The organism is Sphingomonas flavescens, assembly GCF_030866745.1.
GTDB classification, from domain to species: Bacteria; Pseudomonadota; Alphaproteobacteria; order Sphingomonadales; family Sphingomonadaceae; genus Sphingomicrobium; species Sphingomicrobium flavescens.
On the sequence record NZ_CP133016.1, the window covers coordinates 1,934,756 to 1,991,855 of the forward strand.

The following is a 57,100-nucleotide window of genomic DNA, read 5'->3' on the forward strand; positions in this document are numbered from 1 at the left end:
CAAGTCGGTCTCGATCAGCTGGGTGACCTGCCAGCCGAGCGCCAGCATCTCATTCCCGCGTGAGCCGCTGTCCGGGCTCGTCAGCGGCGGGATCGCAATCACTGTCGCCGTCGGGTCGGGCGATTGCGCCACGGCTGCGGAGCCGATCCCCAACATCAGTAAGGCAAGAAAACGTGTCATCACTTCGTCGTAATCGCCATGAACTTTTCGACCCAATCCTTCGGCTGCCGGCGCGGGCGCCCGCCTCCATCGAGGAAGGCGGCAGTAACCGTCGCGTCGGTCAACAGTTCGGTCCCGCGCATGACTCGCTGATGAATATCGACCGAGGATGCGCGGACCTGTTCGACCGTGCTGACGACCAGCAGGTCGTCGCCAAGCCGCGCCGGCCGGCGATATTTGATGTTCACCTCGACAACCGCATAGGCGCTGCCCGAGCGGCGCAGCTCTTCCGCCTGATCGACGCCGACCGCGCGGACCATGTCCGATCGCGCCCGCTCCATGAATTTTAGATAGTTGGCATAATAGACGATGCCGTAAGCATCGGTGTCCTCGAAATAGACGCTGAGCGCGAAGCGGTGCTCCGTGCCCTGGAAGCCGCCGCGATAGGGTATGTCGAGGTTGTTCTCGGCCATCGCCGCCGCTCTAGCGGCCAAGGACTCATGCCGAAACCCCGCTTGACTCCCGTGTAACGCAAAGGTTACAAGTAACCCATAGGTTACAAAGGGGCGACGATGAACGATTATTCGATCGGACTGGTGGCTGGCGTCGCGATCGGCGCCTTGATCATCCTGGTCTTCAAGCTGCGGAATCGCGGCAGCCTCGAAACCTCAGCCGAAAAGGCCGAATATCTGACCAGGCAACGGGCGCGGATGCTGCCGGTATTGGCCATCCTGCTGATCACGCAGCAAGGCGCGTTCCTAAGCTCCACAGATGACGGGCGTACCGTCGACCACGTGAAGATCGCGGCGTGGGTGGTGATGGCCGCCATCGTCCTGCTCGCGCTGGTAACCGGGGGCGGCTGGGCGTTTCCCAAGCAGGTCCGCGACCTTGCCAATGACGAATCCACGCAGCTTCATCGCCTGCGGGCCATGCGCCTCGGCTTCATCAACGCGATGCTGACCTGCTTCCTCCTCTACGTGCTCGGCATGTTCACCCCCGTTCCCGGCCGCGACGCGATTCACATCGTGACGACCGTCGGACTGGCCTCCGCACTGATCTCCTTCGCCGCGCTGGAGCGCCGCGCGCTGCGCAATGCCTGAGCGGCTTGCCAATAGTCTCAAGGAACGCCGGACCGAGCTTGGCCTCACCCAGGCCGAGCTCGCCGAGCGCGTCGGCGTCACGCGCAAGACCGTGAACACGGTCGAAAATGGCGTCTTCACGCCGTCGACGATCCTGGCATTGAAACTGGCCGAGGCCCTCGACCGTACAGTCGAGCAGCTGTTCCAGATTATCGAGGACTGATTGCTTCGACCGTGCGGATCAGGTCGCCCTGCGCTTCCTGTATGTCAGACAGGTGCATGCCCCAGCCGGGCATGAACATGTTCATCAGCCCGACCTCACCGCCGATGCGGTCGGTCCATTTCTCGCCGGGCTTATGGTTGGTGCGGATCGACAGATAGCCGCGCTGACCGTCGTTGACGCAGCGCGCCGAGACGAGACCCTCCGTGCGTAAATACGGGCTCGGTGGCGCACCCTCGCTCGACCAGGTGATAGGACCGCCGGGCACGGGGAGTGTCGAGCGGCTGAACCAATAGCTATCGAGCGGCGCCCAATCCGTCGAACCCGGGCGCGCCGGATTGACGCACCCGACGGTCATTCCGGGCTTGTCCGCAATGCCGAACAGCGCGCCCACCGGCGGCACATTCTTCTCGCGAAAGCTGACCCAGCTCATCACGCAGCCAGTCTGGCCGACGCGACTGCAAAGCGGCGTCTTCTTGAAGGTGCCGCCGACCAGCTTGCCCTGCGGGACGAGGACGTTGAAACCGGGGATGATCGCCAGCTTCATCCGCGCAGCGACGGCCGGATTGGTCTCGATCTCCTTGGAGATCAGCGTCTGCAGCATCAGGCTGCCCTGGCTGTGGCCGATCAGGACGAACGGCCGGCCATTATTCCTGGTCGCCAGGTAATTGCGCCACGCCGAGACGACGTCGCTGTACGCCAGGATTCCCGCCGCCGTGACATCAGCGCCGGCAGCGGCGGCGGCCACTGCGCCCAGGGTCATCTGACGGTAAATCGGTGCGTAGGTCCGGCAGACCCCGGCGAACCGCGAGAATTGGGTCTGGACGGCGCCAAGTTCCTCGCTGGCGTTAAGGTCGCTGTTCATGCCCTGATCGCGAGACACGGTCGGATACACGTAGAAACAGTCAACCGGCGGATCCTTGGCAACGACGCTGAGACCCGTCGAGCCATATCCGTTCGGGTTCAGCGCGGTTGTCGGCAGCGGCTTGGCACAGGTGTCGGCCCGTCCCGGCAGGCAAAGCCATGATGCCGGCTTGCTGTAATCGGGCGCGGTTGGCGCAGGCTGGGCGGACGCCGGAGCCGCAAACGCGGCGGCGGCGAGCAACAGTATTTGACGCATTATTTGGACGCAGCTCCCTGATCGAACAGTCCGGACTGGCTACCTTGCGGCATGGGCAGGCCAAGGTGGGCGTAGCCGCGGCCGTTCAGGCAACGCCCGCGTGCCGTGCGGGCGATGAGGCCAAGCTGAATGAGATAGGGCTCTATCACATCCTCGATCGTGTCCCGCGGCTCGGACAGGCCAGCCGCCAGCGTCTCCACGCCGACTGGCCCACCGCCGTAGAGATCAGCGATCATGCCGAGATAGCGGCGATCCATTGCGTCCAGCCCCAGCGCGTCGATCTCCAATCGCGACAGCGCGCGGTCCGCGACAGCGGCATCGATTTCGTCGGCGCCCGCAGCATGGGCGAAGTCGCGCACGCGGCGCAGCAGGCGACCGGCGATCCGAGGTGTCCCGCGCGACCGCCGGGCAATCTCCCGCGCGCCGTCAGCGGCGATCGCAGCACCGAGCAGTCGCGCCGCACGGCTGACGACCAGCTCCAGCTCTTCGACAGTATAGAAGTTCAGGCGAACCGGGATGCCGAAGCGGTCCCGAAGCGGGGTTGTCAGCAGGCCCTGCCGTGTAGTCGCGCCGACCAGGGTGAAGCGCGGCAGGTCGATCCGCACCGAGCGCGCCGAAGGACCTTCGCCGATCATCAGGTCGAGTGCACGATCCTCCATCGCCGGATAAAGCACTTCCTCGACTGCGGGATTGAGCCGATGGATCTCGTCGATGAAGAGGACGTCGCCGTCCTCGAGGTTGGTCAGCAGTGCCGCCAGATCCCCCGATTTGGCGATTACCGGTCCGGAGGTCGCGCGAAAGCCCACGCCCATCTCGCGCGCCAGGATCGCCGCCAATGTCGTCTTGCCCAGGCCCGGCGGGCCGTGGAGCAGTACATGGTCCAGCGCCTCGCCGCGCGCCTTGGCGGCGCTGACGAACACCCGCAGGTTCTCGCGCGCCGCCTGCTGGCCAATGAACTCGTCGAGGCTCTTCGGCCGCAGCGCCGCGTCGGCGTCTTCGCTGGTGCGCTCGGGCGTGGTGATGCGGGCGGGGTCGGTGGCCATCGGACGCCGTTGATTCGCAGATGGATTGGCTTACGACAAGCGTTCAGCGCGAAGGGAGGGGGCTCCATGAAATTCGACCGGCGGACCATGATCGCAGGCGGCTTGGCGACGTTGGCGGGCGCTCCGGCATTCGCGCAGCGACGGCCGGCGCCATCCAGCTGGTTCGACCGCGCGATCATCATCGACGCGCTTGGCGGGACCGGCGACCCTTATGCGCCGAACGACTGGATGCGAATGAGCGATCGCGCCTGGGCGGAAACCGTCGCGACCGGGGTGACCGTCGTTCGCGACACCGTCCTGCCGGTCGGCAACACCGCCGACAACTGGGGTGACTTCAAGAGCAATATCGACAGCCGGCGCCAGTTGTTCGCGGCCAATCCCGACCGTCTGATCCTGATCCGATCGAGCGCCGACATTCTGCGCGCCAAGCGCGAGAAGAAGTTCGGCGTCGTGCTCGGCACGCAGGATACGTCGATGGTCGGGCCGGTGCTCGACCGGCTGGCGGAGATGAAGAAGGACGGCGTCATGACCGTCCAGCTTACCTACAACCTCCGCAACCTCAGCGGCGATGGGTCTCTCGAGCCTGCCAACTCCGGCCTGTCCAATCTGGGTCGCAAGACGATCGAGCGCATCGAGGCGGAAAAGCTGCTCCTCGATCTGTCCCATGGCGGTGCTCGAACGATCGAGGAGGCCATCGCCTTCGCCAAGCGGCCGCTGGTCATCAGCCACACCGGATCGCGCGCGTTGATGGACCATCCGCGCAATACATCCGACGCGTCAATGAAGGCGGTGGCGGACAAGGGCGGCGTCGTCGGCGTCTATTTCATGCCCTACCTGCGTGCCGACATGCATCCGGCCGCCGCCGACGTCATCGCCCATGTCGAGCATGTCGCAAAGGTGGTTGGCGAGGACCACGTCGGGATCGGCACCGACAATGGCGTGCTGCCGACCAACATGGACGCGGCGAGCAAAAAGCGGATGGATGACTGGCAACGCGAGCGGATCAGGCTTGGGATTGCCGCGCCGGGGGAGGCGGTCGGCGTCTATCCGATGGTCGCCGACTACGACAGCGTCGACCGCTACCGCCGCTTCGCTGCCGACCTGCAGAAGCGCGGCTGGTCGCAGGCGCGGCTCGAAAAGCTGATGGGCGGCAACTTCCTGCGCGTCTATCGCGACGCCTGGGTCGCCTGACGATCAGTCGTAATGATCGGCTGCCTCGATGGCCCCGAGCCAGGGCTGCTTGCGCGATTCGTAGACGGAATAGTTGATCTTCGCGAAATAGGGATCGTCGAACGCGCCGAGTGGGATGGCGACCAAATTCTCGTCCCCGGCCAGATAATAAACGTCCGACCCGCAGTCCGGGCAGAAGTGGAAGGTCGCTACAGCGCCGCTGTCGCCGGCTTTGGCGAAGCTCCCCGACCGCCCGTCGATGCTGACCTGATCTGCGGGAAAGCGAACCTGCACTGCGAATGCGCTGCCCGATCTTTTCTGACAATTGAGGCAGTGACAGACCGACGTGCGGACCGGCTCGCCGGCGGCGGTGGCGCGGAGTTGCCCGCAGCGGCACGAGGCGGTGCGCTTGGTCATCTTGCAGCTTTCTTCAGCGCCAGTCGCACCAACGCATCGAGGGTCGCCTCGTTGCCGAGCTCGTCCTGAGCCGCGTTCACGGCGGCGCTGGCGTCGGCCGGCTTGAACCCGAGGTTGGCGAGCGCGGACAGCGCATCGCGCGCCGAGTTGCCGCGCGGTGCCGGTGCGATGCCTCCGATGGCGGCGACGCCGAGCTTGCCCTGCAATTCATTGGCAATGCGCGCGGCAAGCTTTGGGCCCACGCCATTGGCGCGACCGATCATCGCCTTGTCTTCCTGCGCCACCGCCCGCGCCAGCTCGTCCGGCGGGAGGACCGAGAGAATCGCCAGCGCTAGGCGCCCCCCCACGCCCTGGACGCTGGTCAACGTGCGGAACGCATCGCGCTCGGCCTGAGAGGCAAAGCCGAAGAGTGTCCATGCGTCCTCGCGCACCTGCAGTTCGGTTAGCACCAGCACCTGTCCGCCAACCGGTCCCAAGGCGTCGAGCGCACGCGTGCTGAGGTGCACCATGTAGCCTACGCCGCCGACGTCGATCACCGCGCTGTCGCTGCTCGTCTCCGCAAGCGTTCCCGAAAGTCTGGCGATCAAGCTGCGTCCCCAAGCTGCGTCGACGCGTATCTTTAAAGCGCCTCGGCCTGCGGACAAGCGCGCTTCATCGGCCGTTCAACGGCGATTTGCGAAAGGATTGTACATGATCGATCGTCGCTTTTTCCTTGGTTCCGCCGGCGTCGCGGCGGCATCTATGATGCTGTTCGGCCGTTCCGGCACCGCCGCGCCCGCGATGCATTTCGCGGTCAATCACACGCCGGCCGAGTGGAAGAAGATGCTGGGGCCGCAGCGCTTCGCCATCCTGCGCGAAGCCTCGACCGAGCGGCCGTTCACCAGCCCACTCAACAAGGAGCATCGCCGGGGCACCTTCATCTGTGCGGGTTGCGCGCGCCCCCTGTTCGATTCCGCCACGAAGTTCGACAGCGGCACCGGCTGGCCCAGCTTCTGGAAGCCGCTGTCCGGCGCCGTCGTCACGCGCGCCGACCGCAGTTTGTTGATGGAACGGACCGAAGTCCTCTGCTCGCGCTGCGGCGGGCACCTTGGGCACGTTTTCAACGACGGCCCAAAGCCGACCGGCCTTCGCTATTGCATGAATGGCCTGGCGATGAATTTCCGCCCGGCCTAGCCGTCAGGCGACGATGCGCAGCTTCTCGCGCTTGCCGGGCGCCGCATAGCAAACCACGCCAAGCTCTGCTTGAAGGCGCGCCAGCTCCGCTTCCTTCGCCGCGCGAGCCGCATCGGCATAGCGCTGCTCGATCGCCGCTTCCTCCGCGGTTTGCTGCCGATAGTAGGAGATAGTGATTCGGTGTCCGAACACCTCGTCGCCTCTTAGGCGTAACTCGGCATGCGCCTCTTCCGGTAGCGCTGCCCGTATCTCCGTCAGTTTCGCGATGAGCTCGTCGATCGACGCATGGTCCGCAACGTCGACGAATTCCTTGACCCGCCTACCCATGATTGACCCTCCCCAGGACCTCGGGCGTTCAAATACAAGGCGCGCGATTCGGTGTGCAATCGGCAATCGCATTTTATCCCCAGGGAAGTTTCGAAAGGGTTGTCATGAATAAGACGATCGAGTTGATGGCCGGGCCGCTGCGGTTGGTCATCGACCCGGCGGTTGGCGGCTCGATCTCGGCATTCGAGTGGAACGACGCAGCAGGCGGCTGGCCTATCCTGCGCCGCTGTCCCAATCCGCTGGAGAAGGTGCTCGATGCCGCCAGCTTTCCGCTGGTCCCCTACGTGAATCGTATCCGTGACGGCCGCTTCACATTCCGGGGCCGCGAGGTCGCGATCGAGCCCAACATGGCAGGCGACCCGAGTCCGCTGCACGGGCAGGGGTGGCTAAATTCCTGGGAGGTTGAAGAGCAGACCCAAGCTTCCGCGACCTTGTCGTTTCGCCACGAAGCCGGCGAATGGCCCTGGGCGTACGAAGCGCGCCAGCGGTTCAAGCTTGATGAGGGGGCGCTCAGCCTTGAACTCGACTGCCGGAGCCTGTCGGATACCCCGATGCCCTGCGGGCTCGGCTTTCACCCGTATTTCCCCTGCGGATCCGCTACCGTGCTCGACACGAACGTCGAAGTTGCATGGACCATCGACGACAAAGTTCTGCCGGTTGAGCGCGTGCCGGCCACGGGTCGATACGACCTTCGCGAGCGGCGGATCTGCGGACAGGACTTGGACAACGGCTTCGGTGATTGGGCCGGCGAAGCGACAATCGTCGACTCGGCTTGGCCCTTCAGCATCCGAATGACTTCCGCGGACGCCAAGTTTTTCCAAGTCTACTCGCCGTCCACCGGTGGGATATTCGTTGCTGAGCCGGTGTCTCACGCAAACGCGGCGCTCAATGCGCCGGAAAGCGAATGGCCCGAGCTTGGCATGCGCGTGCTCGCGCCTGGCGAGACGATGGATCTGTCGATGCGGCTGGCCATCGAGCCGCAAAGCGCGGCCTCCGGTTGAAGCTTTCAAAAGGCCTGACTATAGCCCGCGCTCCTGAGCCGCTGCGGAGACGTGGGTGAGTGGCTGAAACCAGCGGTTTGCTAAACCGCCGTACGGGGTATTCCCGTACCGAGGGTTCGAATCCCTCCGTCTCCGCCACTTTTGCTATGGCTCGGCCCAATGAACCTTCGCCACATCGAGATTTTCCACGCGGTCTATGTGAACGGGTCGGTCAGCGCGGCGGCGCGAGCGCTGAATGTGTCGCAGCCTTCGGTGTCGAAGATGCTGCGTCATGCCGAATCCCTGCTCGGCTTCACCTTATTCCAGCGGACCAGCGCGGGGCTCGTCCCGACCGAAGACGCCCACATGCTGTTCGCAGACGTCAGCGAAATCCAGGATCGCGTTCATGCCCTGCGAGAAGCGGGCCGCAATATGAAGCGTGGCGCGGGCGGGACGTTGCGAATCTCGGCGCTGCCATCCCTCGCGCTGGACGCGCTGCCGACCGCAGTGGCGCGGTTCATGCAGACGCACGAAAATGTGAAATTCGATCTGCAGACCATCCATCACGATGATCTGCTGCGTAAACTCTATGAGCGGGAGACCGACGTCGCTGTCGCCTATCAGGTGCCGCCGGCCACGCCGATCGGCAGCCACTGGCTCGGCGAGGGCGAACTCGTCCTGCTCTATCGCGAGGAGGACTTGCCGGACGCACCAGCGTCGGTCGATCTTCAGGTGCTCAATGGCCGCCGGTTCATCAGCCTCGCGGCAAGTGGGCCGATCGGCGGGGTGTTCAGCCAGGAACTCCAGCGGCTGGAGCTCGAGCTCGACGTCGACGAGGTCGTGTCGGCCCGCACCTTCTACATCGCCTGCGCCCTCGTCAGACAGGGTGTCGGCATGGCGGTCGTCGACAGCTTCACCGCCCAGGCTTCGCTGACGCCCGGCCTTTCGATGCGGCCGCTCAAGCCCCGCCTGACCTTCGACGTCCAGGCGATGTATCTCATCAATCGGCCGCCGAAAGCGCTTGCCGCGGAGTTCCTGAAGACCCTCGCGGGGGTGATCGACGCTCTATAACGGCAGGCTATGCCGAGCGACGCACTCGTTATGAACGGCGGCGCGCGGCGCACGATACGCTTCGCCCCATGATCCCTGGTCCTTTCCTTTTGTATCTCGGGAGCCGCACCGAGCCCGCTGACGTCAAGACGTCGCGTGGCATGGCTGAATTCCGCCGCGAAGATTGCGTCGGCGAATTCCGGCATGACGCTAGCACGCTGACGCTTGGCCTGCCGCGGATGACGATGGCGGAGGCTGCGGCGGCCGGTGCGCGAACGCTTGTTCTCGGTATCGCCAGCGCCGGCGGCAAACTGGGCGAGGAACTTGTCGCGGACGCTGTTGCAGCGCTGGAAGCTGGCCTGAACGTGGCGGCGGGCATGCACGAGCGCTTGCGGAACGAACCGCGCCTGGCCTCGCTGGCGGCCGAGCGTGGATTGCAGCTGTTCGACGTTCGCGATGTCCCGCCGGGTCTCGTCGTCGGCAATGGCTATCACCGCGCCGGCAAGCGTCTGCTAACCGTTGGTACCGATTGCTCGGTGGGCAAGATGTACAGCACGCTGGCGCTGACCCGCGCGCTGCAAGCGCGGGGCGTCGCTGCTGATTTTCGCGCCACGGGCCAGACCGGCATCCTGATTGCCGGCGATGGCGTCCCGGTGGACGCCGTAGTTGCAGACTTCATTTCCGGCGCCATCGAGCGGCTTGCGCCGGCGCGGAGCGATGATGGCTGGGATTTGATCGAAGGCCAGGGCTCGCTGTTTCACCCCTCATTCGCAGGCGTTTCACTGGGTCTGTTGCACGGCGCTCAGCCTGAGGCGCTCGTCCTGTGCCACGAGCCCGAGCGACCGCATATGCGCGGTATTCCCGGACGTCCCTTGCCGGGCCTTGAGGACACGCTGAGCCGCAATCTGGAGGCGGCGCGACTGACGAGCCCGAATGTTCGCGCCGTCGGCATCTGCCTGAATACTTCTCGCCTCGACCGCGCTCGCGCCGAAGCAATGTGTCGTCAGACCGAAGACCGGCTTGGCCTGCCCTGCACCGACCCGATGGCCTTCGAGGTCGAGGCGATCATCGACGAAATGCTATGCGCCGAACGCTCAGCGTCCGCCACGACCGTTTCCCTCTAAGCCGACCGTTCCGCATCTCCCGCGGCGTGAAGACCGCGGCGGACGTGGTGACGGTGTCGGTCGAGCAGGGCGGCGTCGTGGGACGCGGCGAGGGCGTGCCCTATCCGCGCTACGGCGAGAGCCTCGATAGCGTCATCGCGCAGATTGAGGCTGCGCAAACCGAGGTCGAAGAAGGCGCCGATCGTGACACCTTGCTGACGGCGATCCCCCCGGGTGCGGCACGAAACGCCATCGACTGTGCGCTATGGGATCTCGAAGCGCGGCTCTCTGGCCGCACGGTCGCCGCGCTGATTGGCGCCCCTGAACCGACGGCTTTGATCAGTGCGCTTACGATAGGAATAGATACACCGGATGCCATGGCCGCTGCCGCCGCCGCGGTGGCTGATGCCCCGCTGCTCAAGATCAAGGTCGATGCCGATGATCCGGCAGCAGCGATTCGTGCCGTTCGCGCCGCTGCAGGCGATGCGCGGCTGATCGTGGACCCCAATGAGAGCTGGGATCAAGCCTTGGTCGAGCGCATGCAGGACGTGCTCATGGAGGCGCGCGTCGACCTTCTCGAGCAACCGATCCCTGCCGACAAGGATGACTGGATCGAAGGCTTCGCGCCGGCCGTCCCGATCTGCGCCGACGAGGCTGTCCACATCGCGGCCGATCTCCCGCGTGTCGCCCGTCGCTATCAGTTTGTGAACGTCAAGCTGGACAAGTCAGGCGGACTCACCGCCGCGCTCCAGCTTGCCGAGGCCGCGCGCGCCTGCGGGCTCGGGCTGATGACCGGCTGCATGATCAGTTCATCCCGCTCGATCGCGCCGGCGCTGCACGTGGCGCGGATGTCGGACTTCGTTGACCTCGATGGGCCGCTCTGGCTCAAGGAGGACTTGCCGGGCGGCGTGACGGACGACGGGGGTCGCATCGTCCCGCCCGCAAGGGGGTTCTGGGGGACAGTTTGACACGCTGGCTATCGATTCCGCTGTGGAAGCGCGTCCTCGGCGGACTGGTCCTCGGCCTGGCGCTCGCGCTCCTATGGCCATCGGCCGCGCCGATAATTGCCTTCATCGGCGACCTGTTCGTCCGCGCGATCCGCATGCTGGTCGCACCGATCGTGCTGGTGACGATCGCGGCGGGTATCACCTCGCTTGGCGACCCGAAGCGGCTTGGCGGGATCGGTGTTCGCACGATCGGCATGTTCGCCTTTACGACGGCGATCGCCGTGTCGGTCGGCATGGCGGTTGCGGCTCTCGTGCGGCCCGGCATCGGCGCGCCGCTCGGCACCGCCGCGCCGCACGTCCTCGGGAAGCCGGTCACCCCTTACGACCAACTGATCGGCATCATCCCACTCAACATCTTCGACGCGCTGGCGAAGGGCGACATGCTGGCGCTCATCTTCGTTGCAATCCTGTTCGGCGTCGGGACGTTGCTGACCGGCGAAGCGGGCAAGCCCTTCGCGGATCTTCTCCAGGCCGCTTCGGCAGTACTGTTCCGGGTCGTGGGCATCGTCATGGAGGCGACGCCGTTCGGGGTGTTTGCGCTGACAGCCAACGCCGTCGCGGCGAACGGCGCGTCGGTTTTCATCCATGTCGGCTGGCTGGCGCTTGCCGTCCTGATCGGCTCGCTGTTCCAGATCATCGTCGTGCACAGCCTGATCCTGCGGCTGCTAGCGCGGTTGCCGGTACTGCCATTCTTCCGCGGGATCATCGACGCGCTTGTCGTCGCATTCTCGACCGCTTCGAGCTCGGCGACTTTGCCGGTCGCGATGCGTGTCGCCGACCGCAACCTCGGCATTAGCCGCCCTGTTTATTCGACCACGCTCCCGCTCGGCGCCAGCATCGGCAAAGACGGCACCGCCATGTACGTCGGACTGCTCAGCATGTTCGGCCTGCAGGCTTTCGGCGTGCCGCTCACCCCCACGGTTTACGCACTCGTCCTGCTGACCGGGGCCTTGGCGGCGTTCGGGACGGCGCCCGTTCCTTCTGCGTCGTTATTCATGCTGGCGGCCGTCATGTCGGCGGTCGGCGTTCCGCCCGAGCAGACTGCTTTGATCGTTGGCTTCGTGCTGCCGTTCGATCGTCTGCTCGACATGACGCGCACTGTGCCCAGCGCGAGCGCCAACCTCACCGTCGCAACGACCGTTGCGCGGTGGGAAGGTGAGCTGGACGAGGCGCGATATCGCGCGGCCAACCAAGCCTAGGAGACCATGATGAAGCCGAGCCTATTTGCCGCTTTGCTCCTGTGTGCGTCGACACCAACGTTGGCGGCGGAGACGCTTCAGCAGCGCGTGGAAGCGCGATTGGCTCAAGCGGCGCCGGGCACGCGCTTCGGCCTCGTCGTCGCAGCGGACGACGGGCACGAGCTCATCGCCATCGCGCCGGACGCGCGCTTCATTCCCGCGTCGAACACGAAAATGTTCACGACCGCCGCAGCCTTCGCCAACCTGCCGGCTATGGATCAGCCGGACACCACAGGGGGTGCCGCGGTGGGCCTGGACGGCAACGATGTCCGCCTGATCGGCAATGGCGACGCGCGGCTTTCGAGCGCCGCGGATTGCACCATCGACTGCTTGGCGGTGCTGGCGGATGCGGTCGCGGCCCGAACCCGCCGCGTAAACGACGTGATTGGCGACGACACCGCCTTCCCCGACCAGCGCTGGAGCCCAGGGATGAGCTGGAACAACATCCCATCGTCGGATGGCACCGGCATCTCCGCGCTCACGATCGACGACAATCGGATCAGTCTGACCGTCACGCCCGCGTCGGTCGGTTCGGCACCCACGTTTCAACTGAGCCAGCCTTACTACACCGTGCTCAACCAAGCCGTGACGGTCGCCACCGGCAAAACCGACCTGACGGTCGACCGTATGCCGGCCGACCGGACACTGCGCCTGTTCGGCACCATCGCGGCGGACGCCAAGCCGGAAAGCATCGGCCTCGGCATCGACGACCCGGCGCACTACGCCGCCTGGCGCCTGAAGGCCTTGCTGGAAGTGCGAGGCGTAAAGGTGAGGGGCAGCGTTCGTTCCGTGCACAGGCCGCTCGCCTTCGCTGACGATCCCGAAAAACGGGGCAACGCGCCGCCGACCCGTCCGGCCGCAGGCGAAGTGCTGGCAAAGCTCACGCCGCCCCCGCTCACGCAGGACATGACCACCATCAACAAGGTCAGCCAAAACCTTCATGCGGAGCTGACGCTGCGCCGCGTCGGGCTGCTCAGGGGCACAGGGTCAATCGAGGATGGACAGCAGGCGGTGCAGGCCCTGCTGGCCAGTGCCGGAGTCCCGCGCACCGGGTTCGACTTTTCCGACGGCTCCGGCATGTCGACGTACAATCGCGTCGCGCCAAGGTCGGCGGTGAAGTTTCTTCGCTGGGTGGCGGCTCAGCCCTGGGGTGCGACCTGGCGGGCGACGCTGCCCATCGCCGGCTACGACGGAACGCTCAAAAGCCGCTTTCAGGGATCGACACTGCAAGGCCGTCTGTTCGCCAAGACCGGCACCCTCAATGCGACGCGCGCCCTGTCCGGCTACATGATCGCCAAAAGCGGGCGGACGCTGACCTTCTCAATGTTCGCCAACGACGAACCGTCCGGCACCAGCGCGCGGGAAACGATGGACGCGGCGCTAGAGATGGTCGCGAGCGAAAACTGATGCGCCAAATCAACAATTATCGGAAGTTATAGGCGGCCCAAAAGAAACTATGGCGTGCGCAGGCGCGACTGTTACTTAATGCCGCTTTGGGGCCGTGGCTCAGGGGGAAATTCTGCCATGCGTACGTTGCACTTTCTTGACTCGTATCTTCGCTGCGGGACGGCGCTCGCCGCTTTGATGGCCGCAGGGGCGGCTCAAGCCCAGACGACGCAACCGGCCCCGACGCCGACCCCCAGCGACGTCGCGGCGCCTCCGACGGACGAAGCGCAGGCGCCGACGCCGCCCAGCGAGAAGGAGCAGATCGTCGTCACCGGCACGCGCGTCGTTCGCGACGGTTACCAGGCGCCGACGCCGCTGACGGTCGTCACCCGCGAAGACATTCAGAACACGGCGCCGACCAACAACATTGCCGACCTCGTCAACCAGCTGCCCGCGCTCGCCGGCTCGACCCGCCCGTCGAACTCACGGCTTGAGCTCAGCAGCGGCATCGGCGGCGTCAACACCCTGAACCTCCGCAACCTCGGCACCGTACGCACCCTCGTCCTGCTCGACGGCCGCCGCTCGGTCGGCTCGACGGTCCAGGGCCTGGTCGACGTCAACACCATTCCCCAGTTGCTCGTCGACCGCGTCGAAATCGTTACCGGCGGTGCGTCGGCGGCCTACGGTTCGGACGCCGTCGCCGGCGTCGTCAACTTCGTCCTCAACAAGAAGCTGACGGGCATCCGCGTCGAATCCGATATCGGCATCACCGACAAGGGCGACGGCCTCAACTACTCGACCAATGTCGCCGGCGGCTTCTCGTTCGGCGGCGGCCGCGGCCACATCCTTCTGGCCGGCGAATTTGCCCACAAGGACGGCATCTTCGAAGTCGACCGCGAATGGAACCAGACGGGTTTCGTCCGCATCCAGGACCCGGCCTGGACCTCGACCAGCACCACGCCGCAGTTCCTGATCCGCCGTCAGGTCGGCGCCGCAAATTCGACGCCGGGTGGGCTCATAACAGGCTCGGCTGGCGGCACCGCGAACCGCCTGCGCGGCATTTATTTTGGGCAGGGCGGATCGGTAAATCAGTACCAGTATGGAGCTCTGACCTTCCCGTCGCCGACGGGCGCTTCGGCCCCGTCGCTGACTCAAGGCGGCGACTGGCGGGTCAATGACTCCGGGCGCCGCATCGGCCTTGATCCGAAGGACGAGCGCCGAGGCGGGTTCGCGCGAGCCAGCTTCGAGGTTGCCGACAATGTGAACGTCTGGGCCGAAGGCTCGTACAATTGGCAGAACGTCCGCTTCAATGCCGGCCCGAACCTGATGACCGGTCTGACGCTCAACGCGACAGGCTGCGGCACGGCAGCCAGCGCGGCGACCGCGCCGGCGACCTGCAACGCGTTCCTTTACAACGCGCTTGGCCCGACGCGTCTGGCGGGGATTACCAGCGTCACGCTGGCGACGACTGCGGCCGACCTGCCGTATCGTGTGACTGACAACACCCGTAAGGTAATGCGTCTTGCCGCCGGGATGGACGGTGAATTCAATTTGTTCGGCAAGCCGGCGCACTGGGATTTCTACGGACAATATGGCCGCGCCAAGCTGCATGAGCAGCTCCGCAACATTCAGCAGACACAGTTCCGCGCCAATGCGCTGAACGCGGTGTTCACCAATGGCGGAACCTCGATCTCCTGCGCCATCAACGCAGACGCCAGCACGACCAACGACGACCCAAGCTGCGTCCCGCTGAACCTGCTTGGCCTTGGCGTCGCGAACGCCGCGGCGATCGATTACGTTCTTGGCGATCCGTATCGCAACGAGACGATCGAGCAGACAGTGTTCGGCGCCAATCTCTCCCTGACGCCGTTCAGGACCTGGGCGGGGGATGTCAGCGTCGCGGTCGGCGCTGAATACCGCAAGGAACAGGTGCACGGATTTGTGCCTACCCAGTTCCAGCCGACAGTTGCCAACGGCGTCACCACAACCCGCTGGTCGGTGGGCAATTATCTGCCGACGAACGGCAGCTACAGCGTCAAGGAAGCCTATCTCGAAACCGTCGTTCCGCTTGGGTTTGGGCTTGAATTCAACGGCGCGGTACGAGCGACCGACTATTCGACCTCCGGCTACGTCACGACGTGGAAGCTCGGCGCCACTTGGCAACCCATCGAGGACATCCGCTTCCGCGTCACCCGTTCGCGCGACATTCGGGCGCCAAACCTCAACGAACTCTATCAGGGCGGCACGCAGAATACCGACACCGTCCGCAACCCGTTCTTCCCGGGCGTGGGGCCGGGTAGCGCCACGTATCCGAACAGCCTGCCGTATCTCGGCACGGTCACCGGCAACACCAACCTGAAGCCGGAAAAGGCTGATCAGTGGAACATCGGCGCGGTCGTTTCGCCGCGTTTCATTCCGGGCTTTACGGCGTCGGTCGATTATTACCGGATCAACCTGAAGGGCGCGATCGACGTGCTTAGCGCCCAAGAGATCATCAATCGCTGTTTCGACGGCAACCAGCAGACCTGCGCCGCGATCCTGCCCGACCCGAGCACCCCGGGGCGGGTCCTGATCAGCCGCTCGCCGTTCAACTTCGTCAGCATCCTGTCACGCGGCATCGACTTCGACGCGGCCTACCGCCGCAAGATCGGTCCTGGCGCCTTCACGCTGCGCGGCGTTGCAACCCGGAACATCGACAACATCATCAACACGGGTGTGGCGGGCAGTGTCGTCGTCAACACCGCTGGATCGACGAGCCTCCCAAAGTGGTTCTTCCGCGGTACGGCGAGCTATGACACCCCTTCCTACTCGGTCACCTTGGTCGGTCGCGGCGTCAGCTCCAGCGTCTATGATAAGGCGGCGATCGAGTGCACGACGAACTGCCCGCTCTCGACCACCTCGCACCCGACCTATGACGACCTGCACATTTCGGGCTCGTTCTACGTCGACCTGAACCTCACCAAGAAGTTCAACGTCATGGGCCGCGGGGACGGCGAGTTCTTCGTCAACGTGACCAACGTGTTCGACCGCTGGCCGATTCTTCTGCCGGAGACCGGCCTCGCCGCGAACACGACGTACAGCGACCTGCTGGGCCGCGCCTACCGCGCCGGCATCCGGCTCAAGTTCCGCTAAGTTCTTCAGCCAACGGCCGCCTAGCCGATCGTTTCGACGGTCAGGCGGTCGTTGGTGAAGACGCAGACTTCGGCGGCGATGGCCATCGCGCGGCGCGCCAGCACTTCGGGGTCTTGTTCGTAGTCGGTCAGCGCGCGTGCCGCAGCCAGCGCGTAATTCCCGCCCGAACCGATCGCGGCGATGCCGCCTTCGGGCTCCAGCACATCGCCGTTGCCGGTCAGGATCAGCATCACATCCTTGTCGGCGACGATCATCAGTGCCTCCAGGTTGCGCAGGTACTTGTCGGTCCGCCAGTCCTTGGCGAGCTCGACCGAAGCACGCATCAGTTGCCCGTTATATTGCTCCAGCTTGCGCTCGAGCCGCTCGAACAAGGTGAAGGCATCGGCGGTGGCGCCGGCAAAGCCGCCGATGACCTCACCCTTGTCGCCGATGCGCCGCACCTTTTTGGCGTTCGGCTTCATCACCGTATTGCCCATCGACACCTGACCGTCGCCGGCGATGACGGTCTTGCCGTCCTTCTTGACGCCCAAGATCGTGGTTCCGTGCCAGCTTTCCAAACTCATCTCCTTTGCGAAGGAGGTGGGAAGCGCGGCCTATTGCTGCAAGCGTCGCTCGAACCGGCGGTCGGGGATCAACCAGAGCAGGGCGATGCCGACATAGATGGCGATCGAGATAAATGGCGAGACGAATGCCAGCGGTACCGAGGCGAGATAGCCCGAGAAGCTGATCCACTCTTTCCCACGGCCCCCGACTGCGGATTTAACGCTTGAGCCGTCGCCTTCCGCGGCGATCAATGCACGTTCGAGCAGCACGTAACAGATCGAAGCGCCGACCAGCACCAGCCCGAAGGACGCGACAGGCCAGGCGGTCGGCCCCGCTTCGTCGATCCAGCGGATCATCAGCGGAAACAGGGTCAGGCAGAACAGCAGTGCGTGGTTGGCCCATAAAACCGAACCGGTCACCTTACGCGTCGACTGCATCATGTGATGATGGTTGTTCCAGTAGATAGCGACGTAGATGAAGGCGAGTAGGTAAGCGGCGAGAAGCGGAAGGATGTGCAAGACCGCCTGCATCGTCGGCTCTTCCGGAAATTTCAGCTCCAGCACCATGATCGTCAGGACGATGGCGACAACGCCATCGGTGAGCGCGTTCAATCGGTCCGGTTTCATGCTGCCCCCACTGTTATCCTCAACGATTGGTCGCCGCGGGGGCATTGTTGTCAACCTTGGCCTGAGCGCGGACCCACTTGATCAGCTCGTCGAGCTGGATCGCCTGCTCGGTCGCGGTCAGCGCGTCGGAGTGAGGAAGTCGGTCTTCGCCGGTGCCTTGAGCAGCGCTTCCGGCGCGGTCGGGAAGGCCGGGCACTGATGTTGCTCCGCGAGCACCGGGATCGGCTGCGGCCGGGGTGCTGAGGCGCAGGCGCTCAGCAGTAGCGCGAGCAGCGGCAAGACGGGCTTCGTAATCATCGTTAGTCCTCTCGGTAATGGCGCGTTGCTCGGCGGCGACGCGGGTAACGTTGGCGTGGTCGGCCGCGCGGGCGAGGTCCGCCGCCGCCCGGGCATCGGCGATGGTCATGGCCAGGTTGGCTTGTTCTTCGCGGTAGAGTTTTTCGAAGTCGGCGCTGCTGTCGCGCCAGTGGCGCGTTTGGAGGACCTGCACGGCCAGCAGCGCGGCCAGGCAGATGGTCGCGGCAACACCTGCAACGCCCTGCCAGTTGAGGAAGCGGAGGATCATTGGCAGTCCGCCTCGATCGTCGCGCCGTCGCGGCCGGCGGCGACCTTGAAACGGCCAACGGGACCGCCGGCGAGCAGACCGACGATCACCGCGATCATCGCGATGATGAAGCCGCCAAGCGCCCAGCCGAAGATGACGACGATCGTATGCTCTTCGCGAGCGCTCCAGCCGCCCCACATCAGGAGCGCGATCATCAAGCCGGACGCGGCTCCGCAGAACATGCCGGCAGTCGATGCCAGCAGACCGAAGAGACGGCGCTGGCCTTCGGCGAAGGTCGTGGGTGGTGGTGCCGCTGTCATGAATGTCTCCAGAGTGGGAAGTTTGCTAAGTTTGCGCCTCAACGCGTGCGAGCGCGCACCGCGCACGCACGAGAGACGGCATCAATCACCTATTCGGTTGGCCAGCCAGCCATAGAGGAAAGCCTCATTGGCTGGTCGGCGCTCGGCGAGGCGGAGGTAACGTTCGCCCTGAAGCGCCTCGAGCGCGCGGATCAGTACGGTTTCGCCGATCCCTTTGGCGCGGACGGCGAGGAAGCGCTCAAGCGCACCAAGTGTGGCGGCTCCGATGCGACCGTCGGGCGTGAGGTCAGGATAGTCCTTACCGCTGCGATTGAGCGCGGTCAGCGCGCGCTGCAGGAAGGTGATCGCGACCGCGGGTCCCATGTTGACGCCGGTGTCGAACAGTTCGTTCGCAATCCGAGTACTGTGCTTGGCGATTTCATCGAAGCGCGGACGCATCCAATAAAGCCGACGATAGATCGAAACCGCAGTGTCGCGCGGCAGTTGCTTCATCGCGCCGCCGTAGCCATGCGCCCGGGCAACCGCCTCGGTGATGCCGAAGCAGGTAGGCCCGCCCTTGTCCGCGGGATGGTCGACAAAACCGCCTTCGCGTTCGAGGACGCCATCGATCAGCCGATCGATTGCAACTTCATTGACCATATCCGTCTCCTTCGAGTCGGAACTAACTAACCAAATAGGATTGCTGTAGGAAAGAGCTACGAACCGATTGTGCGGATGACGATGGCGCGTGGAGCCGCTAGGCTGCGCGCATGAAGAGCCCAATCCTTGCCTCGGTCGCGCTATTGATGAGCAGCGCGCCAGCCCTCGCCGCCTTGTCTCCCGCCGAGCAGAAGATGGTCCAGACCGTCGATGCCGAGCAGCCGCGGACGGTCGGCATGCTGGAGAAATGGGTCAATCAGAATAGCGGATCGCTGAACCTGCCTGGCGTGGCAGCAGTCGGCACGATGCTTCGGTCCGAGCTGGAGCCGCTGGGCTTCAAGGTCGACTGGGTCGACATGAAGGCTGCTCAGCGCTCTGGCCACATTATCGCGCGGCATGCCGGCAAGAAGGGCACGACGCGGATGCTGCTGATCGGCCACTTGGACACGGTGTTCGAGCCGGACTCGCCGTTCCAGCGCTGGACCCTTGAAGGCAAGACCGGGCGCGGCCCGGGCGCGGGCGACGACAAGGGCGGCATGGCCGTGATGGTCGCGGCGCTGCGCGCGATGCAGGCGGCGGGGACGCTGAAGGGCGCCAACATCACCATTGTTCTGACGGGCGACGAGGAGGATGCCGGCACGCCGCTTTCCGTCGCGCGGCGCGACCTCATCGCCGAGGGCAAGCGCGCCGACGCGGCGCTCGACTTCGAAGGACTGGCGGTGGTCGACGGCAAGGACATGGGATCCATCGCGCGCCGCAGCTCCAGTAATTGGACCGTCAAGGTTACCGGCAACAGCGCGCATTCGAGCGGCGTCGGGCGGCCGGGCACGGGCTATGGCGCGATCTACGATCTGGTGCGGATCATCGACCAGTTCCGCAAAGAGCTGCCGGAAGACAAGCTGACCTTCAACGTCGGGCTGATCGGCGGCGGGCAGTCCGCCGAGCTGGACGCCGGACAAATTCGGCTGACGGCCACGGGCAAGACGAACATCATCGCGTCGACCGCGGTGGCGCGAGGCGACTTGCGGGCCATTAGCCAGGAGCAGATCGACCGCGTGCAGGCTAAGATGCGGGCCATTGTTGGCCAGTCGCTGGAAGGCGCGAAGGCGGAACTAAGTTTCGACCAGAAGCTGTATCCGCCGATGCCGCCGACCGAGGGCAGCCGCGCGCTGCTTGGGCAGCTCAACGGCGTCAATGCCGACCTGGGGCTCGACAAGATGGAAGAGCTTGATCCGCTGCGGCGCGGTGCCGGCGACATCAGCTTCGTGGCGGCGGATGTCGACGGATTGATTGGGCTGGGGCCGGACGGATCGGGTAGCCATACGCCCACCGAGACGGTCGATATCCCGTCGATCGCCAAGCAGGCGAAGCGCGCCGCGATCCTGATGAGCCGGCTGTCGCGTGAGCGGGCGACCAGAAAAGTTCCGCGTTCGTAACGGCTTAGTTCCGCCGGATTGACAGGGGCGCCGATAAGGAGCCTCCTCCCCTCTGCCGCGTCCGCGGGGCGCGAGCCTTGGAGGGGAAAATCGATGGCGACAACAATCGACGGGGATCGCTCGGCGACGCCTGTTCACCTGTGGATCGTCGGCCTGCTGGCCACGCTGTGGAACGCGTTCGGTTGCTACGACTATCTCATGACCCGAATGCGCAACACCGACTATCTTAAGTCGATGATGCCCGACGTCGATCCGAACGCGATGCTTGCCTACGTCGACTCAATGCCGGTCTGGGCGGCAGCGGGGTGGGGCCTTGGCGTCTGGGTGGGTCTTGCCGGATCGCTGTTGCTGCTGACGCGTAGCCGCCATGCGGTTTGGACACTCGGCCTGTCCTTTGTGGGCGCGGTCGTCGGGATCGGCTATCAGCTGATGAACCCGATGGCGGGCATGAGCGGGGGGATGGCGACCGTCATGCCGATCGTGGTGATCGTCGTTGCACTCGCGCTGTTCCTTTATGCGCGGGCCATGGCGAGGAAGGGCGTTCTAGCCTAGCGAGACTGTTGCTTTATTGCTGCACTGGGCCGGTTCCGTGCGGACCGGCCCCGGTTGTTACTTGCAAGCGTGTCGATAATGCGATTCCCATGGCCGGGAAGACGCCCGACGTTGCGTGGGCGCCGTGGGGAGAGACACATGAACCGCCGTAAGATTTCGCGCGCCCTGGCCGCCGCATCCATGCTCGTCCTAGCCGCCGTTCCTGGCGCCGCGAGCGCGCAGCAGATCGATCGCATCATCGTATTCGGCGATTCCTATGCGGACACCGGCAACTTCTTCCGCATCGCAGGCATCAACCCCGCTACCACCGGCGTCTATACGACCGGCCGATTCTCGGGCGGCACCAACTATATCGATACGCTGTCAGGCCTGCTTGGTGTGCCGGTGTACAATTATGCCATCGGCGGCGCGCGAACCAACAACCTAAACCAGACCGCGGGCGTCCCCGGGTTCACTACTGAGGTGCAGGTGTTCCTCGCCAACGCCGGAACGCTCGGCTTTCCAACGACTACGACCAGCCTGGACCAGAGCGACCTCGTCGCGGTTTCGATCGGCGGCAATGACTCCCGCGCCTATCAGATCGGGGGCGGCACGCTGGCAGGCGCGCCCGCTGCGGCCGCGACGGCCGTCACCAGCTTCCAGACCAATTTCGATCAGGTGATGACCAAGGGCACGCCCACGATCAGCTTCCTTGCCGGCGACACCGGCCGCCTGCCGGAAATTGCGGCCAACCCGACGGGTGCGGCGGTCCGCACAGCTTATTCCAACGCCTTCAACAGCGGCGTTCAGAACATCCTCGCGGGCTACGCCGCGCGCGGATCGATCGTGCATTACCTCGACCTGACCAAGATCCTCGACAATGTCATTGCCAATCCGCAGGCTTACGGCATCACCAACGGGATCGCGTGCCCGTTCTTCCCGGGCAACACGACCTGCGCGGCCAATGCCACCGGCTATCTGGTCTACGGCGACGGCCTGCACCTCACATCGCAGGGCTTTGAGATCGTCGGCAAATATGTCGACCGGCAGCTCGCTGCGCCGCTGACCCTGTCGGCACCGACGACGCTCGGCGTACAGGTCTCGCGTCAGTTCGGCCGCACGCTGTCGACCCGTACGGACAATTACCGCGGGACGGACGCCGCGCCTGGTCTTGCCGTCTACGCGGTCGGCGACATGCTGCAGAACGATGCGCCGTCGACGAGCTACAACAGCGCCTTCGAAGTGCGCAGCGGCGGCGGCACGATCGGCGCCGAATATGGATTCGGTGGCGGCCTCGTCGGCGTTGCTGGCAACTACAGCCGGCCGAAGCTCCGCTTCAATAACGATGCCTCGCGCATCCGCGGGCGCAGCTGGCAGGTCGGCGCCTACGGCAGCTTCGAAATGGGCGCGGCCTTCGCGCAGGGCTATCTGGGCTATGGCCGCGACCGCAACCGGATCGAGCGCACTGGCGTGGTCTCGTCGCTCACCGCCAACCCGCACGGCACGCATTGGACCGCCGGCGCCAAGGGCGGTTACCTGATCCCAATGTCCGGCTTCCGCGTCGGCCCGATCGTCGCGGTCGATTATGCCCGGGCCAAGGCGGACGGCTACACCGAAGCTGGTGATCCGGCACTTGCGCTGAACGTCGGCTCGCAAACCGCGAAGGCGCTGGTCGGGCAAGCGGGTCTCGAGATCCGCACCGAGCTGAAGGGGTTCCACCCTTACATCGACATCACGGCCGAGCATGAGTTCACCCGGCGTGGGCCGAGCATCGTCTTCTCGCAGACCAGCTCTCCGGTGATCGTCAACACGTGGGACGTGCGCAACCGCCGCGACACCTATGCCCGTCTATCGGGCGGCGGCAGCGCGACGATCAGCGGCGGGCTCAGCATCGATGCCGCGATCGCCTCGACGCTTGGCCGCGACGCGGGGCAGGAAGTCAGCGCCCAGCTAGGCCTGAAAGCGCGCTTTTAGAACTAGGCAGGGCCGCGGCGGCCGCCGAAGCGCGTCCGCTGCTGCTTGCCAAAGCGGTTCTTCCGCGTGCCCGGCTTGCCCTCGGTCGAATTGCCGAGGGGTCGCGGCGCGACGCGTTGCTCGGACGGGATGCCGAGATCGTCTTCCTCGAGCCGGCGGATCTCGTCGCGCAGCCGCGCGGCTTCCTCGAACTCGAGATCGGCGGCGGCCTTGCGCATCCGCTCCTCGAGGTCGGCGAGGTAAGCCTTGAGGTTGTGCCCGACGAGGTGCGGCCGCTCCTCGTCCCCGGTATCGACGACGACGCCGTCGCGCGTGGCGAGATGAGCCATGACGTCGTGAATCTGGCGCTTGATGGTCTCCGGCGTGATGCCATGCTCTTCGTTGTAGGCGAGCTGCTTCTCGCGGCGGCGGTTGGTCTCAGCGAGCGCGCGCTCCATCGATCCGGTGACGCTGTCGGCGTAGAGGATGACGCGGCCCTCGACGTTACGGGCGGCGCGGCCGATGGTCTGGATCAGTGATGTCTCCGAGCGGAGGAAGCCTTCCTTGTCGGCGTCGAGGATCGCGACGAGACCGCACTCCGGAATGTCGAGGCCTTCGCGCAGCAAGTTGATGCCGACCAGCACATCGTAGACGCCAAGACGAAGCTCGCGGATCAGCTCGATACGCTCCAGCGTCTCGACGTCGGAGTGCATGTAGCGAACCTTCAGACCCGCTTCGTGCAGGTACTCGGTGAGGTCCTCGGCCATGCGCTTGGTCAGCGTCGTGACGAGCGTGCGGTAGCCCTTGGCCGCGGTCTTCTTCGCTTCGTTGACGAGGTCGTCGACCTGGTCTTCGACCGGCTTGATCTCGACCGGCGGGTCGATGAGCCCGGTGGGGCGGATGACCTGCTCGGAGAAGACGCCGCCCGTCTCGTTCATCTCCCAGGGGCCGGGCGTCGCCGAAACGAAGGTCGTCTGCGGGCGCATCGCGTCCCATTCGTTGAAGCGCAGCGGCCGGTTGTCGATGCAGCTCGGCAGGCGGAAGCCATATTCCGCGAGCGTGATCTTCCGCCGGTGGTCGCCGCGCGCCATCGCGCCGATCTGCGGCACGGTCTGGTGGCTCTCGTCGATGAACAGCAAAGCGTTGTCGGGCAGATATTCGTAGAGCGTCGGCGGCGGCTCGCCCGGCAGGCGGCCGGTCAGGAAGCGCGAGTAATTCTCGATGCCCGCGCAGCTGCCGGTGGCGGCGATCATTTCCAGGTCGAAGTTGGTGCGCTGCTCCAGCCGCTGGGCCTCGAGCAGGCGGCCTTCCGCGGTCAGTTCCTTGAGGCGTTCGGCAAGCTCATGGCGGATCGCCTCCATCGCCTGCTTCAGCGTCGGGCCGGGCGTCACATAGTGCGAGTTCGCGTAGACCTTGATGAAATCTAGGCTGGCGATGGTCTTCCCGGTGAGCGGGTCAAATTCGGTGATGTCCTCGATCTCGTCGCCGAAGAACGACACGCGCCACGCCATGTCCTCATAGTGCGACGGGAAGATCTCGAGGCTGTCGCCCCGGACGCGGAAGTTGCCGCGCGCGAACCCTTGGTCGTTGCGGCGATACTGTAGGGCGACAAGCTTGCGGATGACCTCGCGCTGGTCCTCCGACGCGCCCTTCTTCAGGCTGAAGGTCATCGCCGAATAGGTTTCGACCGAGCCGATGCCATACAGGCATGAGACTGACGCAACGATGATCACGTCGTCGCGTTCCAGCAGCGACCGCGTTGCCGAGTGGCGCATGCGGTCGATCGCCTCGTTCACCGAGCTTTCCTTCTCGATGTAGGTGTCGGTGCGCGGGACGTAGGCTTCGGGCTGGTAATAATCGTAGTAGCTGACGAAGAATTCGACGGCGTTGTCGGGGAAGAAACTCTTGAACTCGCCGTAGAGCTGCGCCGCGAGGATCTTGTTCGGCGCCATGATCAGCGCCGGGCGCTGCAGCGTCTCGATCACCGTCGCCATGGTAAAGGTCTTGCCCGAGCCGGTGACGCCCAGCAGCACCTGGCTGACGTCGCCATTCTCGGCGATGCCCTCGACCAGCTCGCGGATCGCGGTCGGCTGGTCGCCCGCGGGCTTGTAGTCCGACACCAGCTTGAACTTCTTGCCGCCCTCGGCCTTGTCGGGCCGGGCAGGCTTGTGCGGGACGAAGCCCTCGCCGGTTTCTGGTTCGGCAAGGCTGGTGCGGATCTGAATTGCCATCGACCGTTATATGGGCGCGACTGCAGGAAGGTTCCACCGTTGACCCTGCCGGTCCGTGCGTTGATGGTGAGGACGCCGGATCGTCGCGTGGAGATTAAGCGGTGATCGCAATTGTAAGCTTGTTGGCTTTCGCGAGTACGACGTTAGCCGTTCAAGTTTCCTCGCCTGCCCAACCCCGCACCGTCACGCACGGCCAGAACAAGTCTTGTCCAGACGGATCGGTCATTCGCGAAACCCAAACTTGTGCTGAGTTTCCGGACCATCGGAAGCTTTATTCTCTTAGTCCGGACGTGACGATCCACAGCATCGAATGGACTTGCGGCAAGCGCATGGCGTTGGTTCGCGTGAGAGTCACGGAAGTTCCCGCGACGATTGATGGCCGCACCGTCGGGAAGGCGAAGTTTAAAATCGAATTGTTGAAAGCGGGTATCGGAGGCTCGCCGTTATCTGCCCAGTCGCTCACAAAACTTCGTTTGACCCTTAGTGAACTCAATGAGCTTGGCGTCTTCGACGGTCGTTGTTTCTACGGCGACATCCCTTCCCTAAAAATCAGCGGCTTTAGGCTTGGAAACCCGAAGGAGACGCCGGTGTCCGAGATTGAGCTGCGCTGACGATCACGATGCACCGGTCGCGACTTCGCAAAGTATGGCCCGCGTTAGCTGCAGCCGCCCGTGTCTAGGCCGCCTTTGGGTGGCGCAGCTTCTTTTTCGGGCGGGGCCGGTCGTGCGAGCGCTCGGGCCGGTAGACCGGGCTTTGCTCGCGCGGCTCGGCGAGTTCGATCATCAGGCCCTGATCTTCGGGCGCGATGGTTGCGCGGCTGAGGGCTTTGCGGAAACCCGGCGTCGCGCGCTCGCTGATCTGGAAGTAGCTCTCGCTGGCGGCGAGGCGGATGGCGCCGACGTCGGTGCGGTTCACATGGCCGTAGCGGCAGATGAGCGGCAGCAGCCAGCGCGGGTCGGCATTGTGCCGACGGCCGGCGTTCAGCTTGAACCAGGTGGCGCCTTCGAAGCCCTGGCGCGGGCCGGCCTCCACGCTGCGGTCGGTGCGCTGGGAGGCGGGGATGATGTCTTCGGGCGCAGGGAGGTCGGTGCGCAGGGCCTTGACCAGCGCCGCCGCGATCGCCTCGGGCGCGAGTTCCTGCATGATGTCCCGGGCCAGTTGCTGATCGTCGTCTTCGAGTTCAACGCCCGCCGAGAGCTCGGTGAGGAGACGTTGGCGGTCCTTGGCGCGAATCTCTTCGGCCGAGGGGACGCGGATCCATTCGACCGCGATGCGCGCGCCGCGCAGCATGCCCTCGACGCGCTTGCGCCGCTGGAACGGGACGATGAGGACGGCGGTGCCCTTGCGGCCCGCGCGGCCGGTACGGCCTGAGCGATGCTGCAGCGCCTCGGCGTCGCGCGGCAGCTCGACGTGGATCACGAGCGAGACCGAGGGGAGGTCGATGCCGCGCGCGGCGACGTCGGTGGCGACGCAAACACGGGCGCGCTGGTCGCGCAGCGCCTGGAGCGCGTGGTTGCGCTCATTCTGGCTGTGCTCGCCCGACAGCGCGACGGCGTGGAAGTTGCGCTCGGTCAGGCTGGCGTGGAGCCGGCGCACCGCTTCGCGGGTGGCGCAAAACAGGATCGCGGTTTCCGCCTCGTGGAAGCGAAGAAGATTGACGACGGCGAGCTCGATGTCGGTCGGGGAGACCGCAACCGCCTGATAGGCAATGTCCTGATGGCCTTCCTTGTCGCCCATCGTCTCGATGCGGAGCGCGTTGCGCTGATAGCGCTTGGCCAGCGCGACGATCGGGCGCGGCATGGTCGCCGAGAAGAGCAGGGTGCGTCGATCGTCGGGAGTGGCGTCGAGAATCTCCTCGAGCTCCTCGCGGAAACCCATGTCGAGCATCTCGTCCGCCTCGTCGAGGACCGCGACGCGGAGCGACGAAAGGTCCAGAGCGCCGCGTTCGAGGTGGTCGCGCAGGCGGCCTGGCGTGCCGACGACGATATGCGCGCCGCCGTTGAGCGCGCGGCGCTCCTTCATCGGATCCATGCCGCCGACGCAAGTGACGACGCGGGCGCCAGCGTTGGCGTAGAGCCAGTCGAGTTCCTTGCTGACCTGGATGGCGAGCTCGCGGGTCGGGGCGATGATCAGGCCGAGCGGGGCGCGGGCGAAGGGCAGGCGGTCGGCTTCGATCAGGTCGGAGGCCATGGCCATGCCGAAGGCGACGGTCTTGCCGGAGCCCGTCTTGGCGGAGACGATGAGGTCGCGGCCGGGAGCGTCTTCGCCGAGGACGGCGGATTGGACGGGCGTCAGTTTGTCATAGCCGCGCGCGGCGAGCGCTTCGGCAAGCGCGCCGTGGAGTCGGGGATGTTGCATGCGCGCTCCCTAGGCGCTTGCGCGGGACATGACCACCGCCATGCATCGCAAGCCGCCGGCGTGCGTTAGCGCGAATTGATGACGGCTGTTTCCATCCTTGTGAACAAAGGCGGCGGGGCCGCGTCCCGCGATCCCGCGATCAAGAGCAATGTCGCCAAGGCGTTCAAAGCCGCCGGCATGGACGTGAAGGTCGAGCTGATCGACGGCGGCAAGTGCGAGGCGCGGGCGAAGGCGCTCGCCAAGCGTGGCGACAAGCTGGTGGTGGTCGGTGGCGGCGACGGGACGATCAGCGCGGCGGCGTCGGGGCTGCTGGGGAGCAAGACCGCGCTCGGGGTGCTGCCGCTGGGCACGCTCAACCATTTCGCGCGCGATCTCGGCATTCCGACCAAGCTGGAGGAGGCCGCCGCGCTGATCGCCAAGGGCAAACCGCGGCAGGTCGACGTCGCCGAGATGAATGGCCGCATCTTCATCAACAACAGCGCCATCGGGCTCTATCCGCTGATGGTGCTCGATCGTGAGACGCAGCAGAAGCGTCTCGGCCGCAGCAAGCGGTTGGCGATGATTGTGGCGTCCGCGCGGACGCTGGCACGCTTCAATCATCAGCGGCTGACGCTGACGGTGAACGACGAGAAGGCGCAAATCGACACGCCGCTGCTCTTCGTCGGCAACAATGATTACCGGCTGGATATCGGCGGTCCGGGCAAGCGCGAGAGCGTCGAGGATGGACGTTTGAGCGTGTTCGTCATGCGCAAGAAAACGCGGCGCGGGCTGATCGCTGCGATGGTGCGAGTTCTGTTCAACCGCGCGCGCCCGGACGACATGGTTCAGCTAGAGAATGTGCAGCGGCTGCGGGTGGCGAGCCGCCGATCCAGCCTCGCCGTTTCGCTGGATGGCGAAGTGGTGGGCGCGAAGCCTCCGCTGGATTATAAGGTGCGGGCGAAGGCGCTCCGCGTCATCGCACCCTAAGGCAGGGGAACAGGCGACGTGGCAACGCAGGCAAGAACGAGCTGGTCGGCACCGATGCGGGCACGTGCGCTGCGCGTGGCGGGGATCGCCATCATTCTGCTGGGGGTTGGCGCACTGTTCCTGCCGGCGGGCAAGACGATTTCTTCGGACATGATCGGCGGGCTGCTGATTGCCTCGGGCGCGATCGAGACCGTCGCGGGATCGCTGCGGCGGGATTCGCGCCCGTTCGCCATGGCCGCGGGCATTGTGACGGCGGCCGCGGGCCTGATGTTCATCATCAGTCCGGAAGCGCATTTCTTCCCGCGGGTTTTCCCGATCGTTGCCTGGCTGATCGTTCGCAGCCTCATCCTTGGTGTTTCCCTGACACGGGTCGACGGGTCGGTACGGCGCTGGACCGCGATCTCGGCCGGTCTCGACCTTATGCTGGGCGTGCTGTTGATCGCCGGCCTGTCCATAGCGACCATCGTCATCAGCGTGTTCGGACCAACGCCGGAGCTCATCGCGGCCTTCGCCTGGGTGCTGGCCGCGAGCTTCGTGGTCAACGGCCTAATGCTGCTCGAAGTGTCGAGTTGCGAACGGGAGCTTGCGGCCTAGAAGGCGAAGCGTGTTCGAGAGCTCGCCCGACCTGTCCGTCAATACGGTTGCCGAGATCGTCCGGCTGGCGCTGGCGCCGGTATTCCTGCTGAGCGGGATCGGCGCCTTTCTCAACGTCCTCGCCTCGCGTCTATCGAGGATCGTCGATCGGTCCCGGGACATCGAGCCGAGACTGCTCGCCAGCCGCGGCGCGGAGCACGATCGCTGGCTTGGCGACCTCAAGATCCTCGACAAACGCATGCGATTGATCAGCTGGGCTACGGGTCTGTCGGTCAGTTCGGCAATCCTGACCTGCCTGGTCGTCATCCTGCTGTTCGCGGCGAACCTGGTGCGAACGCGGCTGGGGACGGAGATCGCCTGGCTGTTCATCGGATCGATGGTGACCATCGGCTGCGGCTTCGCAGTGTTCCTTTGGGAGACGACCGTGGCCGGCCGCGCGGTTCGGGTCCGCTCGGAGCTATTGCAACATCAGGCGGAAGAGCCCTAGCGTTCGCGTCGATCCGGCAGGGGGCCAGGTCGAAAAGGATCACATCATGCGCTTGTCCGCTTTTTCGCTGGCCGTTGCAGGCCTCGCCATCATCGCTTCACCTGCCGCCGCGGCGCCCAAGGCTGCAGCCAAGCCCAAGCCGCCGATTGAGGCGATCACGCCGCCGAACATGGATGCGGTGATGGCCGTCTTCGACAAGTTGCTTCCGCCGCAGCCCGATCCCGATCCCGCGCGCCTGGCGCTGGCACGCACGTCAGCAGCGGCCTTGTGGCCGGACGGCGCGTACCGCGACATGATGGTCAGCTTCGCCGGCAACATGGTCGACAATGTCCTGCGGCTGAAGAAATCGGATCTTCCGATCCCGGCCGACAAGAAAGCGAAGGCGGACGCGACCGCGGACCTGTCCCTGCACGATGCCGCAGTGGCCAAGGGCCCCTATTTCGATCAGCGCGTGGCGGCGATCCGCGCGGCCGTCGCGCAGGAGTTCGGGAAGGTCTCGGCAGTGATCGACCCAAGGGTCCGCGACGGCATGGCACGGGCGATGGCGCGGCGCTTCGACGCGCGTCAGCTTGGCGACATCAACGCGTTCCTGACGACGCCGACAGGCCGTGCCTTCGGCGCGCAGTACATGCAGCTGTGGGCCGATCCGGACATGCTGCGCGGGCTGATGGGTTCGATGCCGGAGATGATAAAGCTGATGCCGGACATCATGAAGAGCGTGAAGGATGCGAACGACAAATTCCCGGCGCCGCCTTCGTCCCAGAAGGGGAAGCCGACGAAGTCGTAAGGCCGGATCGCTCGACAAGGCGGGGTGGCCTGCCTATCCGCCGGCTAACGTTTTCCGGGAGTATCCAGCCACATGAACCGCGCCACCGCGAGCCACGTCCTCGACCGCGTCCTCGTCCTTGAAATGGTGCGCGTCACCGAAGCTGCCGCGATTGCGGCCTCGAGCTGGGTCGGGCGCGGGGACAATGATGCCGCGGATGCCGCTGCGGTGGAAGCAATGCGCGTGGCGCTGAACGAACTGCCGATGGACGGCACGGTGGTCATCGGCGAGGGCGAGCGCGACGAGGCGCCGATGCTGTACATCGGCGAGCGGGTTGGGTCGGCCCCGGACAGCGGGCCGAAGATCGACATTGCGCTCGATCCGCTGGAAGGCACGACGCTGACCGCGCATGCTGGCCCGAACGCGCTGGCGGTTCTGGCGATTGCCGAGAACGGCTGCCTGCTGAATGCGCCCGACGTCTACATGCAGAAGCTGGCCATCGGCCCGGGCTATCCGGAAGGCACGATCGACCTGCGCAAGTCGCCGGCGGACAATGTCCGCTCGATCGCCAAGGCGAAGGGCGTCGAGCCGAACGAAATCATTGCCTGCGTGCTGGAGCGCGATCGCCACGACTGCATTATCGCCGAGCTTCGGGCGCTGGGCTGCGGCATCAAGCTGATCCCGGACGGGGACGTGGCTGGCGTGATCGCCACGGCCGATCCCGACACGGGCATCGACGTGTACATGGGCAGCGGCGGCGCGCCGGAGGGCGTGCTGGCAGCGGCGGCGCTGCGCTGCGTCGGCGGACAGATCCAGGGGCAGCTACTGTTCCGCAACGACGACGAAGTGGCACGCGCCCGCCGCTGGGGCATCGACGACCTCGACCGTGTCTACACGGTCAACGAAATGGCCAAGGGCGACTGCATCTTTGCCGCGACGGGCGTCACCGACGGCTCGCTGCTGCGCGGCGTGCATAAGCGCGGCAACAAGACGACGACCGAGAGCGTCGTAATGCGGGCGAGCACCGGCACCGTGCGCCGCGTGTCCACAGAATATCGCGACCTCGAGCACCGCGGACTCTAGACCCGCGAATCCGCCGATCCTACCTTGGATCGATGGAGGCGGCGCTCAACATCGATCGGTCGGTAAGCGGTCAGCCTTGGCGCTGGCGGCGTACGGCCGACCCAGGCCTGGGCATGGACGCGCTGGTCGACGAGCTGCTGCTGGCGCGCGGCGTTGCCCGCGACGACCTTGCCCGCCACCGCGATCCGCGCATCCGCGATTTCCTGCCCGACCCGTCGTCCTTCAGGGATATGGACAAGGGCGCCAGGCGCGTCGCCGACGCCGTGCAGCAGGGTGAGACGATCGCGATCTTCGGCGATTACGACGTCGATGGCGCGACCAGCGCGGCGTTGCTGACCTTGCTGCTCCGGCGGCTGGGGGCGGAACCGATCGTCTACATCCCCGACCGGTTGATGGAGGGCTACGGCCCATCGGGCAAAGCGCTGGTCGAGCTGCAGCAGCGAGGCGCCAGGGTCGCGATATGCGTCGACTGCGGGGCGCAGGCGTTCGACGCGCTGCAACAGGCCTCGGATGCCGGGCTGGATGTGGTCGTCGTCGACCATCACCAGTGCGCGACGCTGCTTCCGGTCGCTTATGCGATGATCAACCCGAACCGGCTGGACGAGCACGCGGACGGCGCGGCGCACGGGCATTTGGCGGCGGTTGGCATGGCGTTCCTGCTCGGCGTCGCGTTGCTGCGTGAGTTGCGGGCACGCGGCTCTTTCGAGGCTCTGGCGGAGCCGAAGATCCTCGACCTGCTCGACCTCGTAGCGCTGGGGACGGTGGCGGATGTCGCGCGCCTGAAGAGCCTCAATCGCGCCTTCGTCACGCAGGGCCTGAAAATCATGGCCGGGCGGCAGAATGTCGGGCTGTCGGCGCTAGCCGAAGCGGCGCGGCTGGTGAAGCCGCCGAGCTGCCGCGACCTCGGCTTCGCGCTGGGGCCCCGGATCAACGCCGGCGGCCGAGTCGGCAAGTCCGACCTCGGCGTGCGGCTGCTGACCGCCACCGACCCAGAGGAAGCGCGGACCATCGCCAGCGAGCTCGACCGGCTCAACGAAGAGAGGCGCGCGATTGAAATGCTCGTCTGTGAGCAGGCCGAAGCGCAGGCACGGGAGCAGGGCGCTGCGCCGGTCATCACCGTCATGAGCGGCGGCTGGCATCAGGGCGTAATCGGCATCGTCGCGGGGCGGATCAAGGAAAGGTTCGGCCGGCCGGCGATCGTCATTGCCGAAACCGAGGACGGCACTGGCAAGGGATCCGGCCGCTCGATCTCCGGCGTCGACCTGGGCGCAGCGGTGCTCGCGGCCAAGGAAAGCGGGCTGCTGATTGCCGGCGGCGGGCACGCGATGGCCGCGGGCCTGACGCTGCCGGCGGGTGGGCTGGAGGCTTTCCGCACGTTCATAAACGAGCGACTGGCCGGCGACGTGGAGCAGTCGCGAGCAGATCGCGCCCTGCTGCTCGACGCGCTACTGGCGCCAGGCGGCGTCGCTGCCGCCCTATGCGATGCGCTCGATACGGCCGGCCCGTATGGCGCTGGTTGGCCCAGCCCGCGCGTCGCCGCGGGCCCGGTGCGGCTTCTGAAGACCGGCATCGTCGGCGACGGTCACGTGCGCGGCATCGGCTGCGGCGACGACGGCAAGAGCTTCAAGTGGATTGCCTTCCGCAGCGCCGCGACGCCGCTGGGTCAGGCGCTCCTGTCCTCGCCCGGCGATCAGCGCTGGTGGCTGGCCGGAACGATCAAGCGCGACGAGTGGAATGGCGGCAATGCGGCCGAGATGCACCTTGAAGACGCCGCGCTTGCTTGACCGGCGGCGACCGCTCGCCTAACCGCGACCCGCTTCCTGAAGCGGCCCCATCGTCTAGCGGTCTAGGACGTCGCCCTTTCACGGCGAAAACACGGGTTCGAGTCCCGTTGGGGTCACCAGCTTATAAGTCGTTGAGAACAACGGATAATTTGATGGTTTTGTCGGTCAGATAATGACCGGTTTTCAGCCATTTTTCGCGGTGTGTGATCGGGCTGCCGGATGCTAGAGAAGTCTTCTCACCCCGTCGCTAGCCTGAAATTGCGGCTTTTTCTCTTTCGCCCAAAGACTGTGTCTTGAGTGAGGTCGGACAAGGCTCATTTCAGCCGAGCAGCATCGCCTCTTGATCGCTCCAACCGAGGGGCAGGCCGTCGATGTTCTGGAGGAACCGATTGGTCACCATGGGTGGCTGCCGACCCTCAACGATCGCATCGACGATAGTCGGCGAGAGATAGCTCAAGCGGAGAAGCCGCTTGAACCGCTCTGTCGACCGGCCGAACAGCTTCGCCAGGCGATCAAGGTCGAGGTTTGACCTGGCCTCGGCGAGTGCCCTGGCGCGATGCGCATCCCGGAGCAGAACAATCAGCTGCGGGTCCGGTCGGGTACCTTCAACTTGCTCGGTCGCGCCGATTACCAGCCGGGCATCGTTGCCGTGGCGGATACGGTCGATCGAGCGTTCCAGCCGGGTCCCGTCATTGAGTTCGATAGTGACGAGACCGTCGCCGATGATGATCTTCCGGAGATGATCAAGGATCAGTAGGCGTTTGGCTCGGCCGTCGCAGCCTTGAAGGACTGCGATACGTTCCGCGACCTTCGCGTGTGCATCGACGCTAGCGACCGCCGAGCCGAGGTGGTCGGCGAGCTGGGCGCAACAGATGGCCTCGATGGATTCCGCAGCTAGCCGATACGCCGCAGGATCACCGTCACGCATCGTCTTGGGGTGAGTGACATAGTAGCGGAACCGCTGCCCGTTCCGCAGCGTATGAACCGGCCCCATAGTCCTTCCGTGCCGGTCGACGATCAATCCCTGGAGCAGGCTGGCGGAGACGAGTTTGGGTCCGCGGACCGCTGTCTTGCGGAGGTTCGAAAGGATCTCCTGTGCGCGTTCGAACATGGCGCGATCGACAATCGCGTCGTGCTGTCCCTGGTGCACCCGGCCGTTATGCTCGATCTCGCCGACGTAGAGCCGGTTGGATAGAAGGGAGCGGAGCGAGCCATATTCGAACGTCCTGCCGCCGATGACCTTGCCGCTGCGCTCGCGGCGCTTGGTGACGAGGCCTTCGCGCTTGGCCCATTGCAGCGTCGCCTGCACAGACTTCAACGCGACAAAGCGGTCGAAGATGACGCGGATCGTCTCCACCTCGGCGTGATTGACGACCAGCTTCTTCTCGACTGCGTCGTAGCCGAGCGGCACGGTTCCGCCCATCCACATGCCCTTGGCCTTCGAGGCAGCGATCTTGTCGCGGACCCGCTCGGCGCCCACCTCACGCTCGAACTGAGCAAACGAGAGTAAGACGTGGAGCATCAGTCGGCCCATGCTGGTCTTGGTGTTGAACGACTGGGTGATGCTGACGAACGAGGCGTTGGCCTTCTCGAGCTGTTCGACGATCCGGGCGAAGTCCGCGAGGCTGCGGGTGAGCCGATCGATCTTGTAGAGAACGATCACATCGACTTTGCCGGACGCAACATCGGCTAGCAGCGCCTTTAGCGCTGGCCGCTCCATCGTTCCGCCCGATATGCCACCGTCATCATAGCGATCCCGAACCAAAGTCCAGCCTTCGTGACGCTGGCTGGCAATGTACGCCTTGCAAGCTTCATACTGAGCATCGAGGCTGTTGAACTCCTGCTCCAAGCCCTCCTCGCTCGACTTGCGAGTGTAGATGGCACAGCAGACCCGGCTCATTTGACCAGCCCGAAGAATTTGGGGCCGGACCAGCGGGTCCCGGTGATCTTGCCCGCGATGACGCTGAGCGAGGAATGTCGCTCTCCGTCATAAACCAGTCCAGCCTCGGTCACCTCGACCACGTAAGTGCGGCCGCGCCAGCGGCGGACGAGGCGATTGCCGGGGCGGAGGGTCATGCGAGGCGAGGATCGCTGGCCCGGTCGCTCACCGCCTGAGCCGAGCATCTGCCGAGCAGTACTCGACAAGCTGCCGAGCACCCGTTCCTGCAACCGCCAGGAGATCCCACGCGCGAGGAGGTCGGGCGTGAACGCCGCTGGCGGCGCGGCCTTGTAAAGCTCGCGCCACCGGTCGGTCAGTTGCTTGCGGCTGGCGCGCCGGAGCGCAGCCAGCTCGTCGTTAAGACTGTCGATCACTTGGGTTCGACCGCTCGGTACGTCCGCAGCCCATCGATCTTGTCGCTGTCGATTGCGTAGCCGAGCTTCTTAAGGCCAGTGATCGCCGCTCGCACCGTGTGCGGGAGCCAGCCAGTAGCAGCGGTCATGTCGTCGATCGTCGCGCCCTCATCGCGCAGCAGCATGGCAGCGAGCTGATCGCGCTTGGTTGGCTTTTTGGTTGCTGGGGTTGGATCGGACGGGCCCTTGCGCAAGCTTGGCTTCGAAGCGCTTGCCTGCGCGGTGCTGAGCTTTGCCTTTCCCTTGCGGGTCGCGCGCGACTTAGCCGTTTTCTGCTTGACGTTCGTGGCGGCGATTGTCTGATCGGTCATGGGTGGTCTCCTGGCATCGAAGCGGCACCATGCCGCTTCCACCCCCCAAAGCCCGGTCAGTTAGCCCGACCGGGCGAAGCCTTGGCGCCGAGCGCCGATCCGACTCGCACAACCACCAATGCTCGGCTTGCACCCGAAGTCGAATGGAATGTGATGGATGTCCGAAATGCGCCCCTAGCGGTCGTTTGCGGGCGCATCTGATCAACCAGAAACCAGGCGTTCATTCAGACTCCCACTAATGTCCGCAGGGAGTGAGTGGTTCGGGGCCATATGCACTCAATCGGAGTCGGCAAATGGGTGGGAAGTGGGCATTAGCGCTTCATTTCCCTGCAAGCCCCTGCAGCCAGGAAACACGGAGCGTGTTCAGCTACTTGAGCGATGCGCATTCCTTGACCCTTTGGCGCAAATGCGTGTTACAGACTCGCCGGAGGCAGCATAGGTGGACTGATCGGTGGCTGGGCTGTCATCATTTAAGCAGACGGGCGCGAAGGTCCTTCTTGCGCTGTCGCTGCTGCTTTGCGCTTTCTCCCCGTCAATTGCTCAGAGTAGTCGCTACGCCGATTCGTCCGACGACGGTTCGCGCCGATCTTGCCCCTTGGTCGTCGGATCAATCGACGACGCACCCTCGGCCCGACCGGCCGAGGAGGCATGCAGCGCTGGGGCCTTCTTCGGACAGTTCACCCGAACCGGCTACAGCCTGAGGCAAGACTTTGGGAAGGCTGTCGCAGCAATTCCTCCTGCTCGCGGCACTCAATACGGGGCGGTGTTTGATCCTCCGACGAGCCTCCAAGAACCGGCACCCGAGCGTCCACCCCAAGCATGAACGACAGCTCGCCGGAAGGGCGAGGCTACTTCGTTCACTTGGCAAGGGTTCCAATGAATATTGATCGACGATGTAGGCAAGCGCGCGTTGCGGTGCTGCTGGTTGCCCTGCTTCCCGCTGACTTGTTGGCTGGGTGCGCGGGGTATCGGCCCAACCCGCTAGGCTCTGGAACCGCGGCGCTTTCGCCCGCTATCCGGACCGTCTTATCCCAACAAACCGCGAGAATCGATCGCCCCTACCTGCGGCCGATTCCGGTCGATTTGTCGAAGCCGCTGGACCTCAACGCGGTTTCGCTGATCACCGTCGTCGCCAATCCAGATCTTCGAGCACAACGGGCACGGGCGGGAGTGAGCGAGGCGCAGGCTTTCGACGCGCGCCTGCTGCCTGATCCTTCCGTTGGGTTTGAGTTCGATAAAATTCTTTCGGGCCCGGACCACCTGTCGAGCCTGCTCGCCTCCGTGGTGCAGGAGATCAATGCGCTCCGCACCAGGCATGTTCGTGTCGAAGGCGCGAAAGAGGCTGCACGGCAAGTGCGCCTCGACCTTGCCTGGGCTGAATGGCAAACGGCGGGTCAGGCTCGCATCCAGTCCGTGCGCATTCGTAGCCTCGCCCGTGCGCTTGCAGTCGGCGAAGCGCGAAATGACAGCGCTCGCAGCCTCTTGGAACGGATCCTGAGAGCTTCCGGGCGGGGTGACCTTCCAGGCGATCAGGTGCAAACGGCGCGAGTTTCTGCGCTCGACGCAGCACAACAGCTACGAGCGACGCAGAAGGATGCGTGGGCGGCCAGTTATGAGCTTACGAAGCTACTCGGCCTGCCGCCCGATACGCCGATCGCGTTGGCTGACCCGGCGCTCCCGCCGCCTCCTCCACCTTCAGAGCGGTTGTTCCAAATTGCTCAGGCTCAGCGGATGGACTTGCAGGCGCTCCGCGCGGGGTATGCATCCCAGGAAGCTGCCGTGCATCTCGCGGTTCTTGAGCAGTTCCCGAAGCTCGAACTGACGGTCAACGCAAATCGAGACACGAGCGGCAACAAACTGGTCGGTGGTGCTGTCAATTTCACGGTGCCGGCATGGAACGGGAATCGCGGGAAGATCGCGATCGAAACCGCAACGCGCTCGGCGCTAAAGGCAGAGTTCGAGAACCGCATATTCCAGACTCGCGCCGAGATCGCGGCTGCGGTCAACGGCCTTGACCTTGCCTGGCGCCAGCGCTCGCAATTAGTTGTCGATCTGCCCGGTATTCGTCGTTTCGCCGACGCAAGCGAGCGTGCCGCCAGTCGCGGCGACCTAGCCCTTTCAGCTGCGCAGGCAGCGCGAGACACCGTTCGGGACAAGGAACTCGCCCTGATCCAGGTCGAGCAAGCCATTCAGGAGCAAACCATTGCGCTGGAGTTGCTGACCGGCGTTCCGCTGGAGGATTGGATCAAGTGAAACGAGCCATCCTGACAATCGCCTTGTTGCTCGGCGCATGCTCTCGCTCGTCGGACGAAGACAGCGGAGCAACTCCCGTTGCGTTTGTAACAGTTGCGAGCGTCGCCGGTGGTTCGGTGCCTCGGACAATCGAGGTCTATGGAGCCGCGGACGCAGGCGCCTCGGGATCGCGTAGCCTCTCCGCGCCGATTGAATCGACCGTTGTCGCAATCGATGCCCCGGCCGGAACGCGCGTGGCGGCGGGCCAAGTTATCGCTCGCCTACGGCCCAGTCCGTCCGCGCAGCTCGATTATTCCAAGGCTCTGGCGGAGGTGCGGCAAACCAGTGATGCTTATGCGCGAGCGCAGCGACTCCGGGCCGATGGACTCAGCAGCAATGCAGACGTCGAGACTGCCCGCGCGGCCGCAGCCAGTGCCGCCGCAACGCTATCGAGTATGCAGCGTAGGTCCCAGTCCACGAGTCTTGTCGCGCCGACATCGGGCACGGTTACGTCTGTCGAGTCCAGCCCCGGCGCTTTGGTCGCAGCAGGAACGACCATCGCTACAGTCACGGCAACTCAGGGCATTCGAGGGCGGTTCGGCGTTGATCCCGCAACGGCGCGCTCAATCACACCCGGCAGCGTCGTCCGCGTTGCTCCAGCATCTGGCGGAGCCGCATTCTCACTGCCGGTCTCGTCGGTGGATCCAGTCGTCGATCCACAAACGCGACTAGCCTCGATCTACGTCAGCCTGCCGCCGCAAGCACTGATCGGCTCCGGCGAGCCGTTGCATGGACAAATCGTGCTCAAAGACGGCGGTGGCGCACTGGTCGTTCCCTACAGCGCCTTACTAGACGATGGCGGGCAACCATTCGTCTTCGTCGTGGTCAAGAACATCGCGCACAGGCGCAACGTCACGGTCGGATCAACTGATAGCAATTGGGCTACGATCACGAGGGGCGTTTCAGCCGGCGAGGTCGTCATAACCCAAGGTGGAACGGCGCTCGAAGACGGGATGAAGGTTCGCATCCGGTGATCGCCACCCTCGAACGGCACTCCCGGACGATCTGGCTAGCGGTGATGGCACTGACGCTTGGCGGCATCTTCGCGGCATCCCAGCTGCCGGTCGGCCTTTTCCCCAAGATCAATTACCCCCGCGTTGTCGTGACCGTTGACGCTGGCGATCGTGATCCGACCCAAATGGCGATTCAGATCACCCGGCCGATCGAAGTTGCGCTGCGCGAGATCCCCGGCGTCTCAAGAGTTCGATCGATAACAACGCGCGGCTCGGCGGACGTAGCGCTGACCTTCGAATGGGGTCAGGACATGGTCGATGCCACCCAAGCGGTGCAGGGCGCAATGGCGAGTCTCCAGTCTGAGTTGCCCGCCGGGACAACCTTTGAGATTCGCCGATCCGATCCCACGACAATGTTCCCGGCGATCGGCTTTGCGCTCACGTCGACGATGCGCGATGATGCCAGCCTGCGGCAATTCGCCCAGTCGAGGCTTCAGCCAATTCTGCTTGGCGTTCCTGGCGTTGCCAAAGTGCAGGTGCTCGGCGGCGCTCCGCGCGAGTTCTCGATTGAAATCGATCCGGCAAAGCTGATCCCATTGGGCCTGACACCTGCCGACGTCGCTCAATCGCTTGCCTCAGCAAACAGCCTCACCGGCGTCGGACGGATCGAGGATCGGCATCGGCTTTACCTGGTGATGGTTTCAAACCCTGTCGTTACCTCCCACGACCTTGAAGCCACGCCGATCAAGGCCGGCGAGCAGGCCGTTGCGGGAATTGTGACGCTTGGCCAGGTTGCGACCGTTCGTCCCTCCGCAGAGCCCCTGTTCAACAAGGTGACCTCAAACGGTCGAAGCGCCGTTCTCGTCAACGTCCACCAGAGTCTGGCCGCCGATACCGTGGCGATCGTCGATAATGTGAACAAGCAGCTCAAGACTGCAAACGTCCCCGCCGACATCACCGTCACCACTTACTACGACCAATCCGAACTGGTCAGAGAAGCCGCCAAGTCGGTCGCCGAAGCAATCCTACTGGGCGCAGTCCTCGCCGGAATTGTCCTCCTTATCTTCCTGAGAAGCTGGCGCCTGATGGTCATCACCGGGGTGACATTACCCGCTGTGCTCGCTGCCGCCAGCATGGTGCTCTATCTGTTTGGGCTCAGCTTCAACATGATGACGCTCGGAGGCATGGCGGCGGCCGTCGGGCTTATCGTGGATGACGCGGTAGTGATGCTGGAGCACATGATGCGTCGGATGCAGGAAAGCGGCCGAAGCTCGGTTCGCGATTTGCTTTCCGCCGCCGCTGAGATGAACCGGCCCTTGTTCGGCTCCACCACGGCCACGATCATCGTCTTCATGCCGCTTGCCTTCATCAGCGGCGTAACCGGCGGGTTCTTCCAAGCGCTGGCTGTGACGATGGTCGCCGCACTGGTCGTGTCGCTCCTCTACGCACGCTTCGTCATCCCATTGGTCGCTGCCCACTGGCTTCGGGAGGAGGACGCGGAAAAGGCCGAGCGTGCGACTGGCTTTGTTGGCCGGCTGTTTAGAGGGTATGACAAAGCCGCTGATCGAACTTTCGCCCGGCCAGTGTTGGCCGTCGCTCTGACCGCCGCCTTGCTCGGGCTAATTGGATATGTCGCATACCGAAACGTGCCGTCCGGCTTCATGCCGCAGATGGACGAAGGCGGCTTCGTCCTCGACTACAAGGCTCAATCCGGTGCTGCCTTGTCGGACACCAACCGCCTACTTGCCCAGGTCGAGCAGATCATACGAAGCACGCCAGACGTCGCTGGCTACTCGCGTCGAACGGGCCTGCAATTCGGCGGCGGCCTTACGGAGGCTGACGAAGGCGACATTTTCATTCGACTGAAGCCGAGCGGCAGGCGTCCAATTGAGCAGGTCATCAACGAAATCCGCGAGAAGGTTGAGACGCAGGTTCCGGGGCTTCAGATCGAAACCACCCAGTTGATGGGCGATGTCATCGGTGACCTGACGGCGGTGCCGCAGCCGATCGAGGTGAAGCTCTTTTCGGATGATCCCAGGGTCTTGAACCAATCCGCCCTGCGCGTCGGAAACGCAGTCTCACGCATACCAGGCGTTGTCGAGGTCGTTAACGGCCTTCGGGTCGCAGGTGACGCAATCACCGTTCGCGTCAATCGCGGTGTCGCTGCACAGGTCGGCCTTGATCCGGACAGCGTCTCCAAACAGCTCGAAGCGTTGATCGCAGGCTCAGTCGCGACCCAAATGCGGGTAGGGGAGCAGCTCGTCGGCGTTCGCGTGCGAGGGCCGGCCGACGTTCGTTCACGCGCCGATGAGATCAGCGGTCTGATGCTCAAGACAACGACTGGGCAAGCGGTTCCCCTGCGACAGATCGCGTCCATCGAGGTCCAGCCCGGCCAGCAGCAGATCAAGCGCGAGAACCTGGCATCGTTCGTCGCCGTGACTGGGCGTCTCGAAGGGCGCGACCTTGGGTCGGCGATGAAGGAGGTGAAAAGCACTGTCTCATCCCTCAAGCTGCCTGCGACCGTACGCGTCGAATATGGTGGCCTGTATGCCGAGCAGCAGAAGAGCTTTTTGGACCTCGCCTTAGTTTTCGCCGCCGCGATGTTGCTGACGACGATGCTAATCACATTCCTTTTCGAGCGGTTGGATTGGACTGTAGCGGTGATCGCGACCGTGCTCCTTTCAGCGGCGGCCGTGCTGATTGGCCTTTGGGTGACCGGGATCGAGCTTAACATTTCGGCGCTGATGGGGCTGACCATGGTAGTCGGTATGGTCGCCGAACTCGCCATCTTCTACCTGGCTGAGCTTGATCCGGCCGAACCTACGGCGCTCCCAATGTTGCGCACTGCTGGCGCTAAGCGGCTCCGACCCATCATCATGTCCGCCTTGATTGCGGTGCTGACTCTCGCGCCCTTGGCCTTGGGCTTGGGACAAGGCGCCGGCCTCCAGAAGCCGCTAGCGACAGCGATTATCTTTGGGCTGACCGCTGGCGTGCCGCTCGTGCTACTCTTCCTGCCCGCGTTGCTTTGGGTCATTGCCGAGCGTCGGGTATCCCGCCAGCCAACGCCAACATCCGAGCCCGCCTGACGATATGCGACGTTTCCTCGTTTATCTATCGATCGCGATCTTCGCCGCGCTGCCGGCGATCTGGTTTCGCCTGAGCGGCCAAGCCTTGGCGCCGATAGCGGGCGCAATCGTGTTCGGCACTGCCATCCTCGCTGCGGGCTTCATGCTGTCCTGGGGAGCCGAGGCGGCCGAGGAGCGGGTTTCGCAGGGGTTGATGATTGCCGGCCTCGCGCTGGTCACGGTGCTGCCGGAGTATGCTGTCGACATCTATCTGGCTTTTCGCGCAGGACAGATGCCGGGCAGCGACTATGCTCACTACGCGGCAGCAAACATGACCGGCGCCAATCGGTTGCTCGTCGGCTTCGGCTGGTCCCTAGTCGTCATTCTGCACTGGGCCTATTCACGTAGCCGCTCGGTGCCCCTGCGGGAGTCAAACAAGGTCGAGCTTTTCTTCCTCGCCGCCGCAACAGCGTATGGCTTCGTCATCGTGTGGAAGGACTCGATTGGCCTAATCGACTTCGTCGTGCTGCTGGCCATTTTCGGGGGATACATTTGGCGCGTTGCCAGCGACGCAGCTGCTGCTTCAGGCGATGCAGACAACGACGATGACGATGAGGACGAGTTCGAGCCGGGACCGGCCGCGGCCCTCGAAACACTCAGCACTCGCGCGCAATGGATCTGGACCGCCGTCCTTAGCATCATGGCCGGTGCAATCATTGTTGTGTCCGCCGAGCCCTTCGCGGAATCGATATTGGGCAGCGCCAGCCAGCTTGGCGTGGATCGCTTCCTGCTGATCCAGTGGGTCGCGCCGCTCACCGGCGAAACACCAGAGCTAATTTTGGCGGTCCTATTCGTTCTGGCCTCGAAGCCCGGCACGGCGCTGATCGCGCTCATCAGTGACAAGATCAACCAGTGGACCCTCCTCGTCGGAGCGCTGCCGATCGCTATGAGCCTGGGCGCCGGCCGACTGATGAGCCTACCGCTGAGCGCCCGGCAGCATGAGGAGTTCTTCCTGACTGCTGCCCAATCAGCTTTTGCATTATCGCTGCTGCTTCAGCGACGACTGACGCTCCTCGGCGCCGCCCTGCTGGCCGGCCTGTTCACTTTGCAGGTGCTCCTCGCTTTCCTGCTGCAAGGCAACAGCTCGCGCGAGATCGCCACGCTTACGACCTTGGCTTGGATATATATCGCGTTCGCTTTGATTGTCGTGATCTCGGCTGGGTTGCAGCGGCGAGCGCCAAATCTAGAGATCGGGTGAGCCGCCGTTCCATCAGCCGTCAGCGCGGATCATTGCCGGACGGAGGCGTGCCGCTGTCAACGCTGACTTGTGAGGCCAACTCAGTAATATCGGACCTTCGATAGAAGGAGCATGGCGAGTGCTCCCACCGCGAAGCCGACCGCAACCCAATATAGCGTTTTGAGGAGAGGGCGATTCATCCGACCGTCGACCGAGGAAGCCGATGGATGACATCGCGATTCATTTGTCGAGGGGCTTGCGTCGCGCGTTGCCCAGCAAGTTCCAGCCAATCGAACTCAAGAGCGGAGCAGTGAGAGCAAGCTCGATCGCAAGCCGTTCGGGCCTAGGGTGCTCGGCGAGACCGAGCACCAACAGTGACAATCCGGAGAACGCCGCAATCCCAGCGATCACATCGAACGCCGACCGTCGCCCGGATGCAGCCGCCGAGAAGTCTTTCGGACGGTTTCGCCTCATTTTCAGCTCCGGCACCCGTGCGATCCGGGGTAGTTGCGGACGGTGGGCTCGAGATTTCGCCTGACAATCATGCCGCGGCCCATCGCGGCGTTTCGTCGTGAAGTTGCGGAGGCGGGTGCGGAGGCGCCACTTCTGGAGATGAGTTCCGGACGAAACTCATGATCGCCTGGACTGCGCGGATTGAGGATGAAGTCGATGTCAGGTCGAAGCTCTCCCGGAACAGACGGTCTTGGACGGGAGCATATTGGGGCTGTCTTCCTGATGCGTCGGCCAATGCATCGCCGAGCTCGAGCGGTTCGCTGATGACCTGTCCTGCCTGCCAGTGAGCGTAATTGGGATCGCCGACAAAGTTCACGCGGTGCGAATTGAGGAAGATGCACGGCCGTGGCTGAACCAAGAACTCGTAAACCTGGCTACTGACATCGCCCAGATAGAGATCGGCCGCGAGCGTATAGGTCATGTCGGTCGATAGGCGACTGCCGAGATCAATATGGATGTTGGGAGCGTCGCGGTACTTGTCCGCTATCGCTCCGGGCCGATCTATTCGCAGCTTGTCGATGGTCAGCGCGAACGGTCGCTCGAACAACATCACGTGCGGCGCGAATATCAAATTGTATTCCGGATGCTCGACGAAGAAATCGAGCACACCCCGCCCGTCGCGGTACCAGGACGAGAGATGCGGCGAGACGTGAGGATTGTACAAGACGGTCGGCCGACCGTTGGCTTGGAGGGGCAGCCGGAACGGTTTCTTAGGAATGAGATCGAACTTTGGATAACCGACCATCGAGATGTCGTCGGGGGCGACGCCTGCATCTTCGATGAGCCGATCGCGGACCTTCGGCCCCGAAACCAGCACATGATCGAAGCGGGCGCTTGCGGCGTTGAACCCGATCGCCCGGTCGCCGGCGCCATGCCGGGTATGGATCAGCTTGAGACGATCGAGGCCATAGCGGGATCGCAGGATCAGCGAGGTCTTCTCAGCCACGACGAGAGCATCGAGTGAAGCAAAGAACGGCAGGTGATCTCGGTAGATTGCAAGCTTGGCCGCCGGCAGGTAGCGATTGAGCAGTCCGGCAATGCCGCGGCTGATCGCGCTCCGCAGTCGCAAGTCGACGAACTGGACAGTGCCAGCGCCGCCGACCTCGGCAACGATGCGATCCGCTTCTGCTCTTAGCCTGGCGTTGGTGGTCGCGACGATGACGTCGTTCCCCGGTTGGGCCTTAGCCATCGCGAGCGCGATCGGCAGGCTGTGCGCTACCTGGTGAATCTGGTCGTGGTTGAAGAGGAAGCCAATCCGCACATCGAGCTAACGGAGACGAGCGGCAAGACCCGCACTGGCTTCGCCAAATGCTAGAGAAGCGGCAGCAGGGCGTTGAGGTGACTGCGAATGCCGTTGTCGATCGAATAGCTTTCGGCGATACCTCTAAGATCTGTTGGCCTCGGAAGCTCAAGGTAGCGATCCATCAGCTTGGCGAGTGCCGCCGGCTTGCTATCCTCGATAATCCCACTACCCGTCGCATGCCCGAGCAAGTTGCGTGCTGCAGGAAAGCAGTCGGTCGAAAGTACCCGGCAGTTGGCGGCCATCGCTTCGAGCAGCGCGGCCGGCAATCCCTCATAATCCGACGTAAGTACGAACAGGTCTGATTCATGCAAGGAGCGCGACACATCCTCGACATAGCCGGGCATGGAGACACGATCCTGCAGTCCAAGCTCCGCGACGAGCGCAGACAAAGAAGCCCGATCCTCGCCCTCGCCGAGGATCAGCAGCCTCGTGTCAGGGTGCGAAAGCCTGGCGAACGCCGCAATTAGCCGGTCGAGGCGCTTCTGGGCGGTCAGCCGGGCTACTGTGACGATCGTCCTGCCGCTCGTCGGCGGACCCTTGGTCTGATGGTTCGCGAGCATTTCCGGTGTGACGTAAGGATTCGCGACGTCGACAAACAAGGTAGCGAATTCCGGGAATTCCTGGCGCATCTCCCCGCTTTCGTCCTCGCTCAGGGTCCAGACAGCACTCGTCCACCGAAAGATCGTGCGGTAGGTCCACAAGCGGAAGGCGCGGACCATACCCCGGTGGCGGGAGGTTGCGATCGGATTTGTGGTCTTGAGGATCAGCCGGCAACGCCGGAGCCTCGCGATTCGGAGCGCGATCGCCGTGACGAGTGCCATATTGTTGGCCGTCGAGATCAGGGCATCTGGCTTCGCGTCGCGGAGGTGCCGAACCAGCCCCGGCAGACCGCGGATGAGATCGAGCGCGCGCCACGGGCTAGGGCGGCCGAGATAGTGGATCTCAATATCGGCTCCCACCATGTCGGAGAGAATTTGTTCGACCTCGCCGCCGCGGCTGAAAACGATCAATTCGACGCACATTCCGGTGTCGACGAACCCGCGGGCCAGATAGGCGGCGACGCGATCGCTGCCGCCCCGGCTGAACTTGTGCAGAACAAGGCTGATCCGGGACCCCAGCCCAGGCGCGCGCTCAACCGGCAAAGGTCGATCGCTCGGCATGCCACCAAATTCCAAACGCGGTGATAGCATAAAGCATCCGGCTGTGATCCGCCGAACCCTCGCCATGCTCCCGGAACAGGAGCTCGACCCCTGCAGGATCCAGATAACCGGCGTCGGCAAAACCCGACCCGCTCCAGACGTCACGCGCAAGGTCCCCAAACCCGCCGCGAAGCCACGCCGCCATCGGAATCTGAAACCCCTGTTTCGGCCGTGCGAGAATGTCCCTCGGGATCCACGGTGCGATCGCGCGCCGCAGTATCAGCTTGCCGGTCCGACCCCGCAACTTGATCTGCTCAGGGACAGTGAGTGCCCAGTCGACCATCTTGTGCGACAGCAGGGGGACCCGAGCTTCGAGAGAATGCGCCATGCTCGCTCGATCGAGCCTAGTCAGCATCGCCGATGGCAGGTTGAGGCTGAGATCAGCGAACAGGAATTGCTCGAGTGCCGAGGCTCGCGGCGCCGTTGGAGCCGAAAAATATTCCAGTTCCAGCGGGAGATATGAATCCTCCCGCTCGTGCCGGTGCCAGAAGTCCGGCGAATAGGTCCGATGGCGAAGCTCCCGGCTGCTGATCTGGGTCGCCGCGAAGAATTGCTGGTAGCCGTCGGGCACCCTGGCGAATTCGGCAAAGCGCCGCGCGCGCTGGCGGGCAACGTTCAGGCGTTCCGACCCGGTGACTGGGATTGCGTTGATCACCGCAGAGAGAGTGCTGCCCTTCCCAACGACTGGCCGCAAGCGCTCGAGCGCGTACGCATTCCGATGCCGCTTGTAGCCGGCGAAGAGTTCGTCCCCCCCCTCGCCACACAGCACGACCTTGACGTCCCGGGCGGCAAGCTTCGATGCAAACCAGGTCGGGATCGCCGCCATGTCGGCAAAAGGCTCGTCGTAGCAGCCCAGAATTTGGGGCAGCCTGTCGATCGATTCGCTCATGTCCAGCGGTGCGACGACATGCTCGCAGCCCAGATGGGCAGCGATCCGGCGCGCAGCGTCGGTTTCGTCGACCTTGGCGCCGGGATGGCCGATCGTGAACGCCTTGATCGGCCGGCTGGACGCCATCGTCATTGCGGACAGCACGGCCGACGAGTCGATGCCTCCCGAGAGGAATGCCGCCACCGGCACGTCCGATTGCAGATGCCGCGCCGTCGTTGCCTGGAGCATCGAGCGCATCTGCTCGGTCCATTCGTCGGTCGACAAGCCTTGGTGCGCCCGGAAGCGGGGGCGCCAATAAGACCGCACTTCACTCGGCCCTTCGGCGCCGAGGGTCATGAAATGGCCGGGATCGAGGCTCGTAACCTGATGAAAGATTGAACGTGGGCGACGGACATGGCCGAAGCTGAAGAAGTCGTGGACGGCCCGCTCGTTTATTTCGAAACGATGGTCCGGCAGGACGCGCAACGCCTTGAGCTCGGACGCGAAGCTGAGGCCTCCATGCTGTTCGGAAATATAGAGCGGCTTGATTCCGAGCGGATCGCGCGCCAGCGTCAGAGTGCGCGATCGCCGTTCCCAGATCGCGACCGCGAACATGCCTTCGAGCTTCGCCCAGACCTCATTTCCCCATGTCTCGAACGCCGCGAGAATGGTCTCGGTGTCGCTGTGGCTGGCGAACGGATAGCCGGCGGCAATCAAGGGCTCGCGGACCGCCAAATGATTGAAGATCTCGCCGTTGAAGACGATCGCCAACCGCCCGTCGTGGCTGAACATCGGCTGATGGCCGCGTTCGATGTCGAGGATGCTGAGCCGCCTCATCCCGAAGCCGAAATCACCGTCGGTCAGGATGCCGGAATCATCAGGCCCCCGATGCACGATCGCGTCGCATTGGGCGTTGACGAGGTCAGCTGGTACCAAGCGACTGCTGCGCCTGTACCAGCCGGCTATTCCACACATTCGAAATTCAACCTGCTGGGGCGCCTGCTTGAAGACGTAGCGCGGTAGTCTTTCCCGCACGAGGCGTCGTCATTCTGGTTCGGCCCGCTGATCGATCATGGTCGGACTATCGCTTTGACTCTCGCGCCATAGGAACCCGCCGAGCAGAGCCGCCGTCGCCGCGCCCTGCAGGAGGGCGTGTGCGCCAGCCCCGTCGAGCCCGAAGGCGGTCATCATGACCGGCAAGAGCGGGAGCAGACCGAGCGAGCAGATCAAATTGGCGCGAACGGAAAGCCCGGGCCTGCCCAGCGCAACCAGCGCAGCGCTGGCCGGCGGCGCGACCAAAAGGATCGTTCGGGCGAGGAACAGCCATGGCATGACATCGCCCGCGATTTCGAAGTCCGGGCCGCCCAGCAATCTCGCGAGCGTCCGTCCGAACAGAAAGATCAGGACTAGCAGGGGTAAGGCAGCCATCATCGCGATCGAGACCGACCGGATGACCGCACGACGGACGGCGAGGGCGTGGGCCCCGGCGGCGACCAGCCGGGCAAGTTCGGCATAGGCCGCCTGGCCGAGGATTCCGGCGGACTGGACAATAACCGCAGTCGCGCGTTGGGCGACGGCATAGACGCCGGCAGCCGCTGGACCGAGGATCCAGCCCACCGCCAGAGGCGCAATCCGCGGTGCAAGATCGCTGAGCGTGATGTCGATGTTCGCGGCGATCATGAAGCGACGGATGCTGTCATTCTCGGACAAAGCGCCTCGCGGCGAACCCCATAGCTGTTCGCCCGGAAGGCGGTGGTGTGCGACCCACAGGCCGAAGCCCCACATCGTCACCCATTCGGCGAGCGCCGCCACCAGCCAGGCGATTAGGAAGCCGAGCAATTTTGCGCCCAGGGCGAGCACTAACAGCGATCCTGCGAGCCGGATGACCGGGGCCACCATGTTGTGGATTCCGAGCAGGTCGAATCGTCCTGCGAGCTGCAGATAGCCCGATGGCGTGGAGCGAATCGTCGCCAGCACCGCCAGGCTGTAGGGCAAGCTGAACGCAATTGCGGTCGGCGACCAGCCGAGGCGGGGGCCGATCCACGGCGCTAGCAGGGCCGCGACCACAATCGCCAGAAGGCCTCCCACCGTCTCGACGATCGCGGTCAGCCGCAACAATCGCAGGAGCCGAGAAATGTTGCCGGCCTCGATCGCCTGCGCGCCATAACGAACGACCGCATGCCAGCCCGGAAACTCGATGATTCCGCCGACCGTCATGGCAAAGGTATGGACGAGGATCAGGACTCCATAGTCCCGCGGTCCAAGGGCGCGAAGCGCGATGACCATATAGCCAAGGCTGATCAACCCGGCGACGGCCTTGCCGCCGAGCAGCTTTCCAAGATTTCCGTAAATTCGCCCGACGATGCCGTCGGTCGTGATCATGTGCTTTTCGTCGGTCAAATGTCCCGTCCGGTTCGCCCCCGCCGGTCCTTGCGAGCCTGAACTCACTTCTCCAAATCCAGAAATCCATGCCTCCGGGTCAGCCGGACGCGTGCTTACCCAATCCGGCCGGCCGGTCAAAGGCGCTCGTCGGGGCAAGCCGATGTGGAGTTCGTCCTTTGACTTCGTCTATCGAGGATGAGGATGCCTTCCGATCCACCGCCGGCGGTTTCTCCACCCGACCGCAAACTCGAGCACGGAATCCTGATCACCATCCATCGATTGAGTTATGGCGGCGCCGATCGCGTTGCGATCCATCTTGCCAACGGCTTCGCCCGCGCCGGCATCCCGGTCGGGATTGCCATCCTTCGTGGCGAGGGCGAGGGTGAGTCTGCCCTGTTCGGCCTATTGCGCGATGAGATTCGTTGCTGGACTGCCGGGCCCCCGATGGGATCGCGCCATCTGGAATTGGTCCGGGGGCTCGGCTTTATCCGTCGTATCGTCGCCGAGACCCGGCCTTCGGTGGTACTCGCCAGCAGCAACAATATGGGGCTGGTGACGGGCCTGTCTTCGAAGCTGCCCATGCGTGGCGACCGGCCGTCTTATGTCTTGAAGACGACCAATCCGGTAGTTCGGCCCTTCGACCGGGGGTTCCTCCGAAGGCGTTACCGCCGACACCTCTACGGCTTCATATTTTCCAATTATGATCGCATCCTCAACCTCACCAAGGCCGAACGGGACGCGCTCGTGGAGATGTACCCGCGCGCGACGCGGAAGTTCGCGGTCGTGAACAACCCTTATGTGATGCCGGGGATGTTCGGCGCAGAGCCCGGTCGCAAGCCACCGCCGGCGCGGATCCTGACCCTGGCGCGGATGATGCCGCAAAAGCGTCTGGATATTCTGCTTGGCGCCTTTGCGCTGGTGGAACGACGCGACAGCCGGCTGACGATCGTGGGCGACGGGCCTGAGCGTCCGCGTCTCGAAGCACTGGCGACCTCGCTCGGAATTGCCAATCGGGTCGATATGCCGGGCTTTGCCGCCTCGGTCTTGCCATGGCTTCAAAGCGCCAGCCTGTTCGTGCTTTCGTCCGATTATGAGGGGTTGCCCGCCGCCTTGCTGGAGGCATTTGCGTGCAATGTTCCGGCCGTCACGACCGATTGCTTCGCTGGAGCCCGCGATTTGCTCGCCGGCGTTCCGCGGTCATCGGTCGTTGCGATCGGCGACTCGCTGGCCCTCGCGCGGGCGATCGACGACAGCCTCAACAGCAATGCGGACCTGACCGGTCTGAGCGATATCTCGAGCGCCTTCGAGCTTCAAGCCGGGATCGACAGCCACCTGCGGGAGCTTCGGCCATTGCTTCACGTCGCGGCTCGGCGCTGAGCGAGAAACGAATTCCGGACAGTCCCGGACATCGGCCCACTCTTTGCTATGCATCGCCCGAGAATTCGGGTGTAGGCAAGCCATCGTGCAATCGGGATTGGAGCAGGTCCTCGCGGCTAATCAGGCAAAGGTGATGCGCTTCCTTCGCGCACGCCTCGGCGATCCCAACGAGGCCGAGGACTGCCTTCAGGACCTCTGGATAAAGCTCCGTGCGCTGGAAGCGGGGCCGATCGCCGACCCGCTCCCTTACCTCCTGACCCTCGCTCGAAATCTCGCGCTCGATCGCCGCCGCTCGACGCATTATCGCGAGCGGCGCGAGGGCGCCTGGCTCGCCGTCCATTTGGCCGCTTCGAACGCCGCGGACGACGCCCCTTCGGCGGAGCAAATATTGATCGGGAAAGAGCGCCTGCAACGGGTTCGGGCCGTTCTCGACCAGCTCCCCGAGCGAACCGCCGCGATCATTCGGCAATATCGCCTCGAAGGCCGACCCCAGAAGGCGATCGCGCAGGAATTCGGGATCAGCCTCAGCGCCGTCGAGAAGCACCTCCAGCGGGCCTATCGCGCGCTGATTGAAGCCCGCGAGACGCTGGATGCGGAATTGGACGATCGCCAACGTCCATCAAGCGAAAGGGAGACCCGCGTTGGCAAAGTCTGAGGACAACGCGCGCGACGAGGCGATCGCCTGGCATCTCCGGCTGGATGACGCCGGCGAGGCGGAATGGGACGCGTTCCTGGACTGGCTCGAGCGCGATCCGAGTCACCGGCTCGAATTTGATCGTGCCGAATTGGTCGGTGCCGAGTTGCGAGAATCGCAGCGCGCGCCGGTAGGTGTAGATCGACCGCACCGGGAAACTGATGGATCGACATGGTCGCCAAGATGGCCGCTGATTGGCGGGCTCGGTGCTGTCGCGGCGAGTTTGCTCTTGATCCTGTCGTTCGGCGTCCGCACTTCCTCACCGGCAGGTTGGGACACGGTGCAGACGTCGCCGGGCGAGCAACGCGTCCTGGCCCTGTCCGACGGATCACGGCTCTTCCTCAACGGTGGAACGCGAGTCCTTCTCGATAGGCGGAATTTCCGGCTCGCACGGGTCGCGCAGGGGGAGGTGACCTTTGACGTCAAGCATGATGCGACCCATCCTTTCAGGGTCGACGTCGGCGCGGCGCGGTTGCTGGACGTTGGAACGATCTTCAACGTGCGCCTCGACCGCGGTCGATCGCGGATTGGCGTTGTGGAGGGAGCGGTTCTTTACAATCCGGACAAGGAGAATGTGACGCTGACCCGCGGGGCCGTTTTGACGGTTTCGCCAGGCCAGGGTCCGGCGATTCTCAGCTCGGTCGAGCCGCGCAGCATCGGAGCGTGGCGGCAGGGGCAGCTGGTCTACGACCGGGAGGGCTTGGACGTGGTTGCGGCCGATATTGGCCGTAGTCTTGGCACCGACGTGACAATTGCCCCCGAGATCGTCGGTCAGCGCTTTACCGGCGTCATCCGGATCGATCGCAACCAAGCCGCTTTCTTTCCTCGCCTCGGCGGCTTGCTCGGCGTGAAGGTGCGCCGTAGCCAAGCGGGATGGTTCCTCGGCCCGTACGATCGTGCGCATAGCGACGACCCTCAGCATCATGGCCGCGACCAGCGCTAGCCTGTCGTCCGCGCCGGCAATTGCGGCCGTCCGTTTTCAGATCAATATTCCGGCTTCAAGGCTCAGCGACGCGCTGCTCGCGTTGGGCCGGCAGGCGAATATCAATGTTGGCGCGGCGAGCATCGACATCGCGGGGGTCCGCATTCGCGGTCTCCGCGGGAATTACGATCCGGAGCGCGCACTTCGGCAGCTGCTCGAGGGAACCGGTTATAGCTTCGTTCGGATCGACGCCGTGACGTACAGGGTCGTGCGTGTTCCAATCGTGCGCGCCGCAAAGCGCGCGCCGTCGCCGCCCCAGCGCCCCGAGCCCGGCCCGGCGCCAGCGATCATCGTGACGGGGAGCAAGAGATCGGTTCCGCTCGATCGATATCCGGCGACCGTCAACGTCGTCGATCTCCAGCAATCGGTCCAGCCCGTCACCGGCGCGTCGGGAAGCGCCATCCTGCTGGCAAGCCTGCCGATGCTCGCTTCGACCCAGCTCGGTCGCGGGCGCAACAAGCTATTCATTCGGGGCGTCGCGGACAGCAGTTTCACCGGGCCGACCCAGGCGACGGTGGGGCAATATCTCGGCGACATCCGGCTCAACTATAATGCGCCCGATCCGGACCTCAGCCTTTACGATATCTCGCGGGTCGAGGTGATCGAAGGACCTCAGGGGACGCTCTATGGTGCGGGGACACTCGGTGGGGTCCTGCGCCTGATCCCCAATCCGCCCCAACTCGATCGGGTGGCGGCGACGGTCGCGTCCGGCCTTTCGGAAACACGCCGCGGTGCGCCGAGCTACGACCTTGCCGGGATGCTCAACCTGCCGATCGTGACCGATCGGATCGGCCTTCGGATCGTCGGCTACCGGGATGTCGAAGGAGGATATGTCAACGATCTCCAGCGCGGACTTGCAAACGTCAACCGGATGCGTGTCAGCGGGGGCAGGGCGAGTCTGCGCATCCGCCCCGGCGCCGACTGGACGATCGATCTCGGTGCGGTTTTCCAGTCGATCGCCACGCGCGACAGCCAATATACGGACCTTGACGGACCCGTTCTCTCGCGCCGCAGCGCAATCGCGCAGCCGTTCGACAATGATTACCAGCTCTGGCACGCGACGGTCCGCAAATCCGGGCACAATCTCGAGCTGCTGTCGGCGACCGGGCTCGTTCGCCACGAGGTGAGCGCGCGTTACGATGCGACCCCGACAGGCTCGTCACGGCCAGTCGCTTTCGCTGAGCGCGACGCCATACGTCTGTTTACGCATGAAACGCGCGTCTCCTCAAAAGAAGGTGACGATGGCTGGGTGGCCGGCATCGCCTTCGTAAGCGATCTCGACCGGGTAAAACGATCAATGGGCATGCCGGGCCAGTTGGACTTGCTCGCCGGAGTCCGCAATGCCACGCTCGAAGCCGCAGCCTTCGGTGAACTATCCGTTCCCCTCGCGCGAAATCTTACCGGCACTATCGGAGGACGGCTGACCTTCTTCCATCTTTCCGGGCAGCCGCTCATCGCGTCGGGACCCGGTGAATTCGAGCCGGATCGCGACGAACTTCGTGCGCTGCCGACGGTCGCCGTCGCGTGGCGGCCGGCCCCCGGCTTCCTCATGTTTACGCGATACCAGGAGGGATTCCGGGCGGGTGGTCTGAGTATCGGGCAATCCCTGACCAGTCCGACGGTCGAGAGATTTCGCTCGGACCGCATCCGGACGATCGAAGCAGGCGTGCGATTTGGCCGGTCGCCGAGCTCGAAATTGACCGGAGCCGCGACGATCTCATTGGCGCGCTGGAAGAATATCCAAGCCGACCTGATCGAGCCGGCGAGCCTCCCATCGACGACCAACATCGGTTATGGACGCATCTACGGGTTTGAAGTTTCGGCGCGCTGGCGGCCCTCCGGCCATCTATCGACGAATGCTGCAATATTTCTCAACAAGAGCAATCTGGTCTCGCCCGCCGCCCGCTTCGAACGGGACGATGTCGAGGATCTGCCGAACATCGCCAAGGCCGGCGTGGCCGGCGGTGTCGAATGGCAAAAGACGTTGACGCCGTCGCTTGAACTGGCGGTGCGCGTGTCGGGCCGTTACGTTGGAAAGTCGCAACTCGGCGTGGGCCCGGCGCTCGATCTACTGCAAGGCAATTATTTCGACGGTTCCGTCGAAACACGCCTTTCCTGGAAAAGGATCCAGTTGACGGTCGGGATCACGAACATCACCGACGTCAAGGCAAACCGGTTCGCGCTTGGCAACCCTTTTGGACCGACCGCGGGAAGGCAAGCCACCCCGCCTCGTCCACGGACGATCAGAGTCGGCATCGAGACGGCCTACTAGCGACGCATGAATTGACGTTCACTGAACGCGTTCGGGTTACATAATCGAAGTTAGAGTGAGGATTTTAGAGTCAGTCGACCCGTCGCTAATCGCCGAATGGCAGAAAATGGGTCGAAAGCTACCATTAACCGACTGGTTGAAGAACCGTCCACTTACGGGTTCTGGCGGATCGCGGCGACAATGACTGCGATGGGCGCCTTTACGCCATCCATCTCAAGCATGAATTGGCGACAGCTTTTTTCGTGCTGCCAACGAGAAGCGGACGAGCTGCTGACGGCCAAAAGCCCCCAGAGCGGATTCGTTCTTCCGCAGGCCAATCCCGGCCAACGGAGAACGACGATGGGACACTCGTCATATGACCCTGTTGAGCAAAGTCCTGCCTGGAATGCGGGAAAGAAGCTCGGGGCTAAGCGACCGCTCAAACCCAAGGAGATTTGGGAGATCCGCTTCATGCTCGATCGGGAGCATCGGCTGCGAGATCGAGCACTGTTCGATCTCGCGATCGATAGCAAACTTCGCGGCTGCGATCTGGTGAAGGTCCGCATCGGTGATCTCGTATCAGGTGGTCGCGTTCGAAATCGCGCGATGGTCATCCAGCAGAAGACTAAACGGCCGGTGCAGTTCGAGCTGCTCGAACCCGCCCGTACAAGCTTGCTCGCATGGCTGGAACGTCGTGGCGGCTCGTTGGAAAACTACGCCTTCCCGAGCCGCGTTGATCGCCTCGACCATCTCAGCACTCGACAATACTCGAGGCTGGTCGAAGAATGGGTCAGCGGTATCGGGCTTCGGAAGGAGGACTACGGAACTCACTCCCTCCGACGCACCAAGGCTGCCCTTATCTACAAGCAGACCGGCAATCTGCGAGCAGTGCAGATCCTGCTCGGGCACTCGAAGATCGAGACCACTGTCAGGTACCTGGGAGTAGAGGTTGAAGACGCTCTCACGTTGGCTGAGGCAACTGAGGTGTGACTACCGGCCGGCGCTCATCTCGTATGGGCGCCGGCGTCATTTGGCCGAAGCCCGCACGCCAGCTTTAGGTGGGTCGCCGGCTGGATACCCTTCGTCGAGAGAAGCGTTGACGTGCGGCTACGACCGCTTCCTAACTGCTCCGGCGCAAGAAACGTTTAGGCGATTGGATTCCCCCTCGGTTGTTGCTCAGCGTTGTCGTGAACCTGCCGGTCGACGGATCGTAGACCGGGGGTCCCTGAAAGGGCCTGTATCGCTCAATCATGTGGGCACATTCGATGTCATCCCAAGGCTGGAAGATCTGCATGGCGCCACCCTCCAGCCGCACATTCGAGAAGGGTCGGACCGAAACCTGATCGACCACGATTTCATTCGGCGTCTCGAACGACGTGTAGGAGTGCGTCGCATATCGGAGGGCTGCCTTGTAATGCACCCGAGCTACCACTTCTGAGAACTGCACCGGGTGCAACCGCCTTCCGTCCAGGTCGAGCGGTCCTTTCCGACCCGCTTCATATTGCAGCCCGCCGTCGTTCACGAACACAACGCCGACGGGGCCGAGGCGAACGGCGATCGATTGACCCACGAGATTTGTGGAGAGATCGAACTCGCCAAAATCGTCGTCCGGTTCGATCCGATACATATAAAGCGTGAACGGATGGGGGCCGTGCAGCGAGTGAAATATTGTTCGTTTCCTCGCACTCTGCAGGATGAGCTGTGCGTGCCTGAACTCTTCTACGAAGTCCTGAGATAGGATTGAGCCCTTCGATGGATCCCGCCGGTCCACAAGAAGGGTGGTTTCTTTGACCAGCAAGCCAATGAAGATCTTGCAAAGCCATCTACCCAAAGTGACCCGTGGACCGGGATCACTG

At 64.1% G+C, this 57,100-nt stretch carries 52 protein-coding genes and 2 tRNA genes (2 of these 54 cut by a window edge); 32 read left to right on the forward strand and 22 right to left on the reverse strand.

Annotated elements, in window-relative coordinates; all coding sequences use genetic code 11:
* Together tolB and QU596_RS09950 are read right to left on the reverse strand one after the other, a co-directional pair.
* Positions 1-180, reverse strand: the 5' portion of a protein-coding gene (gene tolB / locus QU596_RS09945) for a Tol-Pal system beta propeller repeat protein TolB (protein ID WP_308515361.1). Its footprint begins 1,113 nt before the window's first position; 180 of the gene's 1,293 nt are visible here — the first part of the coding sequence; the start codon lies at positions 178-180; its stop codon lies off the left edge, out of view.
* Positions 180-632 carry a YbgC/FadM family acyl-CoA thioesterase gene (locus QU596_RS09950; protein ID WP_308515362.1) on the reverse strand — a complete coding sequence of 151 codons (453 nt, stop codon included), beginning with the start codon at positions 630-632 and terminating at the stop codon, positions 180-182. Before QU596_RS09950 ends, tolB begins: the two co-directional genes overlap by 1 nt.
* Positions 633-731: 99 nt before the next feature.
* On the opposite strand from QU596_RS09950, the gene QU596_RS09955 reads away from it, so the two are divergent.
* Entirely contained in the window at positions 732-1,259 is a 528-nt protein-coding gene (locus QU596_RS09955) for a hypothetical protein (protein WP_308515363.1), read from the forward strand.
* Positions 1,252-1,461, forward strand: coding sequence for a helix-turn-helix transcriptional regulator (locus QU596_RS09960; protein ID WP_308515364.1), 210 nt, complete (start codon positions 1,252-1,254; stop codon positions 1,459-1,461). Before QU596_RS09955 ends, QU596_RS09960 begins: the two co-directional genes overlap by 8 nt.
* Here QU596_RS09960 and QU596_RS09965 read toward each other — a convergent pair.
* Positions 1,448-2,578: a DUF3089 domain-containing protein gene (locus QU596_RS09965; protein WP_308515365.1), complete on the reverse strand. Its 1,131-nt coding sequence runs from the start codon at positions 2,576-2,578 to the stop codon at positions 1,448-1,450. The two genes, QU596_RS09960 and QU596_RS09965, sit on opposite strands and share 14 nt — an antisense overlap.
* On the reverse strand, positions 2,578-3,621 hold the full coding sequence (gene ruvB / locus QU596_RS09970; RefSeq protein ID WP_308515366.1) for a Holliday junction branch migration DNA helicase RuvB: 1,044 nt from the start codon (positions 3,619-3,621) through the stop codon (positions 2,578-2,580). Before ruvB ends, QU596_RS09965 begins: the two co-directional genes overlap by 1 nt.
* Before the next feature lie 66 nt (positions 3,622-3,687).
* On the opposite strand from ruvB, the gene QU596_RS09975 reads away from it, so the two are divergent.
* Positions 3,688-4,812 (forward strand): dipeptidase, encoded by a 1,125-nt coding sequence (locus tag QU596_RS09975; protein ID WP_308515367.1) that lies wholly within the window; start codon positions 3,688-3,690, stop codon positions 4,810-4,812.
* A gap of 3 nt (positions 4,813-4,815) precedes the next feature.
* Here the strand turns inward: QU596_RS09975 and QU596_RS09980 are convergent, their stop codons facing one another.
* Complete coding sequence (locus QU596_RS09980) at positions 4,816-5,208, reverse strand: GFA family protein (RefSeq protein ID WP_308515368.1); 393 nt, start codon at positions 5,206-5,208, stop codon at positions 4,816-4,818.
* The gene (gene ruvA / locus QU596_RS09985) at positions 5,205-5,795 is read right to left on the reverse strand and encodes a Holliday junction branch migration protein RuvA (protein WP_308515369.1); all 591 of its coding nucleotides are present in this window, start codon (positions 5,793-5,795) and stop codon (positions 5,205-5,207) included. The genes QU596_RS09980 and ruvA overlap by 4 nt, the downstream gene beginning before the upstream one ends.
* Before the next feature lie 103 nt (positions 5,796-5,898).
* Between ruvA and msrB the strand changes: the two genes are divergently transcribed.
* The gene (gene msrB, locus QU596_RS09990) at positions 5,899-6,381 is read left to right on the forward strand and encodes a peptide-methionine (R)-S-oxide reductase MsrB (RefSeq protein ID WP_308515370.1); all 483 of its coding nucleotides are present in this window, start codon (positions 5,899-5,901) and stop codon (positions 6,379-6,381) included.
* 3 nt (positions 6,382-6,384) lie between these two features.
* Here msrB and QU596_RS09995 read toward each other — a convergent pair whose 3' ends face one another.
* Positions 6,385-6,708, reverse strand: coding sequence for a hypothetical protein (locus tag QU596_RS09995; RefSeq protein WP_308515371.1), 324 nt, complete (start codon positions 6,706-6,708; stop codon positions 6,385-6,387).
* Positions 6,709-6,812: 104 nt separating this feature from the next.
* On the opposite strand from QU596_RS09995, the gene QU596_RS10000 reads away from it, so the two are divergent.
* The 8 genes from QU596_RS10000 (at position 6,813) to QU596_RS10035 (ending at position 16,604) form a co-directional block, all read left to right on the forward strand.
* The gene (locus tag QU596_RS10000) at positions 6,813-7,709 is read left to right on the forward strand and encodes an aldose 1-epimerase (RefSeq protein ID WP_308515372.1); all 897 of its coding nucleotides are present in this window, start codon (positions 6,813-6,815) and stop codon (positions 7,707-7,709) included.
* A 45-nt stretch (positions 7,710-7,754) separates the two neighbouring features.
* Positions 7,755-7,847, forward strand: a tRNA-Ser gene (locus QU596_RS10005).
* Between the two features lie 21 nt (positions 7,848-7,868).
* Positions 7,869-8,759, forward strand: coding sequence for a LysR family transcriptional regulator (locus QU596_RS10010; protein WP_308515373.1), 891 nt, complete (start codon positions 7,869-7,871; stop codon positions 8,757-8,759).
* Positions 8,760-8,827: 68 nt separating this feature from the next.
* Positions 8,828-9,862, forward strand: a complete 1,035-nt coding sequence (gene dgcN / locus QU596_RS10015) for an N-acetyltransferase DgcN (protein WP_308515374.1) — start codon at positions 8,828-8,830, stop codon at positions 9,860-9,862.
* Entirely contained in the window at positions 9,820-10,809 is a 990-nt protein-coding gene (gene dgcA, locus QU596_RS10020) for an N-acetyl-D-Glu racemase DgcA (RefSeq protein WP_308515375.1), read from the forward strand. Before dgcN ends, dgcA begins: the two co-directional genes overlap by 43 nt.
* A complete protein-coding gene (locus tag QU596_RS10025) occupies positions 10,806-12,047 on the forward strand; it encodes a dicarboxylate/amino acid:cation symporter (RefSeq protein ID WP_308515376.1) in 1,242 nt (413 codons plus the stop codon). Before dgcA ends, QU596_RS10025 begins: the two co-directional genes overlap by 4 nt.
* A gap of 60 nt (positions 12,048-12,107) precedes the next feature.
* Positions 12,108-13,493: a D-alanyl-D-alanine carboxypeptidase/D-alanyl-D-alanine endopeptidase gene (dacB, locus tag QU596_RS10030; RefSeq protein ID WP_308515377.1), complete on the forward strand. Its 1,386-nt coding sequence runs from the start codon at positions 12,108-12,110 to the stop codon at positions 13,491-13,493.
* A 117-nt stretch (positions 13,494-13,610) separates the two neighbouring features.
* Entirely contained in the window at positions 13,611-16,604 is a 2,994-nt protein-coding gene (locus QU596_RS10035; protein ID WP_308515378.1) for a TonB-dependent receptor plug domain-containing protein, read from the forward strand.
* A 20-nt stretch (positions 16,605-16,624) separates the two neighbouring features.
* On the opposite strand, the gene hslV is transcribed toward QU596_RS10035, so the two are convergent.
* From hslV to QU596_RS10060, 5 genes are all read right to left on the reverse strand, one after another.
* Complete coding sequence (gene hslV, locus QU596_RS10040) at positions 16,625-17,161, reverse strand: ATP-dependent protease subunit HslV (protein ID WP_420030912.1); 537 nt, start codon at positions 17,159-17,161, stop codon at positions 16,625-16,627.
* Between the two features lie 36 nt (positions 17,162-17,197).
* Complete coding sequence (locus QU596_RS10045) at positions 17,198-17,758, reverse strand: TMEM175 family protein (protein WP_308515380.1); 561 nt, start codon at positions 17,756-17,758, stop codon at positions 17,198-17,200.
* Positions 17,759-17,792: 34 nt separating this feature from the next.
* Positions 17,793-18,338 (reverse strand): hypothetical protein, encoded by a 546-nt coding sequence (locus QU596_RS10050; protein WP_308515381.1) that lies wholly within the window; start codon positions 18,336-18,338, stop codon positions 17,793-17,795.
* Positions 18,335-18,637: a hypothetical protein gene (locus QU596_RS10055; RefSeq protein ID WP_308515382.1), complete on the reverse strand. Its 303-nt coding sequence runs from the start codon at positions 18,635-18,637 to the stop codon at positions 18,335-18,337. Before QU596_RS10055 ends, QU596_RS10050 begins: the two co-directional genes overlap by 4 nt.
* Positions 18,638-18,718: 81 nt before the next feature.
* Positions 18,719-19,276, reverse strand: coding sequence for a glycoside hydrolase family 108 protein (locus QU596_RS10060; protein ID WP_308515383.1), 558 nt, complete (start codon positions 19,274-19,276; stop codon positions 18,719-18,721).
* A 110-nt stretch (positions 19,277-19,386) separates the two neighbouring features.
* Between QU596_RS10060 and QU596_RS10065 the strand changes: the two genes are divergently transcribed.
* The 3 genes from QU596_RS10065 (at position 19,387) to QU596_RS10075 (ending at position 23,217) form a co-directional block, all read left to right on the forward strand.
* Entirely contained in the window at positions 19,387-20,712 is a 1,326-nt protein-coding gene (locus tag QU596_RS10065; protein ID WP_308515384.1) for a M20/M25/M40 family metallo-hydrolase, read from the forward strand.
* 93 nt (positions 20,713-20,805) lie between these two features.
* Positions 20,806-21,264 carry a hypothetical protein gene (locus QU596_RS10070; RefSeq protein WP_308515385.1) on the forward strand — a complete coding sequence of 153 codons (459 nt, stop codon included), beginning with the start codon at positions 20,806-20,808 and terminating at the stop codon, positions 21,262-21,264.
* Between the two features lie 138 nt (positions 21,265-21,402).
* Positions 21,403-23,217 (forward strand): autotransporter domain-containing protein, encoded by a 1,815-nt coding sequence (locus QU596_RS10075; protein ID WP_308515386.1) that lies wholly within the window; start codon positions 21,403-21,405, stop codon positions 23,215-23,217.
* A gap of 2 nt (positions 23,218-23,219) precedes the next feature.
* On the opposite strand, the gene uvrB is transcribed toward QU596_RS10075, so the two are convergent.
* A complete protein-coding gene (gene uvrB, locus QU596_RS10080; RefSeq protein ID WP_308515387.1) occupies positions 23,220-25,427 on the reverse strand; it encodes an excinuclease ABC subunit UvrB in 2,208 nt (735 codons plus the stop codon).
* 101 nt (positions 25,428-25,528) lie between these two features.
* On the opposite strand from uvrB, the gene QU596_RS10085 reads away from it, so the two are divergent.
* Complete coding sequence (locus tag QU596_RS10085; RefSeq protein WP_308515388.1) at positions 25,529-26,038, forward strand: hypothetical protein; 510 nt, start codon at positions 25,529-25,531, stop codon at positions 26,036-26,038.
* A gap of 64 nt (positions 26,039-26,102) precedes the next feature.
* On the opposite strand, the gene QU596_RS10090 is transcribed toward QU596_RS10085, so the two are convergent.
* Positions 26,103-27,785 (reverse strand): DEAD/DEAH box helicase, encoded by a 1,683-nt coding sequence (locus tag QU596_RS10090; protein WP_308515389.1) that lies wholly within the window; start codon positions 27,783-27,785, stop codon positions 26,103-26,105.
* 78 nt (positions 27,786-27,863) lie between these two features.
* Between QU596_RS10090 and QU596_RS10095 the strand changes: the two genes are divergently transcribed.
* From QU596_RS10095 to QU596_RS10125, 7 genes are all read left to right on the forward strand, one after another.
* Positions 27,864-28,751 (forward strand): diacylglycerol/lipid kinase family protein, encoded by an 888-nt coding sequence (locus tag QU596_RS10095; RefSeq protein ID WP_308515390.1) that lies wholly within the window; start codon positions 27,864-27,866, stop codon positions 28,749-28,751.
* A gap of 54 nt (positions 28,752-28,805) precedes the next feature.
* Complete coding sequence (locus QU596_RS10100; protein WP_308515391.1) at positions 28,806-29,345, forward strand: DUF308 domain-containing protein; 540 nt, start codon at positions 28,806-28,808, stop codon at positions 29,343-29,345.
* A 10-nt stretch (positions 29,346-29,355) separates the two neighbouring features.
* Positions 29,356-29,832 carry a DUF2721 domain-containing protein gene (locus tag QU596_RS10105; protein WP_308515392.1) on the forward strand — a complete coding sequence of 159 codons (477 nt, stop codon included), beginning with the start codon at positions 29,356-29,358 and terminating at the stop codon, positions 29,830-29,832.
* A 46-nt stretch (positions 29,833-29,878) separates the two neighbouring features.
* Positions 29,879-30,619, forward strand: a complete 741-nt coding sequence (locus tag QU596_RS10110; protein WP_308515393.1) for a DUF2059 domain-containing protein — start codon at positions 29,879-29,881, stop codon at positions 30,617-30,619.
* A gap of 72 nt (positions 30,620-30,691) precedes the next feature.
* A complete protein-coding gene (gene glpX, locus QU596_RS10115; protein WP_308515394.1) occupies positions 30,692-31,681 on the forward strand; it encodes a class II fructose-bisphosphatase in 990 nt (329 codons plus the stop codon).
* Positions 31,682-31,713: 32 nt separating this feature from the next.
* The gene (gene recJ, locus QU596_RS10120; RefSeq protein WP_308515395.1) at positions 31,714-33,465 is read left to right on the forward strand and encodes a single-stranded-DNA-specific exonuclease RecJ; all 1,752 of its coding nucleotides are present in this window, start codon (positions 31,714-31,716) and stop codon (positions 33,463-33,465) included.
* Between the two features lie 43 nt (positions 33,466-33,508).
* Positions 33,509-33,584 (forward strand) — tRNA-Glu (locus QU596_RS10125).
* A gap of 200 nt (positions 33,585-33,784) precedes the next feature.
* Here QU596_RS10125 and QU596_RS10130 read toward each other — a convergent pair.
* Genes QU596_RS10130 through QU596_RS10140 form a run of 3 tightly spaced genes read right to left on the reverse strand, consistent with a single transcriptional unit; the run spans position 33,785 to position 36,128 of the window.
* A complete protein-coding gene (locus tag QU596_RS10130) occupies positions 33,785-35,365 on the reverse strand; it encodes a recombinase family protein (protein ID WP_308515396.1) in 1,581 nt (526 codons plus the stop codon).
* The gene (locus QU596_RS10135) at positions 35,362-35,778 is read right to left on the reverse strand and encodes a DUF2924 domain-containing protein (protein WP_308515397.1); all 417 of its coding nucleotides are present in this window, start codon (positions 35,776-35,778) and stop codon (positions 35,362-35,364) included. Before QU596_RS10135 ends, QU596_RS10130 begins: the two co-directional genes overlap by 4 nt.
* A complete protein-coding gene (locus tag QU596_RS10140) occupies positions 35,775-36,128 on the reverse strand; it encodes a DUF3489 domain-containing protein (RefSeq protein WP_308515398.1) in 354 nt (117 codons plus the stop codon). The genes QU596_RS10135 and QU596_RS10140 overlap by 4 nt, the downstream gene beginning before the upstream one ends.
* 1,083 nt (positions 36,129-37,211) lie before the next feature.
* Here QU596_RS10140 and QU596_RS10145 point away from each other — a divergent pair.
* The 4 genes from QU596_RS10145 (at position 37,212) to QU596_RS10160 (ending at position 43,696) form a co-directional block, all read left to right on the forward strand.
* On the forward strand, positions 37,212-38,381 hold the full coding sequence (locus QU596_RS10145; RefSeq protein ID WP_308515399.1) for a TolC family protein: 1,170 nt from the start codon (positions 37,212-37,214) through the stop codon (positions 38,379-38,381).
* A 116-nt stretch (positions 38,382-38,497) separates the two neighbouring features.
* On the forward strand, positions 38,498-39,394 hold the full coding sequence (locus QU596_RS10150) for an efflux RND transporter periplasmic adaptor subunit (protein WP_420030913.1): 897 nt from the start codon (positions 38,498-38,500) through the stop codon (positions 39,392-39,394).
* Positions 39,391-42,459, forward strand: coding sequence for an efflux RND transporter permease subunit (locus QU596_RS10155; protein WP_308515401.1), 3,069 nt, complete (start codon positions 39,391-39,393; stop codon positions 42,457-42,459). Before QU596_RS10150 ends, QU596_RS10155 begins: the two co-directional genes overlap by 4 nt.
* A 4-nt stretch (positions 42,460-42,463) precedes the next feature.
* Positions 42,464-43,696, forward strand: a complete 1,233-nt coding sequence (locus QU596_RS10160; RefSeq protein ID WP_308515402.1) for a sodium:proton exchanger — start codon at positions 42,464-42,466, stop codon at positions 43,694-43,696.
* 520 nt (positions 43,697-44,216) lie between these two features.
* Here the strand turns inward: QU596_RS10160 and QU596_RS10165 are convergent.
* From QU596_RS10165 to QU596_RS10180, 4 genes are all read right to left on the reverse strand, one after another.
* Positions 44,217-45,449, reverse strand: coding sequence for a hypothetical protein (locus tag QU596_RS10165; protein WP_308515403.1), 1,233 nt, complete (start codon positions 45,447-45,449; stop codon positions 44,217-44,219).
* Positions 45,450-45,499: 50 nt separating this feature from the next.
* On the reverse strand, positions 45,500-46,651 hold the full coding sequence (locus tag QU596_RS10170; RefSeq protein WP_308515404.1) for a glycosyltransferase: 1,152 nt from the start codon (positions 46,649-46,651) through the stop codon (positions 45,500-45,502).
* A complete protein-coding gene (asnB, locus tag QU596_RS10175; RefSeq protein WP_420030914.1) occupies positions 46,623-48,494 on the reverse strand; it encodes an asparagine synthase (glutamine-hydrolyzing) in 1,872 nt (623 codons plus the stop codon). The genes QU596_RS10170 and asnB overlap by 29 nt, the downstream gene beginning before the upstream one ends.
* 108 nt (positions 48,495-48,602) lie before the next feature.
* Entirely contained in the window at positions 48,603-49,958 is a 1,356-nt protein-coding gene (locus QU596_RS10180; RefSeq protein ID WP_308515405.1) for a lipopolysaccharide biosynthesis protein, read from the reverse strand.
* Between the two features lie 183 nt (positions 49,959-50,141).
* On the opposite strand from QU596_RS10180, the gene QU596_RS10185 reads away from it, so the two are divergent.
* The 5 genes from QU596_RS10185 to QU596_RS10205 all read left to right on the forward strand — a co-directional run bounded on the left by QU596_RS10185 (position 50,142) and on the right by QU596_RS10205 (position 56,234).
* Positions 50,142-51,317 carry a glycosyltransferase gene (locus QU596_RS10185; RefSeq protein WP_308515406.1) on the forward strand — a complete coding sequence of 392 codons (1,176 nt, stop codon included), beginning with the start codon at positions 50,142-50,144 and terminating at the stop codon, positions 51,315-51,317.
* Between the two features lie 85 nt (positions 51,318-51,402).
* Positions 51,403-51,972 (forward strand): RNA polymerase sigma factor, encoded by a 570-nt coding sequence (locus tag QU596_RS10190; protein WP_308515407.1) that lies wholly within the window; start codon positions 51,403-51,405, stop codon positions 51,970-51,972.
* Positions 51,959-52,954, forward strand: a complete 996-nt coding sequence (locus QU596_RS10195) for a FecR family protein (protein ID WP_308515408.1) — start codon at positions 51,959-51,961, stop codon at positions 52,952-52,954. The genes QU596_RS10190 and QU596_RS10195 overlap by 14 nt, the downstream gene beginning before the upstream one ends.
* Positions 52,908-55,265, forward strand: a complete 2,358-nt coding sequence (locus tag QU596_RS10200; RefSeq protein WP_308515409.1) for a TonB-dependent receptor — start codon at positions 52,908-52,910, stop codon at positions 55,263-55,265. Before QU596_RS10195 ends, QU596_RS10200 begins: the two co-directional genes overlap by 47 nt.
* 339 nt (positions 55,266-55,604) lie before the next feature.
* Entirely contained in the window at positions 55,605-56,234 is a 630-nt protein-coding gene (locus QU596_RS10205; protein WP_308517980.1) for a tyrosine-type recombinase/integrase, read from the forward strand.
* Between the two features lie 130 nt (positions 56,235-56,364).
* Here QU596_RS10205 and QU596_RS10210 read toward each other — a convergent pair whose 3' ends face one another.
* On the reverse strand, positions 56,365-57,100 hold the 3' portion of the coding sequence (locus QU596_RS10210; RefSeq protein ID WP_308515410.1) for a hypothetical protein. The gene runs 290 nt beyond the window's last position; only the last 736 of its 1,026 coding nucleotides appear in the window; its start codon lies beyond the right edge, outside the window; the stop codon is at positions 56,365-56,367.

Coding starts and splice junctions, on each gene's coding strand:
- QU596_RS10050 (WP_308515381.1), bottom strand. CDS start 18,338: ATGATCCTCCGCTTCCTCAACTGGCAGGGCGTTGCAGGTGTTGCCGCG.
- QU596_RS10055 (WP_308515382.1), bottom strand. CDS start 18,637: ATGACAGCGGCACCACCACCCACGACCTTCGCCGAAGGCCAGCGCCGT.
- QU596_RS10010 (WP_308515373.1), top strand. CDS start 7,869: ATGAACCTTCGCCACATCGAGATTTTCCACGCGGTCTATGTGAACGGG.
- ruvB (WP_308515366.1), bottom strand. CDS start 3,621: ATGGCCACCGACCCCGCCCGCATCACCACGCCCGAGCGCACCAGCGAA.
- QU596_RS09955 (WP_308515363.1), top strand. CDS start 732: ATGAACGATTATTCGATCGGACTGGTGGCTGGCGTCGCGATCGGCGCC.
- QU596_RS10130 (WP_308515396.1), bottom strand. CDS start 35,365: ATGAGCCGGGTCTGCTGTGCCATCTACACTCGCAAGTCGAGCGAGGAG.
- msrB (WP_308515370.1), top strand. CDS start 5,899: ATGATCGATCGTCGCTTTTTCCTTGGTTCCGCCGGCGTCGCGGCGGCA.
- QU596_RS10160 (WP_308515402.1), top strand. CDS start 42,464: ATGCGACGTTTCCTCGTTTATCTATCGATCGCGATCTTCGCCGCGCTG.
- QU596_RS10065 (WP_308515384.1), top strand. CDS start 19,387: ATGAAGAGCCCAATCCTTGCCTCGGTCGCGCTATTGATGAGCAGCGCG.
- QU596_RS10110 (WP_308515393.1), top strand. CDS start 29,879: ATGCGCTTGTCCGCTTTTTCGCTGGCCGTTGCAGGCCTCGCCATCATC.
- QU596_RS10090 (WP_308515389.1), bottom strand. CDS start 27,785: ATGCAACATCCCCGACTCCACGGCGCGCTTGCCGAAGCGCTCGCCGCG.
- QU596_RS10075 (WP_308515386.1), top strand. CDS start 21,403: ATGAACCGCCGTAAGATTTCGCGCGCCCTGGCCGCCGCATCCATGCTC.
- uvrB (WP_308515387.1), bottom strand. CDS start 25,427: ATGGCAATTCAGATCCGCACCAGCCTTGCCGAACCAGAAACCGGCGAG.
- QU596_RS09950 (WP_308515362.1), bottom strand. CDS start 632: ATGGCCGAGAACAACCTCGACATACCCTATCGCGGCGGCTTCCAGGGC.
- QU596_RS09975 (WP_308515367.1), top strand. CDS start 3,688: ATGAAATTCGACCGGCGGACCATGATCGCAGGCGGCTTGGCGACGTTG.
- QU596_RS09980 (WP_308515368.1), bottom strand. CDS start 5,208: ATGACCAAGCGCACCGCCTCGTGCCGCTGCGGGCAACTCCGCGCCACC.
- QU596_RS10140 (WP_308515398.1), bottom strand. CDS start 36,128: ATGACCGATCAGACAATCGCCGCCACGAACGTCAAGCAGAAAACGGCT.
- QU596_RS10170 (WP_308515404.1), bottom strand. CDS start 46,651: ATGCCGAGCGATCGACCTTTGCCGGTTGAGCGCGCGCCTGGGCTGGGG.
- QU596_RS10095 (WP_308515390.1), top strand. CDS start 27,864: ATGACGGCTGTTTCCATCCTTGTGAACAAAGGCGGCGGGGCCGCGTCC.
- dgcA (WP_308515375.1), top strand. CDS start 9,820: ATGCGCCGAACGCTCAGCGTCCGCCACGACCGTTTCCCTCTAAGCCGA.
- QU596_RS10070 (WP_308515385.1), top strand. CDS start 20,806: ATGGCGACAACAATCGACGGGGATCGCTCGGCGACGCCTGTTCACCTG.
- QU596_RS09965 (WP_308515365.1), bottom strand. CDS start 2,578: ATGCGTCAAATACTGTTGCTCGCCGCCGCCGCGTTTGCGGCTCCGGCG.
- QU596_RS10185 (WP_308515406.1), top strand. CDS start 50,142: ATGCCTTCCGATCCACCGCCGGCGGTTTCTCCACCCGACCGCAAACTC.
- QU596_RS10100 (WP_308515391.1), top strand. CDS start 28,806: ATGCGGGCACGTGCGCTGCGCGTGGCGGGGATCGCCATCATTCTGCTG.
- QU596_RS10035 (WP_308515378.1), top strand. CDS start 13,611: ATGCGTACGTTGCACTTTCTTGACTCGTATCTTCGCTGCGGGACGGCG.
- QU596_RS10000 (WP_308515372.1), top strand. CDS start 6,813: ATGAATAAGACGATCGAGTTGATGGCCGGGCCGCTGCGGTTGGTCATC.
- QU596_RS10205 (WP_308517980.1), top strand. CDS start 55,605: ATGGGACACTCGTCATATGACCCTGTTGAGCAAAGTCCTGCCTGGAAT.
- dgcN (WP_308515374.1), top strand. CDS start 8,828: ATGATCCCTGGTCCTTTCCTTTTGTATCTCGGGAGCCGCACCGAGCCC.
- QU596_RS09960 (WP_308515364.1), top strand. CDS start 1,252: ATGCCTGAGCGGCTTGCCAATAGTCTCAAGGAACGCCGGACCGAGCTT.
- QU596_RS10060 (WP_308515383.1), bottom strand. CDS start 19,276: ATGGTCAATGAAGTTGCAATCGATCGGCTGATCGATGGCGTCCTCGAA.
- glpX (WP_308515394.1), top strand. CDS start 30,692: ATGAACCGCGCCACCGCGAGCCACGTCCTCGACCGCGTCCTCGTCCTT.
- recJ (WP_308515395.1), top strand. CDS start 31,714: ATGGAGGCGGCGCTCAACATCGATCGGTCGGTAAGCGGTCAGCCTTGG.
- QU596_RS09995 (WP_308515371.1), bottom strand. CDS start 6,708: ATGGGTAGGCGGGTCAAGGAATTCGTCGACGTTGCGGACCATGCGTCG.